This is a genomic window from Photobacterium angustum, from assembly GCF_003026365.1.
GTDB classification, from domain to species: domain Bacteria; phylum Pseudomonadota; class Gammaproteobacteria; order Enterobacterales; family Vibrionaceae; genus Photobacterium; species Photobacterium angustum.
The window spans coordinates 1-57,671 of record NZ_PYOM01000011.1 but is presented as its reverse complement, the minus strand read 5'-3'; the positions used below and the strand labels follow the sequence as shown (position 1 = coordinate 57,671).

The window sequence follows — 57,671 nt, the reverse complement described above, 5'->3', positions numbered from 1 at the left end:
CATGTAATTTACGGTCGTGATCTTTTACGTACTGTACGGCTTTTTCGAGTTTACGGCCTGTAAAGTTTAAACCAGCAAAATGGCGGGCGTTAGTATCATCCTTGAAACCGATATAAACGGCATCTGCACCATTATCAATTGCGGTTTTTAAGGCTGGAAGGTTACCAGCGGGGCAGAGAAGCTCCATTATTTTTTATCATCCAGTCTTTGAATAAAATTATGACCTTTGATACTAAAATTCTTTATCTTATGGTGCTTTGATTTTAGGCAGGTTTTCGTTGTTTTTATTAATAAAAAGGAGCGTTATCGCTCCTTTTTTGTGGTTTTTTTGACTCATTTGTTTTGCAATAAAATGGCTTCCAATTCATGCTTTGGCATGGGGCGATAGAAGTGAAAACCTTGGATATAATCACAATTTAAATTAGATAGCAGTGTGGCTTGTTGACGTGTTTCAATCCCTTCGGCGACAACACTCATTTTTAGTGATTTACCTAAGTTGATGATGTTTTCAATCAAGGTTACCTGTTTGGGGATAGTGTCGATATCTTGGATAAACGCGCGATCCACTTTAAGTTCATCTAAGGGAAAACGCGCAAGATAAGAGAGCGATGAATACCCAGTACCAAAGTCATCAATCGACAAAGCAAAGCCTAGTTGCTTAATAGCATTGAGCATTTGGATGGTATGTTCACCATCACTCATTACCGCACTTTCTGTCAGCTCAAAGGTAATATCGGCAGGGTTGATATCTGTTGATAAACGTAATTTATCAACAAAGTTTATTAAGCCAGAATTACCAAACTGTTGCGGCGATAAGTTAATTGCGACTCGTCCTGTTAGCAGTTTACGTTTTTTCCACTGACTGACGGTGCTGAATACTTCACGCATGACCGCGCAGCCTAATTGTTCAATTAAGCCAGAGCTTTCTGCGACAGGAATAAATTGAGCTGGGCTAATATAGCCTTCTACAGGGTGCTTCCAACGCACTAACGCTTCTGCGCCGTCAATTGCAAAGTCACGGGCATTAACTTTTGGTTGATACCAGACTTCAAGACCATTATTTTGCAGTGCTTTTTGTAACTCTATTTCCAGCCATAAACGCATTCGCGCTTCTTTGCTCATGGCATCATTAAATTCAACTAAGCGGTTTCGACCTCGATGTTTCGCTTCATACATGGCGGTATCGGCATTTTGTAGCATCATGCGGGCATCATTACCGTGCCCCGGGGAGGTGACCATTCCAATTGAGCAGGCTAAGTGCTTTCTAAAGTGACGCAGTTCAAACGGTTGATTAACCAGTGCTATGATTTGCTCTGAGATAATCTCGCCAGTGCGTTCATGCTCAGGGTTTGGTAATAGGATCGCAAATTCATCACCGCTTAAATAGCCCAAAATGGCCGTTTCAGGCAGCAATCGACGTAAGCGTTGTGCAATTTCTTGTAGCACTTTATCGCCAATGTGGTGACCAAGTGAATCATTGATATTTTTAAAGTTATCAATATCAATATAAAGCATCACGACAGGCGTTTCTGCTTTCATCAGTTGGTCTAATTGACGAGTAAAACCGTGACGATTGAGCAAACCAGTTAATGGATCCATTTGTACTAGCTGTTCAATTTGCCCTTGCTGGCGCTTATTGTCTTTTTCTTGGATGCTTTCGAGCTTTACCAGTAACGCTTCAGTACCCATTTGTTTAACAGGAGAGATAGTCAGCTTTAAAGGCTTAGTCTGTTCGTTATGAATAATCGGAAAGTAGTTTATGGTCTCTTTATTATCATTATTTTTTAAACGATGACTGGTGCAAGGCTGTTTCTGATTATCTTGCAGGAGTTGATCTAGTGGGCACCCAAGTAATTCTTTTTTTGATTGTAAACCAAGTTGTATTGCGGCTTGATCATTCGCATTAATAATAATGTTATTTTCAACTAAACAAATGCCTTCAGTGATCAAGTTATTCAATTGTGTTAACTGATGTTCTGTCTCTTCTAATGAATGGATTAAGATCTGACGTTCAGAGGTATCAATTGAATGTAGAATAATATGCTGGATAGCGCCGTTGCTATCTAATAATGGAGCAAGACTAAAATGTAGACTTGATTCATGTCGGCTATCGTTAAGCACGACTTCAGCCTCAATACTTTCACCATTAAATGCACGTTCATAGTAAGGTTTAAGGGAGTGATAATAATGTTGACCTAGGACATTGGTGTCGTTATTGCCGAGTAATTCTTCTCGCTCAAGACCACTGATTTCACTAAAGCGATTATTTACCGCGTGATAGTTATGTTGGCGATCAAGGATGGCAAAAAAGAAGGGGCTATTATCCGTCAGCAAAGGAAACCAATAATCTAGTTGCTCTGTTGGCATGTCGTCACCATTCTCCATAATTTGTGCAGATATGTGCATTGCTGAATAGTAGGCAATCGTATTTTTATTTATCTCTGTACTCTAACTCGAATCTACCCAACATAGCGAAAATTATTATCAACTTTGCTGAAACAGAAGCATTTTTTTTGACTCAAGGCATAAAACGAAATAGCGATCTTGCCATACAATCGAAGAATAAGTGCGATTTTAAACAGGAATAAATCATAGTGATTGCTCAACTTCGAAAACAACTAGTTCAACATGGTCCTTCATTACTGCGTGTACCTGCCAAACTGACACCTTTTTCGCTTCAGAAAAAAGTGATGTTGGATGGCTTAGCTATGGTTTTCAAAGAGGCACTAGAGGATGGTGATTTTGAGTTTTTAGAAGATCGTTGGCTTAAAGTTGAAGTGCGTGATTTAGGCTTACAGTGGTTTATAAGTTACGAAGATGAAAAGTTAGTTGTAGCAGAGTCTTGTGAACAAGAAGATGTGAGTTTCAGTGGTGAGTGTAATGATTTAGTACTTATTGCTGCACGTAAGGAAGATCCTGATACACTGTTCTTCCAACGTCGTCTTCGAATTGAAGGTGATACTGAGCTAGGGCTAGAAGTTAAAAACTTGATGGATAGTATCGATCTTGATTCTTTACCTGCTCCTGTGAAATTTATTTTGCAGCAATCTGCCGATTTCATTCATCAAGGTATGCATGATCGCAGTGCTGCCCAAGAGGCCTTAAATGCTCATTAGATCCGAAGCTCCCGCTGATATCTTAACTATTGATACGCTATTAAAAGCTGTATTTCCCACAGATGCTGAAGCTAAACTTGTTATGGCGTTACGCGAAAATGGAAATCGAACTTTATCGCTGGTGGCGTGTAATGATGAAGGTGAAGTGGTGGGGTATGCCTTTTTTAGTCCTGTAACAGTTAATGGTGTTGACACTAATTGGCAAGGCCTTGCGCCTTTAGCGGTTCGTGACGATTACCAAAATCAGGGAATTGCTTTAACGTTGCTTGAAGAAGCTAAAAGTGTACTCGCAGATTTTGACTATCCCGTTATAGTGGCTGTGGGGGATCCTGAATATTATGAAAAAGCGGGTTTTAAAAAAGCCGTTGATCATCAACTAACCGCTACTTTGCCTGATACAGAAAATACGTTTATGGTTTATGAAGTTCTTCCTGAATCTGTCGCACAATATCAAGGTAAGGTTGAATACTGTAACGAATTCAACTCACTATAAATACAGTTCGTACGTATTTAATGCTTTAACATCTTACAATGAAAGCACAGCTATACCACGCTGTGCTTTTTATATTGAAAAATCATTAGTATTGAGAAGTAAGATATCTAATTTCTACATATAGCTAATTACTACATCGTGATAGTTTGTTACTTATATAAATATAATTAGGACTGTCACCGATGATCCCTCGCAGCATCACATCGCCAAAAAAATTCATTATTGGTCAAGATTTACTTTCTCAACTTGATGTTTTTATAAAAGATTTTGGCAATAATGCCTTATTGATTTGTGATGATTTTATTTTAGAACGCGTTCAACAAGAAGCGGTGCCTTGTTTAGAGCTTGCGGGGATCAAGACATATTGCGAGAAATTTCAGTATGAATGTACTGATAATGAAATTGAACGTTTACGTAAGATAGTAACAACACAAAATGCAAATGTTGTTGTTGGTATTGGTGGCGGTAAAACCATGGATGTGGCAAAAGCCGTTGCGCATTATAGCAATGCATCTGTGGTGATCTTCCCAACAATAGCCTCAAGTGATGCACCTTGTACCGCTGTGTCTGTTATTTATAAAGAGAGTGGTGAATTTGATCGTTACTTATTATTACCGCAAAACCCTGATGTGGTATTAGCTGATACTCGTATTATTGCGCAAGCGCCTGAAAAATATTTTGCTGCGGGTATTGGTGATGCGCTAGCGACCTTTTTTGAAACGCGTGCTTGTTGTTATGCTGCAGGACTCAATCTGGTACAAAAACGTGTGTCACGTACCGGACTTGGTATGGCTCTGATGTGTTATGAGCTGATTGTAGATAACGTTGAAATGGCGATGGAAGCCTTACGTCGTCAGGAAGTTACACCGGCGTTAGAAGAGATGGTAGAAGCCATTGTGTATTTAAGTGGTGTAGCGGCAGAATCTGGCGGTATTGCGTGTGCACATGCGATTTGTAATGGCATGTCGTCACTTGAGAAATTTAAACATATTCAACATGGTGAAAAAGTAGCATTTGGCCTATTGGTACAATTGGTACTAGAGAAAGCTGATATTGAAGAAATCGAGAATGTTATTTACGTGATCAAAATGGCAGGGTTACCACTTACATTGGCTGATTTTGGTATTGATGAATGGGTTGAAGATGATTGGCGTCAGATTGTTGATATTGCATGTTCTCCAAGTAACTCAATGAGTAATATGCCTGTTGCTGTGAGTGCAGAGCAAGTATACCAAGCGGTAGTTGCGGCCAATGAATTAGCACAGCGTTATCACGATTAAGTTGATTTTATGTGATAGAAATACCGGCCTTGAGTCGGTATTTTTTTATCTCTGCTTTGAGTAAGACTTTATGAGTACAACCGATACGTAATTTGGTAGGATCTGCGCTCATTGATCCTCATAGCGTGCTCAAGACATGCTGTGATTGATAGAAAAGATAGCAGGTGTGGAATGAAACAACGTGATATTCAGGTTCTACAAGAAATGGGGCTCACTTATTGGCAGGTTAGAAAGCCTGAAATATTTCCCAATCAAGAGATCCCAGTTATCGATTTACCTGAACATTGCAAGTTACTATTGATAACCAATGATGAGCTTAATGAGCATGACGCTTGGCTTTTCGGACGGATCCTGAGCAGTATGAAACTAACGCCAGAACAAGCATTATGTTTACCGCTTGAAGCCGTTGAGCAAGTCGGTGAGCATCACTTAACATGGTGTTGGTTTGCTGGTTGCCAAGGGGCTCACCCGACGGGCTGTCAGGTATTAAATTCCGTATCTTTACACTTAATGCATAATGATCCTTCATCGAAGAAAGTATTATGGCAACAGATCTGTAGTTATGACGTATAAAATTATTCCACTAGACACCCAGCATGTTGATGATGTTTGGCGTATTGAACAAGCGGCTCATGCTTTTCCATGGGCTGAGTCGATGATCCGTAAAGAGCCAAATCGCATTGCAGCAAATTATGTGTTAGTCGTTGATGATCAGGTAGTGGGTTACTGCTTTGGTCAATTAGTGGCGGGTGAAGGAACACTGTTAAATATCGCGATTGATCCTGCTCATCAACGAAAGGGATATGGCAAAGTGTTACTCAATGGCTTTATTGATGCGTTAGAAGCCAAGCAAGCGGAAGAGATTTGGCTAGAAGTCCGTGAAAGCAATACTGGTGCGTATAAACTTTATGAAGCTACAGGCTTTAATGAAACCAATCGTCGTGTTGATTACTACCCAACGGAAAATGGTCGTGAAGATGCCTTGATCATGGCATATATGTTTATGCCTTTTGGCTAAGCATAGAATCCTTGAGTAAGTGATATAAAAAAGCCGAGCGTGATGCTCGGCTTTGTTCTATATAGCTGAGGTGATTAGTGCTCACGCGTTGCACGGAAATCAACTTCAGGGAAACGCTCTTTTGCAAGGTTTAAGTTAACCATCGTTGGGGCAATATAAGAGAGGTTATCGCCACCATCTAGTGCAAGGTTAGATTGGTTTTTACGCTTAAACTCTTCGAGTTTTTTCACGTCATTACACTCAACCCAACGTGCAGTTGCGACGTTAACGCCTTCATAGATCGCTTCAACGTTATATTCAGCTTTAAGACGGGCAACAACCACATCAAACTGAAGTACACCAACCGCACCAACGATCAAATCGTTGTTTTGCAGTGGGCGGAATACCTGTACTGCGCCTTCTTCTGAAAGCTGTACCAGACCTTTTAATAGCTGCTTTTGCTTTAGTGGATCTTTCAGGCGAATACGACGGAACAATTCTGGTGCGAAGTTAGGAATACCAGCGAACTTCAGGTTTTCACCTTGAGTGAAGGTATCACCAATTTGAATCGTACCGTGGTTATGTAGACCGATAATATCACCAGCATAAGCCGTTTCTGCGCGAGAACGATCACCTGCCATAAACGTTACCGCATCAGAGATACTTACATTTTTTCCAGTACGAACATGGTTCATTTTCATACCTTGGGTGTAAGTACCCGATACAATACGCATAAAGGCAATACGGTCACGGTGTTTAGGATCCATGTTTGCTTGGATCTTAAATACGAAGCCAGAAAATTTCTCTTCCGTTGCTTCAACTTCACGCTCATTAGCTTGGCGAGAAAGTGGTGCAGGTGCCCATGCCGTTAGGCCATCAAGCATATGATCAACACCAAAGTTACCCAGTGCTGTACCGAAAAATACAGGTGTTAGCTCACCGGCTAAAAATAGCTCTTCATCAAATTCATTTGATGCGCCCATTACAAGCTCAAGCTCTTCACGAAGTTGTTCGGCAAGCTCTGTACCAACAGCTTCATCAAGCTCTGAGTTTTCTAACCCTTTAATGATGCGTTGATCTTGAATTGTGTGGCCTTGACCTGTGCTGTATAAGATCGTTTCATCACGATGGATATGGTAAACACCTTTGAATTCTTTACCACAACCGATAGGCCATGAAATAGGGGCACAAGCCATACCTAATTCATTTTCCACTTCATCAAGAAGCTCCATTGGATCACGAATATCACGGTCCAATTTGTTCATGAAAGTAACAATCGGTGTATCACGTAGACGTGTAACTTCCATTAACTTACGAGTACGATCCTCGACACCTTTTGCCGCATCGATAACCATTAAACATGAGTCAACAGCGGTTAGGGTACGGTAAGTATCTTCAGAGAAGTCTTCGTGTCCTGGAGTATCAAGAAGGTTTACTAGGCACTCGTTATATGGGAACTGCATTACAGATGTAGTTACCGAGATACCACGTTCTTTTTCCATCTCCATCCAGTCTGACTTGGCGTGTTGGTTTGAACCACGGCCTTTTACTGTACCGGCTTTTTGGATAGCGTTTCCGAATAACAGTACTTTTTCAGTAATGGTGGTCTTACCCGCATCGGGGTGAGAGATGATAGCGAAAGTACGACGTTTTGATACTTCGCCCTGAAACTGAGTTTGCGACATTAGCGTGTTCTTTTTTAATAAAAGTACTCCGTTGCTGCCGTATTACATCAAGCAAAGCAACAGAACAGAATGAATGGAGTGAGTTGCTTCTTATTGTCGCTGATTTTAGCGCGAGACTCAATCTAGGTGTATAAGAATCATTGAGAGTAGGTAGAAATAATCATTAAGCTTATATTGAATAATCACTATCTACGTATTAGTTACTACAGGAATAGTTATGATAGATACCCACTGCCATTTTGATTTTCCACCCTTTAATAATGACCCAAAGCGAGCATTGATGTTGGCGCAAGAGGGAGGGGTGAAAAAGATAGTGATCCCAACAGTAGGGCAATCGAATTGGAGTAAAGTACAGCGTTTATGTCAGCGTTATCCCGCACTTTATTACGGTTTAGGTATTCATCCTTTCTTTAGTGCTGAGCATACGAGTGATGTTTGTCAGCGTTTAAATATCGAGTTGAAAGAGGCTGTTCAACAACCGCATTCAAAATGTGTTGCTGTGGGTGAGTGTGGACTAGATTTTGCCATTGAAATCGTTGATAGAGAATTACAACAAACATGGTTACAAGCACAATTACAGTTAGCGAATATCTATCGACTGCCGATTATTTTGCATTGTCGTAAAGCTTTTCCTGAATTAGTGCGAGCGATAAAAGCGGAAACACCATCTCAAGGTGGGGTTTACCATGGGTTTAGTGGCAGTTATCAGCAAGCGGTTCAATTAATAGATCTAGGTTTAAAAATTGGTGTTGGCGGTACTATTACTTATGAGCGTGCAAAAAAAACGCGAGAGGCTATCGCGAAACTACCCCTTTCTGAGATTGTGCTAGAAACCGATGCGCCAGATATGCCTGTATGTGGTTTCCAAGGTCAGCCGAACAGACCGGAAAGAATTGCTCACATTATGAATGCTATCGCACTTCTTAAAGGAATCAGTATCGAGTCTGTAACTGAAGCGACAACCTTAACTGCACATGAACTTTTTAAAATCCCATCGTGATCTTGGTGCAAAAGGCAACCGATTGCGTAAAACGTTTGCTTTTTGGTTTGGTTAGTTTGTGAGAAAGATCACAGACCAAGAAACTCTTGCATGGTTGTGGCCATAAAACTGTGATGATGGCATTACTTTGTTAGCGGTTGCATGCGTATAATGCGCCGGACTCTTAAAGAGCCGAATTGTCGAGACGCCAAAATTAACTTAATAGGATAGACATAAACCATGAGCATGTTTATGAGCCTGGTTGGGATGGTTGTACTGCTACTTATTGCGGTACTACTATCAGACAACCGTAAAGCAATTAATCTACGTACTGTTGGAGGCGCGTTCGCTATCCAATTTTTATTAGGTGCATTTGTTCTTTATGTACCAGTTGGTCGTGATGTGCTGTATGGCATGTCTCAGGCAGTTGCTAACGTTATTGCTTATGGTAATGACGGCATCAATTTCCTATTTGGCGGTCTAACATCGGACAAAATGTTTGAAGTGTTCGGTGGTGGCGGCTTCGTATTCGCACTGCGCGTTCTTCCTGTTATCGTTTTCTTCTCTGCGTTGATCAGTGTTCTTTACTACCTTGGTGTGATGCAAGTTGTTATCAACATTCTTGGTGGTGGTCTACGTAAAGTATTGGGTACTTCTCACGCTGAATCTATGTCAGCGACAGCAAATATTTTTGTTGGTCAAACAGAAGCGCCATTGGTTGTTCGTCCATTCATTCCTAAAATGACTCAGTCTGAACTATTTGCAGTAATGTGTGGTGGTTTGGCGTCAGTTGCTGGTGGTGTACTTGCAGGTTACGCACAAATGGGTGTTCCTCTAGAATACCTAATTGCAGCATCATTCATGGCAGCCCCTGGCGGTCTATTGTTTGCTAAAATCATTAAGCCAGAAACAGAGCAACCTGTAGAGCAAATTGCAGGTGTCGACGAAGAAGGCGTTGAAAAGCCAGCTAACGTTATTGATGCAGCAGCAGCAGGTGCATCATCTGGTATGCAGCTTGCGCTAAACGTAGGTGCGATGCTTTTAGCATTCATTGGTCTAATCGCACTAATCAACGGTATGCTAGGTGGCATTGGTGGATGGTTCGGTATGCCTGAGCTAACACTAGAACTTATCCTAGGCTACATCTTCGCACCACTTGCGTACCTAATCGGTGTGCCATGGGGTGAAGCTCAAGTGGCAGGTTCATTCATCGGTCAGAAGATTGTTGTTAACGAATTCGTGGCTTACTTAAACTTTGCACCGTACCTAAAAGACGTGGCTGACGGTGGCATGATTGTGGCTCAAACCGGTGTTGAGATGAGTGAGAAGACGAAAGCTATCATCTCATTCGCACTATGTGGTTTCGCAAACCTTTCATCGGTTGCAATCCTACTTGGTGGTCTAGGTGGCCTTGCTCCAAGTCGCCGTGCAGAGATTGCTCGCTTTGGTATGAAAGCAGTAGCAGCAGGTACATTATCTAACCTAATGTCTGCAACGATTGCTGGTCTGTTTATCTCTTTAGCAGCAATGTAATTGTAGAGATAACCAAATAAAAGTAGAACGCCTCAATGAAAATTGGGGCGTTTTTTTATGCCTGATATTTTTGTTGATAGAAGGTAATCAACAGTAAAAGTAAACATTATGGCTATTGTTCTAAATTAACTTCATAAAATCGATTGCGTTCCCTTTTCTTATATTCCACTCTGCTATTCTTATGCCACAGATTATGAGTGTGTGGATACAAGTAGCATCAGGCTCAGAAGTAATATAATGACGTAAAAAGTGCTCATTAACTGTTTCTGATTCTCTATTTTAGTAAACACATTATCCACTGGTGGAAACATAAGTTTGATAGGCTAAAGACGGCGGTCTTGCTATTATTGAGTCTAACAAATATAGCGATTTGTAAGAGCAGACGAGTTGTCGGCTCTTGCGCGGGAATAGGGATAAGTTATTTGGTAAGTATTTACTTACTGAAACTTCAAGGAATCAAGTCCGCTCATTTGTTGCAGTAGTTCTTACTGCATTCGGTAGCCTAATGAATAATCATTAGCGCTTTACCTTCGTTTATACTGATATTTAGAGTCTTATAGCTAAGCGCTTTAAATGTAATATTACGACTGGAGATAGTCATGAGCGATTTAAAAACTGCTGCACTACGTGCACTTAAATTAATGGATTTAACAACACTGAACGATGACGACACTGACGCAAAAGTGATCGAGCTTTGTAAGAATGCAAAAACAGTGGTTGGTAATACTGCAGCAGTGTGTATTTACCCTCGCTTTATCCCAGTAGCGAAAAAGCAACTACGTGAGCAAGGTACGCCAGATGTACGTATTGCAACGGTAACTAACTTCCCACACGGTAATGATGATATCGAGATTGCTGTTGCAGAAACCAAAGCGGCAGTGGCTTACGGTGCTGACGAAGTTGACGTAGTATTCCCGTACCGCGCACTTATGGCTGGTAATGCTGATGTTGGCTTTGAACTTGTGAAGCAATGTAAAGCAGCATGTGGCGATAACGTACTGCTTAAAGTTATTATCGAAACGGGTGAGCTAAAAACTGAAGCGCTAATTAAACAAGCATCTGAAATTTCAATTAAAGCAGGTGCTGATTTTATTAAAACATCAACCGGTAAAGTGCCTGTTAATGCAACACCTGAATACGCACAAACCATGCTTAACGTGATCAAAGATATGGGCGTTGCTAAAACTGTTGGCTTTAAGCCTGCTGGTGGTGTTCGTACCGCTGAAGATGCACAGCAATACCTAGCAATGGCTGATGATATTCTTGGTGCAGAGTGGGCTGATAGTCGTCACTACCGTTTTGGTGCATCGAGCTTACTTGCTAATCTGTTACACACATTAGGTGAAGGTGAAGAAGCGGCGCAAGGCGGCTACTAATCCTTTATAAACAAGGTGGTGAAATGCCACCTTGTTTTTAACTCTCTGGCGGCATGATTAATGTCGTACTAATTCTTTAATTGGCTTTTTCAGCACTGCACTTTCGTGGTTGTTGCCTTTTTTGCACCTAAAATTTAGAAATAAAGCAAAATGAAAAATAATTAAAGCATTGGTAATCCCTACTTCGCTGAATTAAAAAAAGAGGAACAGCATGTACTTACCTCAAGAAATCATTCGTAAAAAACGTGACAATATTGAATTAAGCGCCGATGAAATTAACTTTTTCATTCAAGGTGTAGCGAAAAATACCGTTTCTGAAGGCCAAATCGCCGCATTTGCAATGGCGATTTATTTTAATGATATGACGATGGATGAGCGTGTTGCCTTAACTTGTGCGATGCGTGATTCAGGCATGGTGATTGATTGGGGATACATGCACTTTGATGGTCCTATTGTTGATAAGCACTCAACCGGTGGTGTAGGTGATGTCACTTCGCTGATGCTAGGTGCAATGGTTGCTGCATGTGGTGGTTACGTGCCAATGATCTCAGGTCGTGGCTTAGGTCATACGGGTGGCACATTAGATAAATTAGAAGCTATTCCAGGTTATAACATCACACCAACCAATGAAGTATTCGGTAAAGTAACTAAAGAAGCCGGTGTGGCGATTATTGGCCAGACAGGTGATTTAGCGCCAGCGGATAAACGTGTGTACGCAACTCGTGATGTAACAGCGACGGTTGATAATATCTCGCTTATTACCGCCTCTATTTTGTCGAAGAAATTGGCGGCTGGTTTAGATTATCTTGTAATGGATGTCAAAGTTGGCTCTGGCGCTTTCATGCCAACGTACCAAGCATCTGAAGATCTTGCGAAATCAATTGTTGCTGTCGCAAATGGTGCTGGCACTTGTACTTCTGCATTACTAACTGACATGAACCAAGTATTAGCATCAAGCGCTGGTAACGCAGTTGAAGTACGTGAAGCGGTACAGTTTCTAACTGGTGAGTACCGTAACCCTCGTCTGTTCGAAGTAACCATGGCACTGTGTGCAGAAATGTTAGTGATCAGTAAATTAGCTGCTGATACCCAACAAGCGCGTGCAAAACTACAGGCTGTATTAGATAACGGTCAAGCGGCTGAGCGATTTGGTAAAATGGTAGCAGGCTTAGGTGGCCCTACTGATTTTATTGAAAACTATGACAACTACTTAGAGAAAGCTGAGATTGTAAAACCAGTATTTGCAGAAACAACGGGTTTTGCTCATGCTATGGACACCCGTGGCTTAGGTATGGCGGTTGTTGGTATGGGCGGTGGTCGTCGTGTTGCTAGCGATAATATTGACTATGCTGTTGGTTTTAGTGACATGATCCGTTTAGGTGATGAAGTTTACGCTGATACCCCTCTTGCAATGGTACATGCTCATACTGAAGCGCAATGGGAAGAAGCTGCGAAAGCGATTCGCAGTAATATTACGGTGAATGAGAATAAACCTGAAGCGACCCCTGAAGTTTACCGTCGTATCGGCAAACAAGATGTGTAATGGAGTAACAATGAAACGTTCAATTATTTTAGTGCTAGATTCCTTTGGTATTGGTGCCTCTGCAGACGCAGATAAATTTGGTGATGTAGGTGCAAATACCTTAGGTCATATAGCACAAGCGTGTGCGCGTGGCGAAGCCAATAACGGCGATCGCAACGGCCCATTACACTTACCTAATTTAACCAAACTCGGGCTAGCGAAAGCGTGTGAAGAATCATGCGGTAACTTCCCTGAAGGCATGGATCCAAACTCAGAGATCACTGGTGCTTATGGTCATGCGCAAGAGCTTTCTTCAGGTAAGGACACACCGTCTGGTCACTGGGAAATTGCGGGTGTACCTGTATTGTTTGAATGGGGTTACTTTAGCGATAAAGAAAACAGTTTCCCTAAAGAACTGACTGATCGCATTCTTGCTCGTGCAGGCTTAGAGGACTTCTTAGGTAACTGCCATGCATCAGGTACACAAGTACTTGATGATTTGGGTGAAGAGCACATGAAGACGGGTATGCCTATCTTCTATACGTCTGCCGACTCAGTATTCCAAATTGCGTGCCATGAAGAAACATTCGGTTTAGAGCGTCTATTAGAGCTTTGCCAAATTGCTCGTGAAGAGCTAGAAGATTACAACATCGGTCGTGTTATCGCGCGTCCATTTATCGGTGCAGGTAAAGGTCAATTTGAGCGTACGGGTAACCGCCGTGACTTGTCACTTGAGCCGCCTGCAGCAACGATTTTGCAAAAGCTTGTTGATGAAAAACAAGGCGAAGTAGTATCGATTGGTAAAATTTCCGATATCTATGCAGGCTGTGGTATTTCAAGCAAAGTAAAAGCGACAGGTATTCCTGCTTTATTTGATGCGACACTTGAACAAATTAAACAAGCGGGTGACAACACAATCGTATTTACTAACTTTGTTGATTTTGATTCAGCCTACGGTCACCGTCGTAATGTTGCGGGTTATGCGGCAGCGCTTGAGTACTTCGACCGCCGTCTTCCTGAGATTTTAGCGTTACTTCAAGGTGACGATGTACTTATCATTACCGCCGATCACGGTTGTGATCCAACATGGCCAGGCACAGATCATACTCGCGAACATATTCCAGTATTGGTATCTGGCCCTAAAGTGAAGCCCGGCTCATTAGGTTTACGTGAAAGCTTTGCTGATATTGGTCAGAGCCTAGCTGAGTACTTCGGTACAACAGATATGGAATATGGTAAGTCGTTTCTATAACTCAAATTAAACATAAGGGTAAATCTTATATACCCTTATTTATTATAAAAAAGACATGATTGTTTAGCATTTTCCACTTTATAATGCCAAGCAATCACAGCAAGTTTAGCTTAACGTTAGTGATTAATTTTTAACACTGACAGCTAACTAAAAATAGGAAAAGGATACAACTATGGCTACTCCACATATTAATGCTGAAATGGGTGATTTTGCAGATGTAGTTTTAATGCCGGGCGATCCGCTACGTGCTAAATACATCGCTGAAACTTTCCTAGAAGATGCTAAAGAAGTATGTAATGTACGTAGTATGTTAGGCTTCACTGGCACATATAAAGGTCGCAAGATCTCAGTTATGGGTCATGGTATGGGTATCCCATCATGTTCTATCTACGCAACAGAATTAATTAAAGATTTTGGTGTGAAGAAGATCATTCGTGTGGGTAGTTGTGGTGCTGTACGTGATGACGTTAAGTTACGTGATGTTGTTATCGGTATGGGCGCATCAACAGATTCAAAAGTAAACCGCATTCGTTTTGGCGGTCATGACTTTGCAGCGATTGCTGATTTCGGCATGGTACAAAATGCGGTAGATGCAGCAAAAGCAAAAGGTATTCCTGTTAAAGTGGGGAATATCTTCTCTGCTGATCTATTCTACAACCCTGATTTTGAATTCTTCAAAACAATGGATAAGTACGGCATCGTTGGTGTTGAGATGGAAGCGGCTGGTATCTATGGTGTTGCAGCTGAGTTTGGTGCTAAAGCACTAACTATTTGTACTGTTTCTGATCATATCCTACGTGGCGAAGCAACAACATCGGAAGAGCGTCAATTGACATTCAACGAGATGATCGAAATCGCGTTAGATTCTGTGATCCTAGGTGATGCAGAAGCATAATCTTTACTGATTACGCACAAAAAAACGGAAACAGTTCGCGCTGTTTCCGTTTTTTTATATTATTAATTTTTCTGTGATTAATAACCGTTTTTAGTCTTTCGCGTTTGCCGTAAGAAAAAACGGAAAGTGCCAGATGTCCTTTCTGCGACCGAAGGTAAAAGCAAGCAACAACCCAATCATCAATGAAGCCAGTGTTAAGCCTCGAATAATGCGGGTCATATAATGAATTTGGTCTTTGGCATTGGCTAACAATTTATTGTGCTCAAGCGTAATACGAATAAAACCAATCACATGCTTATTAGCAAAAATAGGCTCAACAATTTGCTGACGACCAATACTTGCCATCGCAAGCGGTGTTGATAGCCCAGTTAGTTGTGGCAATGGCATAGAGTTATCGGTTTTCGCCAAGGTCACACCTTCAATATTGTAGATAGTAGCATCTAAAATTAAAGACTCACCGGATAAGTTATTCACCAACTTTTGCAGTTTATCTTGGTTATTATCCGTAATATCACTAGCTGCATTTTCTGCCGCTTGTCGTACTAACATGCGTGATAATGTTTGAGTTTGCTCACTTAGCATTTGGTAATTACGCTGGGTTAAGAGCGCGCCGTATTCCAGCATTCCAATTAATGCCAAGCCACATAATAGGAGAACAGAAAGCCGTCCTAGATGTTGCCAGCGTTTCTTTTTCCACTTTATCATCGAGTTAACCTTTGCTGTGTTCTGGTGGTATTTTACACGATAATGGAGTTGTTAAGAATATCCCTGTTTATTCGCTTTATTATCAATAAAAACAAGTGGTTAAATATCATCGCTAATTTTTAGTCATAAATAATTACTCTTTTTATTGCATTTATTTAAGATAAAAAAGTGAAAATTAACTATGTTTCATTACAGTTTAGTAACATTTAGGTTGCTCTTCACTATTAGTATCGGTAGTTTGTAAAGAAGTAGCGACAAGTTGCCCCATTATTATGATCTTGCCATTTAAATCATCGTAATATAGCAATAAGTTACTTTTAGGATAAATAATATGGATATTGAGTACGTGCTGAAAATAAAAAAACACCCCACGCTGTATAAACGTTTCCCACAACTATTAACAGTAACCAATGGTGATAAACGCCAAGCACAATGGTTATTTTATGGGAAAAATATTAGCCATTATGATGTTGAATTATTAAATAGTGCGGTACACGGTGATCTTCAATTGCTGGCTGGCTGGAAAGTAGGATCTTATGATGTTTTCACGATCGCTAATGATCTTACTGAGCAAGCAGAGCAAACACTGGCTGAATTACAATTAGATTACTTCCAACTTTCCGATCTTCCTGAGTTAGCGGAGCCTGGCTTAGTTGTTTTCGATATGGACTCTACCGCGATTCAAATTGAATGTATTGATGAAATCGCTAAGTTAGCCGGCGTTGGAGAGCAAGTCGCTGAAGTAACAGAGCGCGCGATGCAAGGTGAACTCGATTTTGAACAGAGCTTGCGCCAACGTGTTGGTACACTCGCAGGTGCCGATGAAGCGATCTTGGCTCAAGTAAAAGAAAATTTACCTTTTATGCCTGAGATGCGTGAAGTCGTGGCAACATTGCATGCCTATGGTTGGAAAGTCGCGATAGCTTCTGGTGGCTTTACTTATTTCTCTGATTATTTACAGCAAGAGTTAGACTTAGTTGGGGCGTTCTCAAATCAATTAGAAATCGTTGATGGTAAATTAACGGGGAATGTTCTTGGTGATGTGGTGGATGCGCAAGCAAAAGCGAATATCTTACAAAGTCTTGCTGAGCAATATGATATCGAACCACATAATACGGTGGCTGTAGGTGATGGAGCAAATGATCTGGTGATGATGAAAGCGGCAGGTTTAGGGATTGCTTATCATGCGAAACCGAAAGTTGAACAACAAGCACCAGCAGTGATCCGCCATGCTGATCTTGGTGGTATTTTATGTATCTTATCAGCATCACTCGTGCCACAACGACTAAGCTGGTAAGTCACTTGTATATAGATAAAAAGCCGTTGATTGTCTCTATTGAATATAGAAACCATCAACGGCTTTTTTAATGGATAAAGAGTCGCGTTATTAGCTGATCTCTAATCGAACTAACACTTCATCTGTTATATCAAATATTTCACCGCAACCGATCAAAGAAATAAACTCTGCTTCTAAAGCTCGTGCTCGATGGAGAGTTAAACGGGCTAATTCACTGAGCTTTTCACCAATTAACGCCGTCAAAGGATTAAAAACAGGTAAAGCTGTGACACGAATAGCGATAAAGCTACCGCTTTTACGTGCAAATGAGATAAAGCGAATACGCTCTTCAACGCTCTCAAACTCATAACTGGCTTTGACTGCTATCTGTTTTATCTTGCCATCTATTTGCTCAAAAGCGATGTAGAGTTCATGAACATAAGGCTCACGTAGATTCTCGATAGGACGCATTGGATACGCTAACATTTCTTTTACTCGACGCTTAAACAGTAAGCCAAGTTCAAAATGTTTTTGCTCGCCTAGTTGATAAAAAATATCAGCGAGTGGCGACAATGGAAAGTTAGATCCAACAGCTTTGACTTTTATTTTGTGATCTATTTTTTCGGCAAAATAAGGAATGCTATTTAAACGCGTTAATAGCATTTGGTGCATAGCAAGCAACATAGCAGGCGAGGGAAGTTGTTCCTCACAAAGAGCAAACCTTTCTTCATTATTTTGAATAAGTTTACGTAAAAACTTTTCACCTACACGTGATTCTTGACTATCGCGTATCGTAAGTTGGATATTTTTTCCGTTAGGGCTCGTACGAATCACTTGATAAGGCATTCTGCCCAAGATATCGAGCTTAGCTAAGCGTTGTAGCTGCTCAAATTTAATTGTAACGGGATCATCTTTTTTACATCGAAATGGCGTATCAAGATTAATATTGAGTCCACGGCTCGAAAAGTCGATCGAATGACCATGGCTAATTAATTGCCCTTGTTGATATAACGAGATCGTTGTTTTATAGCTAAAACGTGATTCACTGCGTTGAGGTTTGGGATCAAAATGGATCGCTTCAGCTAAACAAACCGGATTTTTCGGATGCCTAAATGGATTGATCGCTTTGCTTGATAATGTTGATTTTTGCGTTAAACGGTAATCTGACTGGGTATTTTTATGGGTGATATCTTGCAGAACCCCTACATGGGTGAGATCTTGAAATTTCTCAATCATTTCGGGAGCAACATCATTGAGCTTTTCAAGCTCTTGTTGACGTAAAGGGTAAACCGTTAACCGCATTACTCGCCAGCTATCGCGGTGCGAGCCTAATTGCCAAAAAATACGGCGCTGCTCTTGGTCCATTTCAGGTAAGGCGGCAGAATAAAAATAACGGTGACCTTGATGATCATGATGGAAACAATAAATTAAGGTGCTAGATTGCTTTAGCCCTTTATGCCCTAGTGAAGCAATACGTTGCTCTGATAATAATTGATTGATCACGGGCTGATTACGTTCATCGTGCCAGTATTGCCATAAATAACGGTTGTGATCTGTCAATAAAGCGTATTTAAGTTCAGTGCCAGAGAAAAAAAGAGGTAGCCCGACAGTATGCTTAAGAAAGCAATGTTCATAGCCTTGGGTACGCGCCTGAATAATTTTATCTTCATGATTATTTCGATGGCGGAGTATGCCTTTATTTTGACTTGTGACGATCAGTTTTTTTAACGCTTCATTTTCACTTAGCGCAATAAGACGAAGCCATTTAAAGCTAGCGTCTTCAGGGTTATCATCAATGCCTAATACACGGTAGCGATGAGGTTGCTCTAAAAGAGGCTCATTGTGTATTTCTGCCAATTGTGGGAAGTAGGCATCAATTGTTTGCCCTAATCGATAGCTAAAGGCTGAGGGGACTTTAAACTTCGCTCCGGATGATGAAAGATCTGTCGTCATTCCCCAGATCTGTTGATTAAAAGGAATACTGATAGTCACGGGAGTGCTAATTTGTAATCGGTTTTCTTCTCGATGGAGATAATGACCAAAACGGATCAAATTAGCAGTAAATAACTCTGTGGTTGCTTTTTTATCCGTCGATGTTGCACGCTCACCTTGTTGATGTAATTCTCTAAAATTATTCTGCGTATTCACCAAGGCCTCATAGAGACCAATGCAATATTGATTATTGAAGACTTTACTACGACGGTGAAGAATATTAATAGCAACATCATCGAGCCAATGGGTTTGACCATTAAAAGTATAAGAGCGGCACTGACCTTTTACGCGACCACGTAAATCAATGATTTTTTTACACGGGGTCATTAACCGATTAATCTCCATTTTGATACGGAGTTTGATCGGCCCTGATTCATTACTGGTTAAACTATCAAAAACTTGGTGGAAATCTTCACTTCCATAAGCAGGTAGTAGTTGCTCTATGAGTGCTTTGTAATCGTCCAACTGCATTTTATTTTCTGTTAAAAGATTCACTGATAGTATTATCTGCTGATGGTGATAAAAGTTTAATGTAAAGTAACAAAAACTCACATTTAAGTTGAGGTTTACATTGAATAATATTGGTTTATTCGATGGATTAGACATTTAGGGTAAAGAATGGCGAAAGCAGCAAAACGAGCATATGTTTGTAGTGATTGTGGGATGGACTTTGCTCGTTGGCAAGGTCAGTGCTCTGGATGTAAATCGTGGAATACGATCACTGAATTTACGATTCCTAACACCAAGTCAGGGTTAACCAGTAGCTCGGCACGTTCAAGTATTGGCGGCTATGCGGGTGTTGTGGGGGGCGGTTCGAAAAAGCTTAATGAAGTTGAAACCGTTGAAGCTGAAAAAATGCTAACGGGCATTGGCGAGCTTGATCGTGTGTTATGTGGTGGTTTAACGACGGGATCAGTGAATATTATTTCTGGTGATCCAGGGGCAGGTAAAACAACGCTATTGTCAGATCTGGTTTCTCGGATGTCACAGCTGATGCCATCACTTTACTGTACTGCAGAAGAATCACTGTCGCAGTTTAAGAATCGTGTAAATCGCCTCAAGCTAAATTGCAATGAAGATAATTTATATCTGATGGCGGAAACCAGTGTTGAAGCGATCATCGCAGAGCTTGAAGTAAAGCAAATCAAGTTTGCGGTGATTGACTCCATTCAGGCGGTATCAACAGAGTTGGCCAATGGTAGCCCGGGTTCACCTTCGCAAGTAAAGGCGGCAGCGCAAGCATTAACTCAGTACTGTAAACAAAATAATGTGACGATGTTTTTGATCGCGCATGTGAATAAAAACAATGAAATTGCCGGTCCTCAGACGCTTGTTCACATTGTCGATTCTCTGCTGCACATTGATACTAATGATGGTCAAGTACGTACTCTGCGAGCCAATAAAAACCGTTTTGGTGATGTTGATACGGTAGGTATCTTCCGTATGACAGAGCGCGGTATGCTCAGTGTTGATAACCCAAGTGAGATCTTTTTATCTGGCTCAACAACGGAATCTTCAGGCTCTGCTATTACCTGTATTCGAAAAGGTAATCGTAATCTATTGTTAGAGATCCAGTGTTTAACCACTGAAACTGAAGGTGAGTTTCCACAGCGTGTTTGTGTTGGTTTGAATATGAACCGGATTAAGATGCTAACGGGGATCTTACGTAAACATGCGAAGACCAAGATTTACCACGATACTTTTTTCAATATTGTTGGCGGCTTGAAAATTGACGAGTCAGAAACCTGTATTGATTTGGCGTTGGTGGCGGCGTTGTTAAGTAGCCTTAACGAATTTGTGGTGCCGCGTACTACGTGCATTATGGGTGAGCTCAGTCTTAACGGTGATGTGCGCCCAATTGATAGTGGTGTACCTCGAGTAAAAGAAGCTGCGCAGCATGGTTTTACCGAAATTTTTATCCCTTTTCGTAATTACCATAAATCAATGGAAGGCTTAGGGGCGAAAATCACGCCAGTCAAAACCATCCATGAACTGTTAGATCTGATCAATTAATGAAAAAGCGAGAGGTGTTTCTTTTGAGTAAAGAGTTGTGCCTCTCGTTTTTCGTTATAGTTCACCGCTAAGGTGTGTTGGCTTGTTTGGGATTTGATTTAGCCTGATTAACGGTTTGAAATGTTGCTTCATGATTTTGAGAAGCAAGCTGTACCTGCATCTCAACCATACTGCCAACCGTGTTGAGTAAGGAGGCCCATTGCACATTGGGTTCTTTTTTAAAGATAGTATCGAAGTTTTTAATATCCCAATCGACGAAGGGACGTGGATTTAATGGTTTACCTAAAAAGTGGATCTCATAATGGAGATGAGGGCCTGTTGAAAGACCTGAATTTCCCGTCCAGCCAATCAATTCTCCTTTATTAACAAATTGCCCAGCTTTGACATTAAATTTGCTCATGTGGGAGTAAGTCGATACAAATCCCATAGCGTGATTTAAGATCAGCTGATTACCATAACCATGTTGGCTGCTTTTCACTTTTTCTATTACCGCATCGGCTGGGGCATAAATAGGTGTCCCCTTACTTGCACCGAAGTCTAATCCATCATGGTTTTTACGTTGTTTTGTAATGGGATGCACACGAGTACCAAAGCCTGAAGTTAATGGTGCATCTGGTGTTGGTTTACCATTAGGGATAAGTTGAAATAGCGTTGCTTTGACTGCGGAATTAATTGCGGCAGTATCAACCCGTTGTTTGATCGTTTGAGGTGGATTGTCATCACTCAATCCTAGAATGTTTTCCATGTCATCAATACGCTGATTTAACTTTTCTAGCGATTGTGTTTTTTTCTCTAAGGAATCATTAAGGGTTTTGTTTAGTGCTGTCTCTTCTGATAGTGATGCACTAAGCTCTAACGCTTTATTGCGCAGTTTAGAGACTTGCTGGTGGGAGCTTTGGGCTGAGACATAAAGCTCAAATATAGCATGTGTACTATAGGTAAGCGCGCCACAAAGTAGAAATAGTGCCCCATAACGAAAACTATTAGTCAGTAATGCTTTTTTATTACCTTTACGTAGTTTTGTAGTAAGCGATTTTATATTAAACATCATGAAAGAAGACACATTGAGCAATTTCTGAAGCTAGAGTCTATGTGCTTAAGTTAATTATTGCTAGTTACCTTTCTCTCATTTGTGCAACAGCCTTGTGGTTTTATGGTCTTATCTCCCTTGTTTTTATTAATAAATAAAAAAGAGCAACCGAAGTTGCTCTTTATATTTTTGTCATTGGTTTAGCGATTATTTAGCAATACGCTTGTACTTAATACGGTGTGGTTCCGCCGCATCAGCGCCTAGCGTTTTCTTCAACCAATCGGTGTATTCAGTAAAGTTACCTTCAAAGAAGCTAACCTGACCTTCATCACGGTAGTCAAGAATATGGGTTGCCACACGGTCAAGGAACCAACGGTCGTGCGAGATCACCATTGCACAGCCAGGGAACTCGAGTAGTGCTTCTTCAAGTGCACGTAGCGTTTCAACGTCAAGGTCGTTGGTTGGTTCATCGAGTAGTAATACGTTACCGCCCGCTTTAAGTAATTTCGCAAGGTGAACACGATTTCGCTCACCACCAGATAGATCGCCAATGCGCTTCTGATGATCACTGCCTTTGAAATTAAAGCGAGAAACGTAAGCACGTGCAGGAATTTCGAAGTTGTTGATCTTGATGATATCAGCGCCTTCAGAAATTTCTTGGTAAACCGTGTTGTTGTCGTTCATGCTATCGCGGAACTGATCAACCGATGCCAATTTAACTGTTTCACCCAACTCAATAGTGCCTGAATCAGGTTGTTCTGTACCACTTAGCATCTTAAATAGTGTTGATTTACCTGCACCGTTAGCACCGATGATACCGACGATAGCACCTTTAGGCATGCTGAATGATAAGTCATCAATTAATACGCGATCACCGAACGATTTAGTCAGGTTTTTCACTTCGATAACTTTATCACCTAGACGCTCACCTGGTGGAATGAATAGCTCGTTAGTTTCATTACGCTTTTGGTGTTCGTTCGTATTTAGCTCTTCAAAGCGCGCCATACGTGCTTTCGATTTCGCTTGGCGACCTTTAGGGTTTTGACGAACCCACTCTAGCTCTTTCTCGATGGTTTTTTGTAGCGCACGCTCTTGAGAAGCTTCTTGCTTTAGACGTGCGTCTTTTTGCTCAAGCCAAGAGGTGTAGTTACCTTGCCATGGAATACCTTCACCACGGTCAAGCTCTAAAATCCAACCAGCTGCATTATCAAGGAAGTAACGGTCGTGCGTAATAGCAACAACAGTACCGTTGTAATCAACCAAGAAGTGCTCAAGCCATGCCACTGATTCTGCATCTAAGTGGTTGGTTGGTTCGTCAAGGAGTAGCATGTCAGGCTTATCAAGCAGTAGACGACAAATTGCCACACGGCGACGCTCACCACCCGATAGGTTCTTAACTACAGCGTCCCAATCAGGTAGGCGTAGGGCGTCAGCTGCACGCTCAAGTTGCATACCAAGGTTGTGACCATCTTTAGTTTCGATCAGCGCTTCAAGCTCGCCTTGCTCTTTTGCTAGTGCATCAAAATCAGCATCAGGCTCTGCGTAAGCTGCGTATACTTGATCTAAGCGGATCAGTGCTTCTTTTACATCTGACACTGATTCTTCTACGATTTCACGTACCGTTTTGCTTTCATCTAAAATTGGTTCCTGAGGTAGGTAACCGATTTTTAGACCAGCTTGAGGGCGTGCTTCACCTTCGATATCGGTATCGATACCCGCCATGATGCGTAGTAGTGTTGATTTACCGGCACCGTTTAAACCTAGGACACCGATCTTAGCGCCAGGGAAAAAGCTCAGTGAAATATCTTTTAAAATTTGACGCTTAGGTGGGACGATTTTTCCCACTCGCGACATGGTATAGACGTAATCAGCCATATCCGTGTGTGATCTCTACTTAAAAAATGAAAGGGAATATTTTACCTGTTCTGGACTGAAGTTTAACAGAATTGTTTATATTTGGTGGTGAGAGCCATAAAAAAACTGACTCAAAAAAGCAGGCTGATTTCGCTTTAATGTTACAAAAGGCTATTCCATTATGTGAATAGGCTTATGAATTATTTGCTAATATGATTGTCTCAGATGTAGTTGCTGGTACCGTTTAGCCTAAGCAACAGGGATTCTACTTTCATCTATTTGATATGGAGCTTCTAGTGCCACGCATTCCAACTTCCCCCAATATTTTTTCAATTGCACTGTTATCACTGGGCATAGCAAGTACCTTTAGTGTACATGCAGCCTCGTTAGAGCAACAGCGTACTTGGTATGATCAGGCGCAAACAGCGTTTGATAACAACAACATGGCGGTATTTAACGCTAACAAAAGTAAATTAGGTGGGTATCCGCTATACCCTTACTTGGAATACCGTCTATTTAATAAAGACTTAGATAATAAAACACCTAGCCAAGTAAAAACTTTTGTTAACAAATATAAGGCATTACCTTTTAGCCAAACCATTCAGCGTAACTACCTGTCTGATCTTGCAGGGGCTGACAGATGGCGAGATTTCCTAGCGGTGCAGCCAACAGAGCCAAGTCGCACTTCTCTAAAATGTTCTTACTACTATGCTAAGAGCCAAACGGGTCATGCAAGCCAAGCGTGGGCGGGAGCAGAGAAACTGTGGGAGACGGGGAGTTCATTACCTTCGGTTTGTGATCCATTATTAGATGTATGGACTGCTGCGGGTAAACGTACTAATACCTTGATCCTTGATCGCATGTTACTAGCGTTTGAAAAAGGGAATAAGAGTTTAGTTAGCTATCTTGATAAGCAACTAACAGGCAGTTCACAAGCCACTGGCGATAAAATCCTTGCGCTATTAAATAAGCCTCAAGGTGTTGCTGATTTTGCTAAACAGAGCAAAGTGACCAAGTTCAACCAAGCGTTAACTAAAGCTGCATACTATCGTTTAGCCCGTGCTGATGTTAAACAAGCTGTTGCTTCATATAATCAAGTGGTTTCAGGTCAGCACTTTGATAAAGCTACAAAACAGGCGTTAGCTGATGCTGTTGCATCACGACTCATGTCAACCAGTGATCCTGCGTTAGCGAAATGGCGTGATAGCAAACTGAAAACGAGCCAGAACGTGAGTATTTTAGAGCGTCGTATTCGTAATTCGATCCGTGAAGCGGATTGGAGCGGCGTACAAACGTGGATCAATCGCCTGCCAAAAGAAGCGAAAGACAGCTCTCGTTGGACATTCTGGCAAGCGCAGCTACTTGCGAAAAAAGGGCAAAAGAAGCAAGCCGATAAAATTTATCAATCACTGTTAGGTGAGCGTGATTTTTATAGTGCTGCTGCCGCAACAATCTTACACAAGCCGATTGTATACCCTAATCAAAAAGGGCCAACTTCGACGAAGTTGATCCAGCCATATATGACGACATTAAAGCGTATTGGCGAGTTGATTGATACTGATAGGTTGGTAGCAGCTAACCGTGAATGGGGCTATTTGTTATCGAAAGTACAAGGGGTACAAACTAAACGTCAGTTAGCGGTTTATGCGGAAAAACACAAGTGGCATCACTTGGCGGTTCAGGCGACTATTTCTGGTAAATTGTGGGATCATATGGCACTTCGTTTTCCACTCGCTCATAAATGGTGGTTTGACTTCTTTAGTAAAAAACGGGGTATACCGACATCTACCATGATGGCGCTAGCTCGACAAGAAAGTGCCTTAAATATTCATGCACAATCACATGTTGGTGCGCGTGGCTTAATGCAATTAATGCCAGCAACAGCAGCGCATACGGCGAAGAAATTAGGTCGAGATTATGCCGGTAAAGAAAGCTTATTTGATCCCGGTGTTAATATTCGTTTAGGCAGTGGCTATCTAAAAATGATGCTAGATAAAAACGACGATAATCGTATTTATTCTTTTGCCTCGTATAACGCAGGACCAGGTCGTGTAAGACAGTGGAAAAAACAGACCGACGGTAAATTAGATGTGTATAGCTTTATTGAGCAAATTCCATTTAATGAAACCCGAGGTTATGTGCAAAATGTGCTTATGTTTGATGTGTACTACAACGAACTGATGGGTAAAAAGGCACCGTTATTAACGCAGAAAGAGTTAAAAGCACGTTATTAATAACAGCGACTTACTATCGCGATTAACCATAAAAGCCGAGTGCTGTGACACTCGGCTTTTTATTATTTGTAATATCGAGAATTACTGGCTGATATCTTGGTGTCGATAGATTATCAAGGTACACTGCAGCAAGATGACATACCTGATGAGGTAACTATGACAACAACTTCTGACAGTCCTGACTTCACCGAGTGGCAGAATGTACTTGATTTGATCCGCCATGCTTCTGCAGAGGAGCGAGATGCGTTGTTATTCCAAGTATTATTAACCCATGATGAGCGAGAAGCATTAATTGCACGTGTGAATATCGTCCATGAATTACTTAATGGTGAGCGTAGTCAGCGTAAGATCAGTGAATTATTAGGGGTCGGTGTCGCTACAATCACCCGAGGCTCTAATGAGTTAAAACATCAGGATGATGAAACAAAAGCATGGTTAGCGAATTTTCTTGCGCAGAATAAACCAGAGCAATAATCGTGTTGAAAATAGGATATTGTTGTTTAAACAATATCCTATTTTTTATTAGAACAATTGTGGATTAAGGAAAGGGATCAAAGCCAAGATTAACGCTTGCTGATAAACCGAACTTCGCGTTAATAAATGATTCGTGAGCATCGCAATCGCTCCGCCTTTTTGTTTCACATTTTGTTGGTTAAACATTTCATCCATAACGTCACCTAATTCCATTCCTTGTTGTATTTTCTCAAGTGCTAATGGCGGTAACGGTAATGATGCTGAGCGTGACTCACTATATTGCCCGTTATGCTCAATCACCATCCATGCAAACGTAAATTTATCGTCAATCCCTGCTTCTAATCCCACAATGTAATCAGCATCAGGACATTGTTCACGACAGTGTTTTACCCTATTTCGTGCGCCCAATAAGGTTTCTTCACTGGTAAGGGGCTGATCTCGCACACCACTTTGAGCTGAAATACCTTCAACATTAAAAGAAAGCATTGGAAAGGCGAGAGAAAAAGCATCGCGTACTGCAGCAACTTTTGCAGGGTTAGTTGAAGCGACCATAACTGTTTGCATGAATGAATACCTAAATGACATCGAATGCGTCTCAGTGTACTGGAAAGATATTGAGTCGGTAAACTATTGAAATAATATTGGGAGAAGGAAAATAAAAAAGCCTGCTATTTCTAGCAGGCTTTCGTATATTCGATTATCTCTGATGATTACAGGCGATCGTAAGCCCAATCAGATTGGATGATGTAACCGTGAATTTGAAACTCATCGTTATTAACGAACAAGTTAGGAAAATCAGGTTGCGATGTAGAGAATACAACACCATCAGCGAGTTGCGTCATATGGTAAAAGTCAGGCTCACTACCACGAACAGAAGCAAAAACAGGTTGCTTAGGACGGTACTCGGCTTTCTTTGTCGCTAGTGCATAGCTACCAACAGGTGCACATTGTGAAATATTTTCGTTATCGATTAATAGGCCTAAACACTCTTCACGTTCTAGGTGCTGGGGGATCGCGCGTTTGCTGATCACCTCGACAGAGCTACCGTCGTTATATGCTGAAAAGTCTTTACGGTGAATTACAGGGATATAAGTGCATGTCGCGGCACTGTCTAACTCAGTACTGATTGTTGTTGTTGCTTGAGTACCAGTATCGACCTGACCCGTTAAAATATAACCAATAGAGGTATTTAATGTATCTGCAATTTTCTCTAGTTCACGAACTTCAATGCCGTATTTACCGGATAGTTTACGGCTCATCGTGCCTTGTTGAAGATCTAGAGCTTCGCCAAGTTGTTTCTGGCTGATACCTTGAACCTTAGCTAAACGCTTAATTCTCTCTAAATATTCCATAAAATTAGCTTCCTGCTTTAAAAAAGGGGGGGAATGCAAAGGGCATTCTTAAAAGTCATAACTGAGTTTACTGATAATTGTAATAAAGGAATCCCTTAAGCAACAAAAGTGCGATTGATCTAGGCAAAGAAATATACCCTGAGGGAAAGATGGGTAAAAAAAGGGACAAAATATGCGATAAAAAATAACTAATGAGTAAAGAATAGTAGTTAGGCTCTTAATATAAGAGTGTGTCATTTGGATGAATAATAATAATCAGAAATAAGATCTTGATTAACAGTAAGTTATAAATCAACCTGACTGATAGGTAGGGGGTTGATTATGGCTTCTTATTATGAATATTGATGCACTTTATAATTGAGAGAGATATTAATAGCCGCAATAGCTAATGTTTATAGGTATTTAATTCACTACTAACGGTATTGACAATAATTGATTGTTATTTTTATTGTAAATTAGATTTTAATTCCAAATAAGAATAATTTTCAAGTGTACATATTGAATACAACTTTAATGCTAAGTTGTGATGCGATAAGTTGTTTTTTCCATAATAAAAAAGCCCATTCTCACTGAGAACGGGCTTAAATGATTAATTATATTATTACTTAGCGATTGGAGCTGGGGTGCGAATTAAGTAATCAAATGCCCCTAAGCTAGCTTTTGCACCTTCACCCATTGCAATAATGATTTGCTTGTAAGGTACAGTTGTAACATCACCGGCTGCAAAAATACCGTTAACATTAGTATTACCGTGAGCACCAATTTCAATCTCACCACGTGGTGTTAATGCAACTGCTGATTCTTTTAGCCACTCAGTGTTTGGCACTAAACCAATCTGAACAAAAATACCTGCAAGTTCGATGTGTTTGATTTCATCCGTGTTACGATCTTTGTAGCTGATACCTGTAACGCGAGTACCATCGCCAACTACTTCTGTCGTTTGTGCCATTTTAATAATGTCGATGTTAGGCATACTTTCTGCTTTATTGATCAACACTTGGTCTGCACGTAATGTGTCAGCAAATTCAAGAACAGTCACATGTTCAACAATACCAGCAAGATCAATCGCCGCTTCAATACCTGAGTTACCACCACCAATAACGGCTGTGCGCTTGCCTTTGAATAATGGACCGTCACAGTGAGGACAGTAAGCCACACCTTTATTACGGTACTCTTGCTCACCAGGAACGTTCATCTCACGCCAGCGAGCACCAGTACTGATGATCACACTACGCGCTTTTAGCATTGCGCCGCTTTCTAGATAAACGTGTGTATAACCATCTTCAGTATCAGCAGCTTCAACAATGTTATTAACACGCTGCTCGCTCATAATATCAACGTTGTATTGTTTTACGTGCTCTTCAAGGCTTGCCGCTAAACGAGGGCCTTGGGTTTCTTTAACAGAAATAAAGTTCTCGATAGACATAGTATCCATCACTTGACCACCGAAGCGCTCAGCAACAACACCGGTACGGATACCTTTACGTGCAGCGTAGATTGCAGCAGATGCACCAGCAGGGCCACCACCGACAACTAATACATCAAATGGGGCTTTTTCGTTTAGGCTTGCCGCTACTTTTGTAGCTGCACCTGTGTCTAACTTATTTAAAATTTCAGTTAGTGACATACGGCCTTGACCAAAGACTTCACCGTTCACATAAACAGTCGGTACTGCCATGATATTACGTTCAGTTACTTCGTCTTGGAAAGCTGCGCCATCAATCATGGTTGCTTTAATGCGTGGGTTAATCGCTGCCATCATGTTGAACGCTTGCACAACATCAGGACAGTTTTGGCAAGATAATGAAATAAAGGTTTCAACAACAATATCTTGATCTAAAGCCGCGATTTGGTCGATAACCGCTTGCTCGAGTTTCATTGGGTGACCACCACTGTGTAGTAGCGCTAATACCAATGAAGTAAATTCGTGTCCCATTGGAAGACCTGCAAAGCTCATTGAGGTCTGTTTGGTTGGGTTAACCACTTGCATTACAGGCTTACGTACACTGGCATTATTATCTTCAATAACACTAACTTTATCATTTAGTTCTGCGATCTCGTGAGCAAGCTCATGCAGTTTTTGTGCAGTGTCACTATCATCTAAACTTAATACCAGTTGGATATCTGTTTTTAAATTTTCTAAATACGCTTTTAATTGCTGCTTCATGCTTTGTTCTAACATAATCTTGCCTTTTTAATTTATTTACGGCTTAACAGCAGATAATGAATGCGGATCTACTGTTATACGACATATCGCCTATATAAAAAGGCTTAAATATGTTTGAAGGTATTTGAATGAATAAGGCACCAAACATGACGTTTATGCTTGATGCCTTATTACTTTTAAATAAGTGAATTATTTAAAAGTAGGATAAGTAATAAGTGAATCTATATAGAGAATAAAATCACTCATTATTATCAAAGGTAAATAAGATTAGATCTTACCTACTAAGTCTAGAGAAGGAGTTAGTGTTGCTTCGCCTTCTTTCCATTTTGCAGGACAAACTTCACCTGGGTGTGCTGCAACATATTGTGCTGCTTTCACTTTACGCATTAGATCATCAGCTTCACGACCGATACCTTCAGCAGTGATTTCCATTGCTTGGATAACACCTTGTGGATCGATTAGGAAAGTAGCACGGTCTGCAAGACCTTGACCTTCACGCATAACATTGAAGTTATTAGTGATGTTACCAGTTTGGTCGCCTACCATGTAGTAGTTGATTTTACCGATAGTGTCAGAGCTGTCGTGCCATGCTTTGTGAGTAAAGTGAGTATCTGTAGATACAGAGAATACTTCAACGCCGCGCTCTTGAAGCTCTGCGTAATGGTCCGCTAGATCGCCAAGCTCAGTTGGACAAACAAAAGTAAAGTCAGCAGGGTAGAAGAAGAATACCGCCCACTTACCTAAAACGTCTTGCTCAGTAATTTCTACGAATTTGCCTTCTTTGTATGCTGTTGCGCTAAATGGCTTGATTTCTGTGTTGATCATGATGGAATCCTTTTAAATATAATTTTAAGTTTTTATGCTGTAGTGCAAATCAAATCTCTGAAGCCATTATTGTTAAAACAGCAAAATTTAGGAAATCGTTATAGCCGATACATTCAATAGCTAAAACCTATTAGGTTGAACGATTATTTTTAAACAGGTGTTTTGATCGAAGCTAACGCAAGAAGATAAAAGGTAGGTATCGTTTAGGGAGACGAGATTTGGTTCTGTTTATTGATAGTAGAATGTCTATGGTAAGGATCTTTAATACTCAGGTGTTAAAGTTTCGATGTTTTTTTGCGTTAAGCAATTACGAAAAAGAAATGGCGAATTCAGATACAAAAAAGGCCACTTTCTAAGAAGTAGCCTTTTAAATATTTGTAATTAGTTTACGTTGGTCTTATGAAGTAATTATCTGTTTTTATTATTTATTTTAAAGAGCTATCCCAACAGAAGAGAACGATGTGTTCTCTATTATTGCAGTACGAGTTACATGTCTAGCTGCATCAAAGTGTCTAAGTTTCTGGAACCGTTCATCTTCTAGATAGGCATTAACAATTTCTAATGGTTCGTCTAATTTTAGTCCAGAAGCGTCGAATTTATTCGAATCTTCAGCGCGATAGCTTCCTCCATCGTACACGTCTAAAATCGCCGTTCTGCCAGTTAATGCTCTTACAAACGTCGGTATGTCGTATAGCCAAATATTTGAATGAAGTTTAATCATATCCATACTACCGCAGTTATGAAGGAGAATAGGCACAATATGAGGGATTTCATTCTCAAGGATTCCATGCTTTATTAAACGATCTCTAATCTTCTGATCTACTTTGCACAGCTCTCCAAGGCTTTCTAGTTGTGCAACCCCCTTTCCAAGCTTTATTTTAGGGTTGCCTAGTAGATCGAGCCATAGTGCTAAGTTAGCCTTGGAATTCGATTGAATGTGCTTGAGTTGTACGGCGTAAACCTTTTTAGTTCGCTTGTCGCGAATGAAGAAGTCAATGTCTAAGCTTATTTTATCCCAGCTTGGCAAGCTAATATGCTCTTGTTTAAGTTCAAAGTCTAATAAGTCGATATGTTCGTATTTTTTCAAGCTACCAAAAAGCTCTTCTAGTTGTTCTTTTTCAAGATTCCCATGCCATTTATTACCAAATTGAATTTCAGCAAAATATTCAACTTGTCTTATAAGTCCTCTAACAACTTCCGTATTTCCTAAAACTAGGCCATCATTCACGATATTAAATAATCTATCTTCAGAAGGTAGGGTCTGTTGAAAGGCTTTTACAGCATCATAGGTTTTAAGTAGCGAATGATGATTTGGTGAATGCTGTACTAATGTTTCTACTTTTTGGCGAGTTATATTTGTTAAGGGTTCGTAGAATAAGTGGTTCTGATATGCTGCATTCAGTAGCATTATCAAATCAGCTTTTTGGTGGAATACTTTTTCAAAAACAGTGGAAGACTTTAGCTTCCAGTGTTGTTCTACCAAGCTCAAAACTCGAGCCTGTAGCATTTGTAGTGAGAGACTATTAGCATTAGAGGCATAACTAGATTCAGCTAGTTTTGCGATAGCGTAACTTCCTGCTTGTAGGGAGCCTTGTTCTAGTGCATTTCCAAACCAGAGTGGGATAAATTGATCTTCATGCGTAGGCTTAAAAATGAAATTGCCGCTTGCATCTTCTGATAAATTGACGGCTCCTACAAGATACATAGCAAAATGGTCAACAAGCCATGCTGAATTGAGAAGCTCTGCAATAAATATACTGTTATCTGATAAGTCGCTTCTGACACCAATTCCATTTAATGACTCGGCCAAGTTCAAGTTCATCCTCGAAACTATATTGTTAACTCCTAGTTCTAAAAGCTCGTGCGGAGCATTAGGGCATAGTTCGGATTTTATGCTAACGTATTGGTCTGATTGACTTTCGATGACATTGTTGATGAGCTTGTGTTCGCTCGTCGATGGTTGTGAAAAGTTCAAGTAACTAAAAAATTGTGTTTGTTGTTGTTTTAGAATGTTGATAACTTTCAAAGCACATTCGTCACCTTCGATAATGGATTCAAGATTCTTAATATTTTTTGTGTTTGCAAAGTACTTTAGAGGGTAATCAAGCATTGACTTCGCTGCTTTTGTTGCCTTGTAGCGGCGAATGTTAATCAGGCATGTATTCATGTGAACTCTCCCTATAACTGGTTATAAATACATATGTGTATTTATAACCAGTGTTTCAAGGGTGGGGGAAGATAAATTATTCAATTTTAAATCGTTTATTTAATAAATTGCTTTTCTAAAAATATTGGTACAAATGTTGATTTTATCTATATAACCTTCAATTGCTTAGTTCCTGTTACAGAGAGGCTGCCTTGTGCAGCCTCTTCTATGTGACCGCTCCACCAAATCATCATTGGTATACGTCTTTCTAAGTAATCAGTACGGTTATAAGCACTACGGACTTGGTTATCATCAACGTGTGCTAATGCCGCTTCAATTAAGTCAGACTCAAAACCTTGTTCATTGAGTGTGGTACTAGCAAGTGAACGTAACCCATGACTGACTAACCTTCCTGCAAATCCCATTCTCCTTAATGCCATATTTGCCGTTTGGCTATTACAGGGCTTTTTAGGATTTCTATCTGAAGGGAAGACAAACTCTCGATTTCCACTAATCGGCTGCATAGTTTCGAGTAGTAAGAGTGCTTGTTCTGTCAAAGGAATACGGTGTTCTCTGCGTTTCTTCATATGTTCAGGCGAGAGCCGTTAGTACAGATTCGGAGTTGTAAGCTACCACCATCATAGAGAATGTACTCTTTATCTTTTGCTTTCGAATTTGTTACCCCATGAATGTGTTGAGATCAGTATAGGGTATTAAATTGGGTACTAAAAACGTGAGACAGTATGGAAAAGTAAATTAAGGTAAGGCTATGAATTTAATATTTTTTTGAGATACAAAAAAGGCCACTTCCTGAGAAGTGGCCTTTTCCAAACGTTTGGTGGAGCTGGCGGAAGTTGAACTTGATTTTTAAGATTTTGTTTTACAGTATTTATTCTTTTAAAATAATTCATGTGGAATACTTTTTGGAATACAGAAAAACAAAGCTATGAAGATTTATTTAAATGGATATTAGAAACCAGCTTACAATTCAAATCGGCCACCTGGATTATAGATTTAGTAATCATCAAGTATTTTTTCACATTTCTTGTGAAAAAACTTAAAGCGTTTATGAGGAATCAATTTAACTTTCTAAGTTAGATATCATTTTTGGCTGCTGTGTTAGCTCTAAATTATCAGCTTAACCTTAAGTATCATTAGATATTACTAGTGCTCAAACTCTTTAGTGCGGTTATTTGAAAAATATTGCTACTTATGAAAACTATATTGATTTAAATAATTAATATGTATTTGTGTTGAAGGTCATTAAGGTTAGTTAATTCTAATTTGTTTGATGACTTCTGGACTATGCCTAGTTATACAGCAAAAGCTGGATTGAAAACTCCCCCCTTAAATATAATGGTTAAGTAACCATTAATATCGTATTAAGACTATTTTTGATTGTTAATTTTTAAAAATTATATTACTCAGAATAAAAAACCACCCCTTGGTGCATTTTTAGGGAGGGAATTGCTACCGATGTCACGAATTACTGTACATTTTTGTGGTACTTTTGCCCAGCTTTCAAGTCAGTGCGACGTGGTGTTAATCATTGTTATTATACAGTTTAATGTTATTAAATTTGGCTAATTTTAGTATATACATGGAAAATTCAAACTTTAACTAAAATGACCCAATTATATTTAAAGCTTTATAGAACATAGCTTAATCTGTAGTGGTTTGATAATTTCAATACTATTAAAGTTGTATAGTTACTACTTACTTTCTAAGTTTTTCGATGATAAATCCTATCGCACTTCTCTGTTTGGCTGAAAAAATTAATAGATTGCCCTAAATCAGAGGATGTGTTGTCTTTAGAAAGCCTTTCGATGATTTTTTGGCAATCTGGTACCTCAAAGATTTAGGTTGTTAAAAGTGCATATTTCAAAAGTTAGAATTGAAAACTTTCGCAATTTCCAAGAATTGGAAATCAAAACAGATAGAAACATGGTGATTGTAGGAGAAAATAAGGTTGGTAAGAGTAACTTCCTCTTCTCACTCAGACTTGTTTTAGATCCCTCTTTATCTGACCTAGACCGTTTCCTAAGTTTAGATGACTTTTGGGATGGATTAGGAGCAGACAAGTTAGGAAGTACCATAAAGATATCCTTAGAAATTAGCGGAATTGACCAGTCACCAACGACCTTAGCCGCTTTGGCTGATGGCTTAATTGATATAACAACCCACACCGCGAAAATCACCTACGTTTATCAACCTAAAAGCGGGGTGACGATAAGCTCTCTTAATGATTATGAGTACAATATATACCTTGGGAATACTGAAGATATTCCTATAAATCGTTCTCTGCGTCGCTGCATACAAATGGAACTATTTCATGCACTTCGTGATTGTGAAAGGGAGTTGAGTAACAGTAAGAGAACGCCTTTAAGAACATTTTTGGAGCACGTTGGTGATAACCTTACTGAACCACAAAAGGCTTCAATCCTTGCTGGATTTGAACAAACGCAGATGGTACTTTCCGGTGTTCAAGATTTAGAACAAATAGAACAAAGTATCAACTCTATGCTCCAAACAATGGTTGGAACCAGACACGTATCTCCTGTTCAGTTGAAACTAGCTCCTCAAGACATCAACAAATTAATTAAGTCTCTTCAATTGCTGGTAGATGAAGGAACTAGGGCAATTAATCAATCTAGTACTGGTAGCTCCAATATACTATTTTTGACGTTAAAGTTACTCGAGCTTCAGCACTCAATGAGTATTGGTGGACAAGAGTTTACTTTCTTAGCAATTGAAGAACCTGAAGCCCACCTTCACCCTCATGTTCAAAGATTATTGTTTGAATATTTCTACAACTCAGATGCAAATGTAAACACCTTCCTTACAACACACTCACCACATATAGCAAGCTCAGCTCCAATTAATTCTCTTATCATACTCAAAGAGTCAAGAGAGAGGGGGGTGCTATCAACAAAAGGATATTCTTTGGTTAACTCTGCATTATCCTTTGAAGATATAGAGGACATGAGTAGGTACTTAACTGTCACACGGGGGGAGGTTTTATTCGCTCGTGGTGTAATTTTGGTAGAGGGAGATGCAGAGGAGTTTTTATTCCCTGAGCTGGCAAGAAAGTTAGGGTATGAGTTGGACAAGAAAGGAATATCTATATGCTCAGTGGCAGGAACAAACTTTGAACCGTACGTAAAGTTCCTATTGACTATCGGTACACCCTTTGTAGTTATAACCGATCGCGATCCACTAGACCTAGAAATACCATTAGGTGTAACTAGAATTGATAAGTTACTGGGTATTATTTTACCACACCACACACTGAACAGTTCTGAAGCAACAATCTTAGCTCAGGGGCGAGTTAACGGAATATTTTCCAACACTCAAACGTTGGAAACTGAATTGGTAAGCTCACAAGTAATGAAAAATACAGTTTGTGATATTTTACTGGAAGAGCATGGTTCCCGCCCGCGAGTAAGCTTAACAATCAATTCGTGGAGACAAGACAGAGAACCTGTAGATATGAAGGCTATGCTTCGGTATATCGGTGAAATAGGTAAAGGAAGGTTTGCTAAGCGCTTGAGTAACCGACTTCCTGAAGGGCAATGTCCAGAATACATAACTGCTGCTTTCGAGTATATTTATGAACGCACATAATATTTCCAGTAAATATAAAGAGGAAGCAGAAGAACTGAATACATTAGGTCAAAGAGATGTGTTCGATTCGACTGGAAATTGTGCAGTCATGGCTGGTCCTGGTAGTGGAAAGACGAAAACACTTGTCTTAAAAGTTGCTAAAATCATAGATGAAGATATTTCTGATTATGAAAGAGTTTCCTGTCTTACGTATAGTCGACAATGTTGCAAAGAGCTTCACAACCGTTTTAAAAAAATTGGATTATCTTCAAGTGAGAACTTGTATATTGGGACGGTACACAGTTTTTGCCTGAGTCAAATTGTTGCTCCATTATCACATTTGACTGACTCAACATTGCCTATATCTTATAGCGTGGCTACTGAAGAACAGAGAAATGAAGCCTTTAACTTAGCTAAAGAACTGGTTGGAGAAAGTGTTCAATATTATAGCCAAGCTTGTATGGCAAGCTATCGTATGACTAACCTCGAAAGAGGGCCTATATTTAGAGCAACTGATTTCAATTGTGCACGTTTGATAGAGGTATATGAGAGGCTTTTAAGAGAAAGATGTTTAGTAGATTTTGATGATCTAATACTTATTAGTAGACGCCTTATTCTTGAACATAGCTGGATTCGAGATATTTTAAAAGCCAAATTCCCAGTTATCGTTATTGATGAGTATCAGGATCTAGGCAAACCACTCCATGACATGGTTATAGCTCTTTCCGAGCATGGTATACGAATTATAGCTGTTGGAGATATAGATCAGTCTATATATGGATTTACAGGAGCTCAACCTGAGCTCCTTGAGCATTTAAGTAAACGTGATGATTTCGAAAAAGTTGAGATGAAACTTAACTATAGATCGGCTCAAAATATCGTTAGCTTATCGGATGGATTTGTAAGTCAAGCAAAAGGAGTAATAGCCCATCACCAAGATAGAGTAGCAAGCATTACTTGTCATTTATGCCCAGATGGTCTTGAGCAACAAATTGAACAAGCTTTAACGCAAGCTCTAACTATCGCTTCCGAAACGACTGATAGAGCACTTAGTGACATAGCTATTTTGTATCCTGATGCAAAAACAGGAGATCTTGTTGCAGCTCAAGCCTCACAACTTGGCATTGTTTATAACCGTACAGACAACAACGCTCCTTACAGAAAGAATCCACTTACAAACTTTATTGAAGATTGTGCTTCATGGGTTAGTTACGACTGGCGAGTAACATCAAACAAACTTTTATTATCAGAGTTAATTTCGACATTGATTAGTTTCGTTAAAAGCTACATTGATGATACAGATGCTTTAGTTCAAGGCTTTGTATCCTATCTATGGAGAGTAAGAGACAATGTGGAAGAAATATCAGCTTATAGCTTTGTTAACGAGTTAGTTAGTATTTGCTTTCCTTTTTCAGTACATCTATCCCACATTTCAGATGATTATAAAGAAGTAGTAAAGATGATTCAGGCACTATCAAGTGAAGGGGCATTGCGTAATATAAGTATTACAGTGTTGGGTAATAACAGAGAGAAGTCTGACAAGTTAAATTTGATCACTTATCATTCATGCAAAGGTTGTGAATACGATATTGTTATTGCTATAGGCTTAGATAATGGCGTTTTTCCTAAGTTGAAGTGGGATCAAAGTACTTACCAGTGGTTTTATCCAGATGATAGGAAGATGCAAGAAAGTAGACGACTTTTTTTCGTTGCATTAACGCGAGCAAAATATGACGTACACTTTTACAAGTCTGAATTCTTTTTGACTAGCCGAGGTGTCAGAAAATATTTTGGTCAAAGTAAGTTTTTAGATGAATTAGCTATCCGAATGGGTGTTAAGTAATGTTCATTTATTAAGTAGCTGAGCGCTATATATGCATATAAAGGAAATAGCGGATTTTAATGTACTTCTACATAGTAAAAAATAAAGAAGGATACGCTTGAAACATTACAGGTTGAAAGTGAAATTTTTCTGATTATCAACATGAGTTTTTTTAATAATATTGGAAGGCTATTAAGGAAAAGAGCTATTTCCTTTTTCAAAAAAGTAATCACGCTAAAGATGAAGCTTTTAGAGGGGCTGCTGAACTAACGAATAATACGATCAAGTTCATTTATGCCCCTTTATCATTTTTATTCATAATTTTTCCTGATATAAGCGTTTTTGGACATTAGCGAGAGTGTTACCTCTTTTTCAAAAACGCTATCATTACTTTTATATATTTTGCCTTTTTCTTCTGGCGATGTGTCTCTTGCAAAGTTAGGCAATAGTGTCAAAGTAATTTTATTAACTACGTTTTTTCTTCAGCTCAAAAAAAAATGACAAATTTAACTTAATTCAGGATGTTAATCTGGACTAGCCAAGTCAGGCATTTTATTTATTACACGGAATATAAATATGATGATAAACCAGAAAGCATCAAGGATTTTACGATTACCAGAGGTTAGAGATAAGGTTGGCTTATCTAGAAGTAGTATCTACGCATTAATGAGCAAAGGTGATTTTCCACGATCAGTTCCGTTGGGCGAAAGGTCTGTTGGTTGGTTTGAAGATACGATTGATTCGTGGTTATTAGAGCGAGAAAAAAAAAGAAATAATAAATGATGTATGAATTATTAACTCTAATTTTCAAAAGCCTTTGAATTAAATTCAAAGGCTTTTATTGTTAAAGGTGTCATTAATGATTTTTGAGAAGAAAGAAATACTCTTTTAAATAGCTCTTTATTTTTATGAGATAAATAAATTTAGATTGATTAGGTATATCTTATAACCAAATTTGCAATTTAGTATACTATATATAGTGTCTAATTTTTAATTTAGACACTATATAAAATATGAAACTTTAAATTTAACCTTTAAAATCAATACCTTATACTTCGCACATTCCATATTTAATGAATTTTAGAGCTTTATCCTTATTTTTCTCTAATTTGTAATTTTTATACTTTTAATTTGTTTTTTGTTGTTATTTATTGCTGTACTTTTTTATCAATTTTTAATTTTAATTTTAAGTTGTTGATTTATATAGGGTGGTAAGTGGATTAGTATGTTTTTGAATTATAGTTCTGGGGATTGAATTAATTAGCAATTTAAATTCTATTTATTTGCTTTTTTATTGTGGTATTCACTGTATGAAAAAACAAATTGTAAATTTTGTTTTTATGATTAGCCCTCTAAAAAAGCAATTTTTAAAGTGAAATCCTCGAAAGATCTCTTCTGGTGTGGGGGGGGGCTCTAACTGTTAACTGTTAACAGATAATAACAGTTACGATTTCTGATATTGAAATCGTAATTGTTCAACCAGTTAAACTGTTACCATTTTTTAGTAAGGTTGATAAAAAATTTAAAATGACTATATTTTATTAGGTACTTTAAATTTATGGTTGGTATTTTTTCTTTACTCTACTTTTCCATATTCTTTGATTCAAATTATTTTATATAAATATCTTATATCTGGATGTTATGTAAGCTTTTGTTATGAGAGGAATGACTCTAGTTAATAATCAGCTGGTCGCTGTTGTAATTATCCTCCAAGAAATAATTTCTTAAGCTGGTATAAATAATTGCAGTAATGCTTTCTGAGACTTTGCGTGCTCACCGTATCACGATAAGAGCAATAGTTAATGGTAAGACATATGCCCATGTTATTATTTTTAGCTTCAGCCTTTGGAAAATAATCATCGGTATGTACTCGACCATTCGTAATAGTAAATATTAATCTTAAATAGTCGAAAAAGGGTCTGATATTATTTGTAGTATGCAAGAGAGTTTTCTTTTTTATCTTAGATTGGCGTTACTATTTCTTAGATCCTTCAAATATATCTAACCCTTAATCACGCTTAAAAATTAGCCTTTTTCCACATGTAAATGTTTGAGCGCATCAGATTGTGGGTATTTTTGAGATAATGAGTCAATCACAGTATTAAGTTGTTTATAAGCTTTCTTATCTACAGAAGATGCAAAGGCTAACCATCCATTTACAAAATTATAATTATGACTTCGTCCAACAAAAAGTCGATGTAGTGCTGAACGTAACTCTCTGTACTTTTTCTGGCCGATACCTACACTATTTCCAGATAGTACCAAACCAGTAATTTTTTTTTGTCGTTTAGTCCCGCATATCTTGGTTTTGTTTTTGTTAAGGTTTAAGCCCTCTTCTCGCACTATAGTGCCAATAAAAGCTTTTGCCTTTTCAATTTTTAAGGGAGTATTACCTGACAAAGTAATATCATCGGCATACCTGGTATATGTTATTCCTTTAGGTCCAGCATAGCCGTGAATTCTAGCATCTAGTCTCGAACAAGTAAGATTGGCTAATTTAGGCGATGATGGGGCTCCTTGGGGAAGATAACCATGATAGGTACACAAGTTTGTCAGCAATTTGGACATTTCCTTGTTGTAACCGATTGATCTAAAAATACCGTATACTTTATACGATCCTATAGATGGAAAGAAATCTTCTAAATCCAATGATAGTAAATAGCTAGCCCCAACGTGTGGTTGTGCATTATCAAGAATTGACTTACCTTTTTCGAATCCTTTTGAGTAAGGAGAGCTGTTCAACTTATCTAAAATATTTCTTAGTATCCAGGATTGAATAGCTTTTAGCTCTCGACATGGTTGAGCAATTTCTCGAAAGCCACCACTTTTTTTAGGTTCTTTATATGTTCTATATAGTGAATTTGAAGATATTGAGAGAGATCTTACTGTATTTGAACCTAGTTTCATTGCATGAGCAAATTCATCCAAAGACGTTAATGCTGGCAACCCTAGGTTTTTTAGATGATATATACTGTTGGAGGTCATTAGGCGAGATACCCTTACGTCTAAAATTACGGATTTAACTGTGCCGTTCAAGAAACGGATGTCTTCTTGCTCGGCACAGTTAAATACGATATTGAACTGGATTTAGTACAGGACAGCGAAGCGCTATCCAGTGAACAAGATATGTACACTATATGCTAAGGGTATCCGCCTTAGCGTATTCTAACACTATTGACAGAGGCATTTCTACGGTTTTCTGCATTTAAAACCTCTAGTCTAACTTTATCTAATGCTGTGTTATTAAAAGTATTTCTAACATAACTAGAACCTTCGGGAGTCACGTTATATCCATCAGAAGTTCGTGAAATATAGCGTTTGGCTGCTAGCCTTCCTAATGATGATTTAATAGCAATCTCACAGAACTTTGAATCTTCACCCGTAGCGAAAGAAATTAACTTTGTAAGTGTGTGAAAATTCGAGTCATCAATTAAATAGATGCAGGGCAGTATAAAATGTTCTACTTCTAAGATATTAGTAATATCTTTTTTTACTGGGTTTTCTTTTTTGATTTTAGAGACCCTAGAACTTACTTTTTTATATAGCTTTTTACCTAGGACGTCACTATCTAATTCTTTATAATTAATGTGAAAAACAGCACCGGTCTTGGACTCTTTAATTAATCGATAAGGTCCATAATTGATGAAGCTCTTATTGCTTTTATAAATCTTGTTGGATAACACTATTAATTTTTGAGCTAGTCGAGGATCATTAGAGAATGCTCCTATTTCAGCAAAAGATCCCGGGCTTTCAGGAAAAAGAACAATAGCGTCTACACAGTCAGCTAAAATATTTTCAAGGTGTAGTAAACTATGCTGGCCTGGACCTGCGAGCAAGTCATCAAAAATATCTTCAGGATAAAGTAATTCATACTTTGAATACTCATTAAAGATAGTTGCCATTTTAGAACGTCCGTTATCTTTATTATCAATTGCTCCTCCACATAGAAAAATAGTAGTTTTCTTTGCTGTTAGTGGAACAAAAATACGGCTTTTGATTACTTCTGCGATATCTTTTAGATGATTGTCATTAAAAGACTTTTTCATGTTGATATATCCTCAATCTCGATCTGTAAAGTACATGAAAAAATGAAGCTTGGTCAATAAACTTCATAAATAAATGTGGGGAGAGAGGAGGTTATTTTTGTTGTTCAACCAAAATTCTTATTTGGAATTATTTATTTTGATTAAAATGAGTTAACAAATGTAGCCATTAATTATCATTAACTAATAGCTAAGTATCACAACCAAGAATTGATGGTGGTTCATAGGTTGTTCACTTGTTAGTGAGTATCAATATTATTGATAACTAAAATTTTTATGTAAGGCTCTAATTTTTTATGTTGATAGTTATACTTTGACTAGTAGCTACGTTCAAAGTAACGCTTAAAGATATTAAGATTATCTTTCGATAAAAACTGATTTTGAATTTTATTAAAGTATATTTAATTGCTTGCTTCCTGTTATAGAAAGGCTACCAAGAGATGCTTTGATAATATGTTCGCTCCACCATACCATCATCGGAATACGCCTCTCTAAGTAATCAGTTCGGTTATATGCACTTCTAACTTGATTTCTATCGACATGAGCAAGTGCAGCTTCTATTAAATCAGAATCAAAGCCTTGTTCGTTGAGCGTAGTACTTGCCAATGAACGCAATCCATGGCTAACCAGTCTCTTCTCAAAGCCCATACGTCTGAGGGCCATATTTGCCGTTTGGTTATTATAAGGCTTGAGTGGAGATCTATCTGAAGGAAAGACAAATTCTCGCTGCTGACTGATTGGTTTCATCACTTCTAATAAAGCAACTGTATGATCGGTCAAAGGAATACGGTGTTCACGCTTTTTTTTCATTCGCTCAGCTGGAATAGTCCAAACCTTTTGATTTAAATCTATCTCATCCCATCGAGCTCCTGCTGCTTCACAAGGGCGGGTCATTGTATGTAATTGCCATTCAATTAAGCAGCGAGTTGTACGTTTAATATTGGCATTTGCTATCGCATTCATTAGTTCAGGCAATCCATTAGGGAGAATCGAAGGCATATTTTTTTTATTCGGTTTTTTGAAAGCAGCTTTAATACCGGATAAAGGGTTAGAGAATATCAGTCCACAATTAACAGCATAATTCATAATTTCGTTAAGACGCTGAGCTAATCTTTTAACTGTCTCTAAGTTACCTTTTGCTTCTATAGGCCTGAGGGTAGTGATAACGATTGGAGCCGTGATTTTAGATATGGCTTTGTTAGCGATGTGAGGGAAAATATGTATTTCTAATGATCGCCACATATCTTCGGCGTAATCAGGTGATATCGTGTCTTTTTTTAATTTAAACCACTCGGAAGATACATTGATAAGAGTGTGCTCATTTTGGTTTTGTTTATCAATTTTCTGTTGTTCTCTAAACTCTTTCGGATCTATTCCTTGAGCAACGAGAGAGCGGGCACTCATTGTGTATTTGCGGGCTTGAGCTAATGGTAATTCAGGAAAAGTACCTAAGCCCATATTGATTCGTTTTTTCGTTATAGGGTGACGATAGTTGAAGTTCCATAAACGTGAACCATTTTTACGAATGCGAAGTTGTAAGCCGTCACCATCAGAGAGCACATAATCTTTCTCTTTAGGTTTAGCATTCTCTATTTGCTTTTGGTTTAGCCTCGTTGCTTTTGTACCCATGGAAACCAGCCTTTGTGACTTATGGTATTCCAAAAGTGTAGTTCAACGAGCTTGGAATACCATGTGGCATACCAAAGAGGATGGAAACTACTAGACGTCTTTGTATATTACAAATACAAGAAAGCCCGCTAAGTCAGTAACCTAGCGGGCTCTCTGGACGTCCTAGGACGTCTTCGTATACGAATTTGGTGGAGCTGGCGGGATTTGAACCCGCGTCCAAAACCAGTCTAACCAATGGCGCTACATGCTTAGTCAGTCTTTAATCTCGTAAGTGCACTGCGAACTGACACGCTATGCAAATACATACCAGAATTCTATTTCGCGGTTCATCTCTCTAGTCAAAGATTCCCTCGCTATCTCGTTTGGGTTTGAACCCCTGTTATTCCCCGTCTTACAAGCGGAAGCTAGGGCAGGAGCGCTCTTAGCAGGGTATTAAGCTGCTAGTGCGTAGTTTTCGTCGTTTGCGACTATTTTTTTGCGGCTTTTTTACGAGGCCAACCGCACCTCGGCATGCTCCACAAGCCTTCGTGATCCTGTCGAATCCTAAATCAGCCCCAGAGTTCGAACGATGTTAGCAGATTCTTTCAGTCGGTCAATACTTATATGTACTTCCGAGTATCAACCGTCTGATTAGTAATCAATTGCTAATGCATTGTTGCAATTGGTGCTTTAGCGGTTACTACTTTTAAGTATACGTGCTTTATCTCGTTGCCAGTCTTTTGATTTACTATCTGCACGTTTGTCGTGAAGTTTTTTACCACGCGCAGTACCGATCTTTATCTTCACGAAAGATGCCTTCCAGTACATATTGAGCGCCACAATGGTTTCACCATCACGGTTTACAGCACCAGCTAACTTATCGATTTCACGACGATTAAGCAGTAGCTTACGTACACGTGTAGGGTCGGCAACTACGTGTGTTGAAGCTGCATTTAATGGTGTAATGGTCAAGCCTGAGATAAATGCTTCACCATTACGTAAGAAAACATAACTTTCAGTCATGTTTACTTTACCGTCACGGATAGCCTTAACTTCCCACCCTTGTAGTTGCATGCCTGCTTCGTATTCGTCATTAATTGCAAATTCAAAGCGAGCCGTTTTATTTTTGGCAATAGTGTTACTGCCTGGCTTTTTGTTTGGTTTTTTAGCCATGATGACCTCTTAAAGTCGGTGTTGCTGTCCCAAATATGCACAAATAATGCTGTATTTGGTCGAATAAGCTATTGAACTTAACATAATTAATCTTTCAAACAATAGTAATTTTGGAAGAATGAAAACTAATGATATTATATGGCCATCTATTTTAGCTTCTAGATACAGGCTTTATAGAGAAATTTGTTCTTTGAAGGAGATTCTATGGCGCAAATTAGCCGCTCTGCACTTGTTCCATTTAGTGCTCAACAAATGTTTGAATTAGTGAATGATGTAGAGTCATATCCAACATTCCTACCAGGCTGTTCTGGAAGTAAAATTATTGAATCTTCTCAAGAACATATGATGGCATCTGTCGATGTAGCAAAAGCCGGTATTCGTAAAACATTTGTTACGCATAATAAATTAGTCGATTTTAATCAAATTGATATGCAGTTGGTGGATGGCCCATTCCGAAAGCTTGTTGGTGGATGGACGTTTACAGAATTAGATTCAACAGCATGTAAAATTGAGTTTAATCTGGAATTTGAATTTACTAGTAGTTTGATAGATGCGGCTTTTGGCAAAATTTTCCGCGATTTAACTGGTAGTATGGTTCAGGCTTTTACTCAGCGAGCAAAAGAAGTTTATGCATTCTGATCAACCATTAATCCATGTTGAGGTTGTTTACGCATTACCCAATATGCAGCGCGTATTAAAATTAGCAGTTGTTGCTGATACGCCCATTCAAGAAATAATCGAACAATCTGGCATTTTAGCCATGTATCCTGATATTGACTTAAAGAAGAATAAAGTTGGGATTTATAGCCGAAATGTGAAGCTAGATGGCACGGCAAGAGAAGGGGATAGAATTGAAATTTATCGTCCACTGGTTGCTGATCCCCGTGAGATCCGCCGTAAGCGTGCAGAGCAGGCTAAAATAGAAGCTGATAAAAATAAATAAACCTTAAAATAGCGGTTTATTAGATATAAAAAAGCTCGCATCAGCGAGCTTTTTTGTTATGTGTATACCAAGGTTATTAATTCATAGGATCCATGAAATTAGCGCCTTGTTTGAAGTCTCCTTTCATACTAACAAGCTGGGCTTGTGGGTTGAAAGTTAAGAACAGATTCTTCTGGATCGGCTTATCATGGCCGTTCTTTTCGTAGAAGATATAGTTCCATCTGTCTGGGTAACTTGGGTCTACCAACATAGGTGTGCCCAGAACATATTGAACTTGCGCTTTTGTCATACCGACACGAAGCATATCAACGCTTTTTTGTTCTACGTAGTTGCCTTGGTCTATATCAGGGTGATAGACCAAACGTTCAGCGACTGAACAGCCACTAAGTAAGCCTAACGCTAGGGTTAGGGCTGCAATGTTTTTCCAAGTCATAACATCCTGGCTTTTTAGCTTTAACTGCTGCGATGATAAACAAGGTCTATGCAGAAGTAAAAAGCGGTAAAGAAAAAAAGTAAATAATTTTGATATTCGACTACTACTTCTCGTAATAGTTGCATCCGTGTCTTAGTTTATTTCATAACCGCTAAATAAGCGAAACATAATCAAGCTGCAATGAGTAACTCTTTTGCATTGGCTAATGTTCGTTCAGTAATTTCGCTGCCACCGAGTAGACGCGCTAATTCTGCAATACGATCCTCTTCTGTTAGCGGGCGCATATTCGTTTCTGTCTGCCCTTCCGAGGTTTTTTTCGCCACAAACATTTGTTGATGACCACAACCTGCGACTTGCGGTAAGTGTGTGACACACATTACTTGGGTTGATTCACCTAAGGTTCTTAGCATTTTTCCGACAATCGCAGCGGTTGGTCCACTGATACCCACATCGACTTCATCGAAAATTAGACTTGGTGTTTCTACTTTTTGCGCTGTGATCACTTGAATTGCGAGCGATATACGTGAAAGCTCACCACCTGATGCGACTTTACCTAGCGGCTGTAAAGGCTGACCTGGGTTGGTTGAAACTAAAAAGCTAATACTGTCATAACCAATAGGACTTAGCATACGTTCAGGATCGCTGGCGATATTAATAGAGAACTTACCGTGCTCCATACTAAGCGTATGCATACTTTCTGAGATCTTTTGATCTAGCTCTTTAGCATAACGTTGGCGACTTTTGCTTAGCTTTTCGGCAGCAAGAAGGCACTTTTGGCGTAATGCTTCTACATTTTCTGCCATTTCTTCTAAACGTTCATCACTACAATCAAGATTGTCTAATTCTTTAAGTAGATCTTGATGCTTTTGGTATAACTCGTTTGGCATTACGTAGTGTTTACGCGCCATCGACATGATTTTAGCTAAGCGCTCTTCTAAATAGATCAAGCGATGTGGATCCATATCTAAGTTATCAAGATAGCTGCGGAGCTCTTGGCTTGCTTCTTGAACTTGAATAATGGCTTCTTCAAGCATTTGCGGGATCACATTCAGGTTATTGTCATATTCACCTAAATTACACACTTGTTGAGATGCCATTTGCAGCAGTTGCAGAGCGTTACCATCATCATTGTCATAAAGCATTGATAATGCCGTTTGGCTTGCACCTGCTAATTCACCACTATTTGATAAGCGTTTGTGCTCTTCTTCAATCTCGTTGAACTCTTCTTCACCGAGTGCGAGTTCATCTAGTTCTTTTACTTGATATTGTAATAGCTGTTTTTGTGCTTCGTTTTCTTCGCGGCTTTGGGTTAAGCGCTTTAATTCATTATGCGCTTGACGCCAGCGTTGATAAGTTTCACGGGTTTTATCAAGTAACGAATGATGGCCTGCATATTGATCTAGCATGTGTTGCTGATATTCAGGACGCATTAATTGCTGGTGGGCATGTTGTCCGTGAATGTTGATCAGCAATTGCCCTAATGCCTTTTGCTGTGAAGCAGGGACTGGGCTGCCATTAATAAAGCCACGAGAGCGACCTTCTTTGGTGATCACACGACGTAAGATACATTCTTCGCCATCCATTAAATCGTTATCTTCTAGCCAACGTCGAGCGGCTTGGTTATTAGCCAATAAAAAAGCGGCAGATATTTCTGCTTTATCTTCATTAGGACGAACCATAGTCGCTTCTGCACGATCACCAAGGCATAAGCCAAGTGCATCGATAGCGATGGATTTACCTGCGCCCGTTTCACCTGTAATAGTGGTCATACCGGGTTTGAGTTCAAATTGAAGCGTTTTAACAATGGCAAAATTAGAGATAGTCATGTGTGCCAGCATGTGTTCACCTGTTTAAATCAACACCTGTTTTTAAATACAGTATATACTGTATCTATAACCAGTAAAGTGCTGAGTAAGAAAATATGCTGAAAAATTTGATTTAAGTTAAGTTTATGAAATGCAGATAGAAATAAAGCCAGTACGTGACTGGCTTTATGAAAGTTTTTATTCTGATAGAAGGTGATTGAGGATCAGAAAAGGCGGCTTGACCAACCTAGCTTTCCTCTTAGCACGTTGTAGTAACTGTAATCTTTAGGATGGATGAGCTGTAATCTGTCTTTACTTTGGTAAATGAGGATTTCATCACCAGGGCTAACTGGTAAAGAGACTTGCCCATCACAGCTGACTTCAAGCGTACTACCATTATTAGGTGAAACCAGCAGCTTAATACAGCGATCGCCGTCAACCACTAATGGGCGGCAAGAAAGCGTATGCGGGAACATTGGCACGAGAGCAATGGCATTCAAACTTGGTGACAAGATTGGACCACCGCCTGATAATGAATAAGCAGTAGAGCCTGTTGGTGTCGCAATTATTAACCCATCAGAACGCTGTGAGAAAGCAAAGCAATCATCAATGTAAACTTCAAACTCGATCATATGAGCGATTTTATCTGGGTGAAGTACGGCTTCATTTAATGCGGCATTTCGACTTTTTACTTGCCCATGACGGTGCACTTCTGCTTCAAGCAAAAAGCGATCTTCTTTTCTAAACTCGCCTTTGAGTACACGACTAAGCGGCTCTTCAAAATTATCAGGATCAAGATCGGTCAGAAAACCAAGGTTACCGCGGTTAACACCAATGACGGAAATATCAAAACGAGAGAGAACACGTGCTGCGCCCAGCATATTACCGTCACCACCTACAACAATAGCAAGGTCGGCTTTTTCACCTAGTGTGAGCAAATCACAAAAACACTGTTCAGGGATCTCAAGATCATCAGAAAGACGGTGATCGAGTAATACGGTGTAGTTTTGTGCCACTAACCATTGATATAGGCTCATGTGAGTCTGTAATGCATCTGGGTTGCGTGGTTTACCTATTAACGCAATGGTGTCAAAAATTCGCGTCATCTCTTTGTTCCAACATCTAATAGTGAGGGCAGTATAGCCTTAGAAAAAATAACTTGTCGCTGTTTGTTATCAATATTGGGTTGAATCATTGAACTTCATCCCCATAATATGCCCAAGACTGTTGAAAAGTAGTGGCGTAGAATAGCCTACTACTGATTATACATACCCAATTATCTTGGCGGAGAACCAACGCATGACTAACAAAAACCACAATGTACAGGATGAGCAGCTAAATGATGCAGTTGAAGCTGTTGAAGTAGAAGCTGTAGAGGGTGAGTTTGTTGAATCAGAACAAGAATTATACGAATCTCGTATTGCAGAGCTAGAAGCAGCGTTACTGTCGAGTGAAGCACAAGCTAATGAAGCTAAAGATGCGGCACTACGTGCACGCGCAGAAGGCGAAAATGTACGTCGTCGTTCAGAGCAAGAAATTGATAAAGCACGTAAGTACGCATTAAACAAATTTGCAGAAGAATTATTACCTGTTATTGATAACCTTGAGCGCGCACTTGAGATGGCAGACAAGACTGATGAATCATCAAAAGCGATGATGGAAGGTGTTGAGCTAACGTTAAAAACAATGACAGACACCGTTGCTAAATTCGGTTTAACGCAAATCAACCCACAAGGTGAAGCGTTTAACCCTGAATTCCACCAAGCGATGGCAATTCAAGAAAGTACTGATTTTGCGCCAAACACTGTAATGATGGTGATGCAAAAAGGTTATGAGCTAAATGGCCGTGTGATCCGTCCTGCAATGGTGATGGTATCTAAAGCTGCGGCAGGTAACGTAAATACTCAAGCGTAATACCGTTTATCGGCTAGAGTATAAAAGCCCACTTCGGTGGGTTTTTTTATTTTTTTTGAAAATATTTTTGTTTTGCCCTTGAAAAGCATTCTGGCGGCCTTATTTAGTAGTCATAAGACATTAAACATATTTGTCACGGGTAAAGCCCGAACCGCTAACTTTAGAATCCGTTCTAAGTGTAGCAAGTAAATATAACGAATTTCGGAGATAGTCTGATGGGTAAAATCATTGGTATTGACTTAGGTACTACAAACTCTTGTGTAGCAGTACTTGACGGCGACAAACCACGTGTAATCGAAAACGCAGAAGGCGAGCGTACAACAGCATCAATTGTTGCCTACACTCAAGATGGTGAAACGCTAGTTGGTCAACCAGCAAAACGTCAGGCAGTAACAAACCCTGAAAACACATTATTCGCAATCAAGCGTCTAATCGGTCGTCGTTTTGAAGACGAAGAAGTTCAGCGTGATATCGAAATCATGCCTTACAAAATTGTTAAGGCTGATAACGGTGATGCATGGGTAGAAGCAAAAGGCCAAAAAATGGCTGCTCCTCAAGTATCTGCTGAAATTCTTAAGAAAATGAAGAAAACAGCTGAAGATTACCTTGGTGAACCAGTTACTGGCGCAGTAATCACAGTTCCTGCTTACTTCAACGATGCACAGCGTCAAGCAACAAAAGATGCTGGCCGTATCGCAGGTTTAGATGTTAAACGTATCATTAACGAACCAACAGCTGCTGCATTAGCTTACGGCTTAGACAAGCAAGGTGGTGATCGCACTATCGCTGTTTACGACCTTGGTGGTGGTACATTTGATATTTCAATCATCGAGATCGATGAAGTTGAAGGTGAGAAAACATTTGAAGTTCTAGCAACTAACGGTGACACACACCTAGGTGGTGAAGACTTCGATACTCGTCTAATCAACTACTTAGTAGAAGAATTCAAGAAAGAGCAAGGTATCGATCTTAAGAACGATCCTCTTGCAATGCAGCGTCTAAAAGAAGCAGCAGAAAAAGCGAAAATCGAACTATCATCTGCACAACAAACTGATGTAAACCTACCTTACATCACAGCAGATGCAACTGGTCCTAAGCACATGAACATCAAAGTGACTCGTGCAAAACTAGAATCTCTAGTTGAAGACCTAGTTCAACGCTCTCTAGACCCACTAAAAGTTGCGCTAGCTGATGCTGACCTAACTGTTGGTGACATCACTGATGTTATCCTTGTTGGTGGTCAAACTCGTATGCCTATGGTTCAAGCTAAAGTAACTGAGTTCTTTGGTAAAGAGCCACGTAAAGACGTTAACCCTGATGAAGCGGTTGCTGTAGGTGCTGCTGTTCAAGGCGGCGTACTTGCTGGTGATGTTAAAGACGTTCTACTTCTAGACGTTACTCCACTATCTCTTGGTATTGAAACCATGGGTGGCGTGATGACTAAGCTTATCGAGAAGAACACAACTATCCCAACAAAAGCGAACCAAGTGTTCTCTACTGCTGAAGATAACCAAAGCGCGGTAACTATCCACGTAATCCAAGGTGAGCGTAAGCAAGCAAGCTTCAATAAGTCTCTAGGTCAATTCAACCTAGAAGGCATTCAGCCTGCACCTCGTGGTATGCCACAAATCGAAGTAACATTCGACCTTGATGCTGATGGTATCCTAAACGTATCTGCAAAAGATAAGACTACGGGTAAAGAGCAGAAGATCACTATCCAAGCGTCTGGTGGTCTAAGCGATGCTGATATCGAGAAAATGGTTCAAGAAGCTGAAGCTAACAAAGAAAACGACAAAAAGTTTGAAGAGTTAGTAACTGCTCGTAACCAAGCTGACCAGCTAATTCACGGTACTCGTAAGCAAATCGAAGAAGCGGGTGACGCACTTCCTGCTGATGAGAAAACAAAAATCGAAGCTGCTGTTGCTGAACTAGAAGAAGCACGTAAAGGCGAAGATAAAGAAGCAATTGATGCGAAAGTTCAAGCTGTAGTTGCTGCTTCTCAAAAGCTAATGGAAATCGCTCAACAGAAAGCACAAGCTCAACAAGCTGATGGCGCTGGTGAGCAACAAGCTAAGCAAGACGACGACGTTGTTGATGCTGAGTTTGAAGAAGTTAAAGACAACAAATAAGAACGTTATTAATATCTATTAATTAACATCTTATTTAAATTACGGGCGTTTGAGGTTACTCTAACGCCCGTAACTATATCTAGCCAGGTGACAATCAAGTTATGTCTAAACGTGATTTATATGAAGTGCTAGGCGTAGCCCGTGACGCAGGTGAGCGTGACATTAAAAAGGCTTATAAGCGCTTAGCAATGAAGTTCCACCCCGACCGTAACCAGGGTGACGACGAGTCAGCAGAGAAATTCAAAGAAGTTAAATATGCTTATGAAATTCTAACTGATGGCCAAAAACGCGCAGCTTACGATCAGTACGGCCATGCAGCCTTTGAACAAGGTGGAATGGGCGGCGGTGGCGGCGGCTTCGGCGGCGGTGCAGACTTTAGCGACATCTTTGGTGATGTGTTCGGCGATATCTTTGGTGGTGGCGGTGGTCGTCGTCAACAACGCGCACAGCGTGGCTCAGATCTTCGTTACAACATGGAACTGACGTTAGAAGAAGCTGTTCGCGGTTGTTCAAAAGAAATCCGTGTACCTACCTTAGTAGGTTGTGACTCTTGTGATGGTTCTGGTGCAAAAAAAGGTTCATCAGCAACAACATGTGGTACTTGTCACGGTGCTGGCCAAGTACAAATGCGTCAAGGTTTCTTTGCGGTTCAGCAAACTTGTCCACACTGTCATGGTCGTGGTCAAATCATCAAAGATCCATGTAATAAATGTCATGGCGAAGGCCGTGTAGAAGAAACCAAAACGTTATCAGTTAAAATTCCTGCAGGTGTTGATACTGGCGACCGTATTCGTCTTACTGGCGAAGGGGAAGCGGGTGAATTTGGCGCTCCAGCAGGTGACTTGTACGTACAAGTACATGTAAAAGAACACAACATTTTCCAACGTGATGGCAATAACCTACATTGTGAAGTACCTGTAAGCTTTACAATGGCGGCATTAGGTGGGGAAGTTGAAGTTCCGACCCTTGATGGTCGTGTAAGCTTAAAAGTACCAGCCGAAATGCAAACGGGTCGTATGTTCCGTATGCGTGGAAAAGGTGTTGATTCTGTTCGTGGCGGTATGACGGGCGATCTTATTTGTAAGTTAGTGGTGGAAACGCCTGTTAACTTAAGCTCACGCCAAAAAGAATTGCTTCAAGAGCTTGAAGAAACGTTTGGTGGCAAAGCTGCAAGTAAGCATAAACCAAAATCGGAAGGTTTCTTCAAAGGTGTGAAGAAGTTTTTTGATGATTTAACGAACTAAAAGTAGTTAAACTCTGAATTTTAAAAGCCGACGTGATGTCGGCTTTTTTGTATCCATTAATTTTACCGACTTACCAACAAGAAGCAGGAGTACCTGTACCATTTTGATTCAGGGTTAAATTGCCACACTCATCTTGATTCTGCCCTTTATCTGACTTTGCTGTAGCCGTGATTGTATAAGAGCCTGTGGCACTCGATATACTAAATGCGTAACGATTACTGTCTGTATCGCAAATGGTGCAATTACTACCACTAATAACTGGCGAATTGTAGTTACTATTTTGGGTGAAATGCTCTTCGAGATTGAGCTGTACTTTTATCATATCTCCCATTGCTTGCGTTCTATGTCCTTTCAAAACATAAGATTGGTAAGAAGGGTAGGCTATCGCTGTCAGTACACCAATAATCGCAATGACGATTAACATCTCGATCAGAGTCACGCCTTTTTGTTTAGTCATCATCCTTAATCTCTTTATTTTACGAGTTCTATCGATATCTGATTTTTATCTTATCCTTGCTATTTTGCGTTGATGTTAATCTATGAATCAAGGTGCTCTTAAGGATCGAGAGCCGTATTAAAAGGGATTTGAGGAATGGCTCGCGAAAAGACTTCCTATTTTCATTACATACATCGGCATGATAGACGACAGCAAGGATTTACCTTGTTGGAGTTGGTGATCGCAGTCTCTGTAATGAGTGTCCTTCTGGCAATGGCAGCGCCCAGTTTTAGCCAATTAATTGAAACCAATAAGATTAAGCGATTAGCAACAGAAGTTGAGTGGTTTTTAGTTCAAGCGAAATCGGAAGCAGTGATGAGAGGTCGTAATGTATATATCCACAAAGTTACTTCTCCTGCTCCCCAATGGTGTTTATTTTCATCACTTAGTGCTGCTATTGGTAGTAGTGATTGTTCTAATCCCCCTAATAATTTATTAGGTTTAGTCGCAAGTTCTAATTTTGAATTAGCAACATTAGATTCATCTTCAACTTTAACTAATTTTTATTTTGATCCTATTTATGGAAAACCTGAATCTGCAGCAATTGGCGGTAATTATATATATTCTTTAGGAGATTATACTTTTAAAACCGTTTTATATAGTCCAACAGGGAGAATATATAGTTGCATCATAGCACCTACGACGTCAGGTAAGGTGGGTATTTATGAACAATGCTAAAGGTTTTAGTTTAATTGAATTATTAATATCATCAGCGGTTGGGTTATTAGCTATAGGAATTGTAGGCTCTGTCTTTTTATCTGGACATAATGCTGCGAATAAACGTTCTTTAGAACTGATGTTACAGCAAGATGTGAATGATGCTTTACGTTCTATCAAAGAAGATGTGTTAAGGGCGGGTTATGTATCAGGTGGTTCATCGAGCTTAAAAATCTCAGGTGCAAGTGAAACAGTATATATAAATCCATCAAATAATTGTCTTGCTTATACATATCAAGATAAAACAGGCACACAGAAATACTATTCAATTTATTATAAAGATGAAAATAAAATTGTTTATAAAGAATTAAGCTCCGCTATTGATACAACAACAGCATGTTCTGTTAGTTATGCTAACTCACTTATTTATGAAAAGATTATAAAAGTCATAGATTTTAATATTAGTAGTAAAGTTGTAAGTTCGTCCTCTGCAACTAGTCAATATATTACAATGACACTTAAGGCTGAAGTGAAAAATAATACGTTAATAAATACTGAAAAATTCACAAACGTTAAAGTTAGGAATTGGCAATGAGCAATAAATATCAGCAGTCAGGAATGACTACATTATTAATTACAAGCTTATTGTTAATTGTCGCCTTATTGTTTTCATTAGCATCATATAAGAATTTATTTTATCAAATAAAGCGTACACAAAATGAAGTATTAGCAAGACAGGCTCATTGGGCTACAGAAGGTGGCCTAGATTGCGGATTTTCTTATATTAAAGAACTTGGTAGTATCTCAGCAGCAAAAGCTTCATTTAGTAATTGTGAATTATTATTAAATTTAAGTGATGTTGATATTTACCCAAATAATTATATAAGTAGTGTTTATTTACAATCGGCTAAAAAAGAAATTAAAAAGAAAATACGTTTTTTGCCTGAGTCTTATGGAGCAATACAAACAAGATCTGATTTGAAACTTTTAGGTGGGATAGTTATTGCTCCTGATGTAATAGGTCATATAGAGGATAATTATTATCAGTGTACAAGTGTTAGATATTCTAGCCGAGTATATGTTTTCGGATCTGTGGTAACTAACCCTCCAGGAGGTTCTTTACCTAATGTTACATATTCATACCCTAATGTCGTAACTGGAGGGCTATGTGCTGATGGTTATAATACTGTATCAGGGGGAGGGTTTGATACAGATATAACACCACCTGATTTTTATGGGCCAGTTGAAAATGATTTTGAGTATGATCAATTTTTAGATCCATTTGAAAGTTTTTTTAATAAAAAACGCAGTGAAAAGGCATTATTAAAATCTGAGTTTGAAGTAATTACCGGCTCTATAGCCGGTTCAACTGATAATAATAGATGTGCAAAAAAAATTAATGAAGCTTTTATAATATCAAATAAAGTTTGGGTGATTGGTGATTGTGATTTACATGGTGATTTATTAGGTGCATCACCAACGATAGTTAATCAAGCAAAAATATTGGTCTTTGAAAATGGAATTGTTGGGACATCTGGCTCTGGTTCTTATAACGGCGCGGTTTATCATTTAATTGATGAACCAAATTTCTATAATAATAGTTTAATTCCAAAATGGGAGGCCATGTCTAGTTCTGATGATTATGATCATCTACTAGATACTAATTCAGTTTTCTTTGCAAACGGTGCTTTTGTTCCGACAGGAGGTATTATTTTCGACACTCCTGGTGGAGTTACAACGTATAACGTTGGACTAAATCTTACATATAATCGTAGTTTTAACCCTTATGCTCCAAAATACAAAGTTCAATGGCTAAAAGGATCTTGGCATGACTTCTAATGTGAGATTGGTGAAAGGTTTTAGCCTACTAGAAGTCGTCATTTCACTTGCTGTACTTTCAGTTGGAGTATTAGGTCTTGTTAAAATGCAGGCTTATATGGAGGTGAAGTCTGAAAATGCATTGAAAACGTTAGATGCGCTGTATATAGCTGAGTCACAAATGGAGCGTTATTACTCTAGACATTCAGAAGTTATAGTCAGTGGAGATATACAAATGCAAAAAGTTAATTTCTTGAGTATGGCTGACTCCACTTATTGCATAGATTCAGTGGCTATAAGTAAAGGTTATTCTCTTACTTGTAACGTATCTGATCCCATCACGGCGCTATCTGGCGCATTAAGAACAATTGATGTCACAGTGAGTTGGGCTGATCGCCGTGGTATATCTCAAGCGGTTTCTCTTAAAACAGCGCTTTCTAAATACAGTGAATTTGATTGAGCAGCCTAAATTTTTGTCAAAAAATACTTTTAAAAGTCGTTTTGAATAAAAAATATTCAAACGATTTTTTTTTATCAAAAAAATATTGTCAGCAAATAAAATCTCCCTATAATGCCACCTCACTGACACGGAGCAAGCCACTGGCTAGCAACGAAATCAGTATTGTTCTTTAACAATTTGACCATGCAATCTGTGTGGGCACTCGTTGAAAAGTTAAGTCGAAAGATTTATCAATGATACTAGTGACCAATACAAATAACTTCGGTTATTTGGCACAGTCAATTCAAATATCCTAACTAGCTTCTAGTTAGCGGTATTTTAACAGTA

General features: G+C 39.3%; 47 protein-coding genes, 1 other RNA gene and 1 pseudogene (1 of these 49 running past the window's edge). 27 read left to right on the top strand and 22 right to left on the bottom strand.

What is annotated here, in order from left to right; genetic code table 11:
- Both ubiU and CTN01_RS12695 read right to left on the bottom strand, forming a co-directional pair.
- Positions 1-187 carry the beginning of a ubiquinone anaerobic biosynthesis protein UbiU gene (gene ubiU / locus CTN01_RS12700; protein ID WP_045130299.1) on the bottom strand. Its footprint begins 821 nt before the window's first position, so 187 of the gene's 1,008 nt are visible here — the first part of the coding sequence; it begins with the start codon at positions 185-187; the stop codon falls past the left edge of the window.
- Between the two features lie 146 nt (positions 188-333).
- Positions 334-2,367 (bottom strand): sensor domain-containing protein, encoded by a 2,034-nt coding sequence (locus CTN01_RS12695; protein WP_045149156.1) that lies wholly within the window; start codon positions 2,365-2,367, stop codon positions 334-336.
- Between the two features lie 227 nt (positions 2,368-2,594).
- Between CTN01_RS12695 and ubiT the strand changes: the two genes are divergently transcribed.
- From ubiT to rimI, 5 genes are all read left to right on the top strand, one after another.
- Positions 2,595-3,116, top strand: a complete 522-nt coding sequence (ubiT, locus tag CTN01_RS12690) for a ubiquinone anaerobic biosynthesis accessory factor UbiT (RefSeq protein WP_045132398.1) — start codon at positions 2,595-2,597, stop codon at positions 3,114-3,116.
- On the top strand, positions 3,106-3,609 hold the full coding sequence (locus tag CTN01_RS12685; protein ID WP_045149157.1) for a GNAT family N-acetyltransferase: 504 nt from the start codon (positions 3,106-3,108) through the stop codon (positions 3,607-3,609). The genes ubiT and CTN01_RS12685 overlap by 11 nt, the downstream gene beginning before the upstream one ends.
- Before the next feature lie 182 nt (positions 3,610-3,791).
- Positions 3,792-4,889: a glycerol dehydrogenase gene (locus CTN01_RS12680; protein WP_045149158.1), complete on the top strand. Its 1,098-nt coding sequence runs from the start codon at positions 3,792-3,794 to the stop codon at positions 4,887-4,889.
- Positions 4,890-5,060: 171 nt separating this feature from the next.
- Complete coding sequence (locus tag CTN01_RS12675) at positions 5,061-5,462, top strand: DNA polymerase III subunit psi (RefSeq protein ID WP_005369529.1); 402 nt, start codon at positions 5,061-5,063, stop codon at positions 5,460-5,462.
- Positions 5,452-5,907 (top strand): ribosomal protein S18-alanine N-acetyltransferase, encoded by a 456-nt coding sequence (rimI, locus tag CTN01_RS12670; RefSeq protein WP_005369527.1) that lies wholly within the window; start codon positions 5,452-5,454, stop codon positions 5,905-5,907. The genes CTN01_RS12675 and rimI overlap by 11 nt, the downstream gene beginning before the upstream one ends.
- Positions 5,908-5,981: 74 nt before the next feature.
- Here the strand turns inward: rimI and prfC are convergent, their stop codons facing one another.
- Positions 5,982-7,571 (bottom strand): peptide chain release factor 3, encoded by a 1,590-nt coding sequence (gene prfC, locus CTN01_RS12665; protein WP_045083764.1) that lies wholly within the window; start codon positions 7,569-7,571, stop codon positions 5,982-5,984.
- Between the two features lie 217 nt (positions 7,572-7,788).
- On the opposite strand from prfC, the gene CTN01_RS12660 reads away from it, so the two are divergent.
- The 6 genes from CTN01_RS12660 to deoD all read left to right on the top strand — a co-directional run bounded on the left by CTN01_RS12660 (position 7,789) and on the right by deoD (position 15,128).
- Positions 7,789-8,571 carry a TatD family hydrolase gene (locus CTN01_RS12660; protein ID WP_107188460.1) on the top strand — a complete coding sequence of 261 codons (783 nt, stop codon included), beginning with the start codon at positions 7,789-7,791 and terminating at the stop codon, positions 8,569-8,571.
- Positions 8,572-8,790: 219 nt separating this feature from the next.
- On the top strand, positions 8,791-10,083 hold the full coding sequence (locus tag CTN01_RS12655; protein WP_045149159.1) for a NupC/NupG family nucleoside CNT transporter: 1,293 nt from the start codon (positions 8,791-8,793) through the stop codon (positions 10,081-10,083).
- A gap of 599 nt (positions 10,084-10,682) precedes the next feature.
- Positions 10,683-11,459, top strand: coding sequence for a deoxyribose-phosphate aldolase (gene deoC, locus CTN01_RS12650; protein ID WP_045149160.1), 777 nt, complete (start codon positions 10,683-10,685; stop codon positions 11,457-11,459).
- 211 nt (positions 11,460-11,670) lie between these two features.
- The gene (deoA, locus tag CTN01_RS12645) at positions 11,671-13,002 is read left to right on the top strand and encodes a thymidine phosphorylase (RefSeq protein WP_045149161.1); all 1,332 of its coding nucleotides are present in this window, start codon (positions 11,671-11,673) and stop codon (positions 13,000-13,002) included.
- Between the two features lie 10 nt (positions 13,003-13,012).
- Complete coding sequence (locus CTN01_RS12640; RefSeq protein ID WP_045149162.1) at positions 13,013-14,233, top strand: phosphopentomutase; 1,221 nt, start codon at positions 13,013-13,015, stop codon at positions 14,231-14,233.
- A 172-nt stretch (positions 14,234-14,405) separates the two neighbouring features.
- Complete coding sequence (deoD, locus tag CTN01_RS12635; RefSeq protein ID WP_005369502.1) at positions 14,406-15,128, top strand: purine-nucleoside phosphorylase; 723 nt, start codon at positions 14,406-14,408, stop codon at positions 15,126-15,128.
- Between the two features lie 90 nt (positions 15,129-15,218).
- Here deoD and CTN01_RS12630 read toward each other — a convergent pair whose 3' ends face one another.
- Positions 15,219-15,833 (bottom strand): YtjB family periplasmic protein, encoded by a 615-nt coding sequence (locus CTN01_RS12630; RefSeq protein WP_005369500.1) that lies wholly within the window; start codon positions 15,831-15,833, stop codon positions 15,219-15,221.
- A 331-nt stretch (positions 15,834-16,164) separates the two neighbouring features.
- Here CTN01_RS12630 and serB point away from each other — a divergent pair, with 331 nt between their 5' ends.
- Positions 16,165-17,130: a phosphoserine phosphatase gene (gene serB / locus CTN01_RS12625; RefSeq protein ID WP_045130304.1), complete on the top strand. Its 966-nt coding sequence runs from the start codon at positions 16,165-16,167 to the stop codon at positions 17,128-17,130.
- Positions 17,131-17,220: 90 nt separating this feature from the next.
- Here the strand turns inward: serB and CTN01_RS12620 are convergent, their stop codons facing one another.
- Positions 17,221-19,572 carry a PilZ domain-containing protein gene (locus tag CTN01_RS12620; protein ID WP_045185340.1) on the bottom strand — a complete coding sequence of 784 codons (2,352 nt, stop codon included), beginning with the start codon at positions 19,570-19,572 and terminating at the stop codon, positions 17,221-17,223.
- Between the two features lie 147 nt (positions 19,573-19,719).
- Here CTN01_RS12620 and radA point away from each other — a divergent pair, with 147 nt between their 5' ends.
- The gene (gene radA, locus CTN01_RS12615; protein WP_045083772.1) at positions 19,720-21,114 is read left to right on the top strand and encodes a DNA repair protein RadA; all 1,395 of its coding nucleotides are present in this window, start codon (positions 19,720-19,722) and stop codon (positions 21,112-21,114) included.
- A gap of 67 nt (positions 21,115-21,181) precedes the next feature.
- Here the strand turns inward: radA and CTN01_RS12610 are convergent, their stop codons facing one another.
- Positions 21,182-22,165: a M23 family metallopeptidase gene (locus tag CTN01_RS12610; protein ID WP_045149170.1), complete on the bottom strand. Its 984-nt coding sequence runs from the start codon at positions 22,163-22,165 to the stop codon at positions 21,182-21,184.
- Positions 22,166-22,351: 186 nt separating this feature from the next.
- Positions 22,352-24,019 (bottom strand): energy-dependent translational throttle protein EttA, encoded by a 1,668-nt coding sequence (gene ettA, locus CTN01_RS12605; protein WP_005369488.1) that lies wholly within the window; start codon positions 24,017-24,019, stop codon positions 22,352-22,354.
- 263 nt (positions 24,020-24,282) lie between these two features.
- Here ettA and sltY point away from each other — a divergent pair, with 263 nt between their 5' ends.
- Both sltY and trpR read left to right on the top strand, forming a co-directional pair.
- Positions 24,283-26,232, top strand: a complete 1,950-nt coding sequence (gene sltY / locus CTN01_RS12600; protein WP_045149172.1) for a murein transglycosylase — start codon at positions 24,283-24,285, stop codon at positions 26,230-26,232.
- 156 nt (positions 26,233-26,388) lie between these two features.
- Positions 26,389-26,706, top strand: coding sequence for a trp operon repressor (trpR, locus tag CTN01_RS12595; protein WP_045083794.1), 318 nt, complete (start codon positions 26,389-26,391; stop codon positions 26,704-26,706).
- A 48-nt stretch (positions 26,707-26,754) separates the two neighbouring features.
- Here the strand turns inward: trpR and yjjX are convergent, their stop codons facing one another.
- The 6 genes and pseudogenes from yjjX to CTN01_RS12565 all read right to left on the bottom strand — a co-directional run.
- Positions 26,755-27,270 (bottom strand): inosine/xanthosine triphosphatase, encoded by a 516-nt coding sequence (gene yjjX, locus CTN01_RS12590; protein ID WP_045149173.1) that lies wholly within the window; start codon positions 27,268-27,270, stop codon positions 26,755-26,757.
- A gap of 146 nt (positions 27,271-27,416) precedes the next feature.
- Positions 27,417-28,058 (bottom strand): helix-turn-helix domain-containing protein, encoded by a 642-nt coding sequence (locus CTN01_RS12585; RefSeq protein WP_005369480.1) that lies wholly within the window; start codon positions 28,056-28,058, stop codon positions 27,417-27,419.
- 601 nt (positions 28,059-28,659) lie between these two features.
- Complete coding sequence (gene ahpF / locus CTN01_RS12580) at positions 28,660-30,240, bottom strand: alkyl hydroperoxide reductase subunit F (protein ID WP_045149174.1); 1,581 nt, start codon at positions 30,238-30,240, stop codon at positions 28,660-28,662.
- A gap of 252 nt (positions 30,241-30,492) precedes the next feature.
- On the bottom strand, positions 30,493-31,050 hold the full coding sequence (gene ahpC / locus CTN01_RS12575; RefSeq protein ID WP_005369476.1) for an alkyl hydroperoxide reductase subunit C: 558 nt from the start codon (positions 31,048-31,050) through the stop codon (positions 30,493-30,495).
- Between the two features lie 430 nt (positions 31,051-31,480).
- Positions 31,481-33,217 carry a hypothetical protein gene (locus CTN01_RS12570; protein WP_045149176.1) on the bottom strand — a complete coding sequence of 579 codons (1,737 nt, stop codon included), beginning with the start codon at positions 33,215-33,217 and terminating at the stop codon, positions 31,481-31,483.
- Positions 33,218-33,363: 146 nt separating this feature from the next.
- Positions 33,364-33,789: pseudogene (locus CTN01_RS12565) on the bottom strand (tyrosine-type recombinase/integrase); the annotation flags it as partial.
- Positions 33,790-35,068: 1,279 nt separating this feature from the next.
- Between CTN01_RS12565 and CTN01_RS12555 the strand changes: the two are divergent.
- The 3 genes from CTN01_RS12555 (at position 35,069) to CTN01_RS12545 (ending at position 39,404) form a co-directional block, all read left to right on the top strand.
- Positions 35,069-36,820, top strand: a complete 1,752-nt coding sequence (locus CTN01_RS12555) for an ATP-dependent nuclease (protein WP_045149179.1) — start codon at positions 35,069-35,071, stop codon at positions 36,818-36,820.
- Positions 36,807-38,642: a UvrD-helicase domain-containing protein gene (locus tag CTN01_RS12550; RefSeq protein WP_107342166.1), complete on the top strand. Its 1,836-nt coding sequence runs from the start codon at positions 36,807-36,809 to the stop codon at positions 38,640-38,642. The genes CTN01_RS12555 and CTN01_RS12550 overlap by 14 nt, the downstream gene beginning before the upstream one ends.
- Before the next feature lie 555 nt (positions 38,643-39,197).
- Positions 39,198-39,404 carry a helix-turn-helix transcriptional regulator gene (locus CTN01_RS12545; protein WP_045149180.1) on the top strand — a complete coding sequence of 69 codons (207 nt, stop codon included), beginning with the start codon at positions 39,198-39,200 and terminating at the stop codon, positions 39,402-39,404.
- Positions 39,405-40,646: 1,242 nt separating this feature from the next.
- Here CTN01_RS12545 and CTN01_RS12540 read toward each other — a convergent pair.
- From CTN01_RS12540 to smpB, 5 genes are all read right to left on the bottom strand, one after another.
- Positions 40,647-41,606 (bottom strand): retron St85 family RNA-directed DNA polymerase, encoded by a 960-nt coding sequence (locus CTN01_RS12540; protein ID WP_107342165.1) that lies wholly within the window; start codon positions 41,604-41,606, stop codon positions 40,647-40,649.
- Between the two features lie 170 nt (positions 41,607-41,776).
- Positions 41,777-42,667 (bottom strand): retron St85 family effector protein, encoded by an 891-nt coding sequence (locus tag CTN01_RS12535; protein ID WP_045149181.1) that lies wholly within the window; start codon positions 42,665-42,667, stop codon positions 41,777-41,779.
- A gap of 387 nt (positions 42,668-43,054) precedes the next feature.
- Positions 43,055-44,293: an integrase domain-containing protein gene (locus tag CTN01_RS12530; RefSeq protein WP_107342164.1), complete on the bottom strand. Its 1,239-nt coding sequence runs from the start codon at positions 44,291-44,293 to the stop codon at positions 43,055-43,057.
- Positions 44,294-44,479: 186 nt separating this feature from the next.
- Positions 44,480-44,849, bottom strand: a transfer-messenger RNA (tmRNA) gene (gene ssrA, locus CTN01_RS12525).
- A 113-nt stretch (positions 44,850-44,962) separates the two neighbouring features.
- On the bottom strand, positions 44,963-45,445 hold the full coding sequence (gene smpB, locus CTN01_RS12520; RefSeq protein WP_005369474.1) for an SsrA-binding protein SmpB: 483 nt from the start codon (positions 45,443-45,445) through the stop codon (positions 44,963-44,965).
- A gap of 204 nt (positions 45,446-45,649) precedes the next feature.
- Between smpB and CTN01_RS12515 the strand changes: the two genes are divergently transcribed.
- Together CTN01_RS12515 and CTN01_RS12510 are read left to right on the top strand one after the other, a co-directional pair.
- Positions 45,650-46,084, top strand: coding sequence for an SRPBCC family protein (locus CTN01_RS12515; RefSeq protein WP_005369472.1), 435 nt, complete (start codon positions 45,650-45,652; stop codon positions 46,082-46,084).
- A complete protein-coding gene (locus CTN01_RS12510; RefSeq protein ID WP_045149182.1) occupies positions 46,074-46,388 on the top strand; it encodes an RnfH family protein in 315 nt (104 codons plus the stop codon). The genes CTN01_RS12515 and CTN01_RS12510 overlap by 11 nt, the downstream gene beginning before the upstream one ends.
- Before the next feature lie 76 nt (positions 46,389-46,464).
- Here the strand turns inward: CTN01_RS12510 and bamE are convergent, their stop codons facing one another.
- The 3 genes from bamE to nadK all read right to left on the bottom strand — a co-directional run bounded on the left by bamE (position 46,465) and on the right by nadK (position 49,732).
- Positions 46,465-46,821, bottom strand: a complete 357-nt coding sequence (gene bamE / locus CTN01_RS12505) for an outer membrane protein assembly factor BamE (protein WP_045149183.1) — start codon at positions 46,819-46,821, stop codon at positions 46,465-46,467.
- A 170-nt stretch (positions 46,822-46,991) separates the two neighbouring features.
- Positions 46,992-48,659, bottom strand: coding sequence for a DNA repair protein RecN (recN, locus tag CTN01_RS12500; protein ID WP_045149184.1), 1,668 nt, complete (start codon positions 48,657-48,659; stop codon positions 46,992-46,994).
- Positions 48,660-48,850: 191 nt separating this feature from the next.
- On the bottom strand, positions 48,851-49,732 hold the full coding sequence (gene nadK, locus CTN01_RS12495) for an NAD(+) kinase (protein WP_045149185.1): 882 nt from the start codon (positions 49,730-49,732) through the stop codon (positions 48,851-48,853).
- Positions 49,733-49,925: 193 nt separating this feature from the next.
- On the opposite strand from nadK, the gene grpE reads away from it, so the two are divergent.
- The 3 genes from grpE to dnaJ all read left to right on the top strand — a co-directional run bounded on the left by grpE (position 49,926) and on the right by dnaJ (position 53,913).
- The gene (gene grpE, locus CTN01_RS12490; protein ID WP_005369462.1) at positions 49,926-50,540 is read left to right on the top strand and encodes a nucleotide exchange factor GrpE; all 615 of its coding nucleotides are present in this window, start codon (positions 49,926-49,928) and stop codon (positions 50,538-50,540) included.
- 215 nt (positions 50,541-50,755) lie between these two features.
- A complete protein-coding gene (gene dnaK / locus CTN01_RS12485; RefSeq protein WP_045083789.1) occupies positions 50,756-52,669 on the top strand; it encodes a molecular chaperone DnaK in 1,914 nt (637 codons plus the stop codon).
- 101 nt (positions 52,670-52,770) lie between these two features.
- Positions 52,771-53,913: a molecular chaperone DnaJ gene (gene dnaJ / locus CTN01_RS12480; protein ID WP_005369459.1), complete on the top strand. Its 1,143-nt coding sequence runs from the start codon at positions 52,771-52,773 to the stop codon at positions 53,911-53,913.
- Between the two features lie 70 nt (positions 53,914-53,983).
- Here the strand turns inward: dnaJ and CTN01_RS12475 are convergent, their stop codons facing one another.
- Entirely contained in the window at positions 53,984-54,373 is a 390-nt protein-coding gene (locus CTN01_RS12475) for a type IV pilin protein (RefSeq protein WP_045128399.1), read from the bottom strand.
- 132 nt (positions 54,374-54,505) lie between these two features.
- Between CTN01_RS12475 and CTN01_RS12470 the strand changes: the two genes are divergently transcribed.
- From CTN01_RS12470 to CTN01_RS12455, 4 genes are read left to right on the top strand one after another with little or no spacing between them, the layout of a single operon-like run.
- Positions 54,506-55,087, top strand: a complete 582-nt coding sequence (locus CTN01_RS12470; protein ID WP_080896207.1) for a GspH/FimT family pseudopilin — start codon at positions 54,506-54,508, stop codon at positions 55,085-55,087.
- Positions 55,074-55,661, top strand: a complete 588-nt coding sequence (locus tag CTN01_RS12465; protein WP_045149187.1) for a PilW family protein — start codon at positions 55,074-55,076, stop codon at positions 55,659-55,661. The genes CTN01_RS12470 and CTN01_RS12465 overlap by 14 nt, the downstream gene beginning before the upstream one ends.
- Positions 55,658-56,905 carry a hypothetical protein gene (locus tag CTN01_RS12460; protein ID WP_045149188.1) on the top strand — a complete coding sequence of 416 codons (1,248 nt, stop codon included), beginning with the start codon at positions 55,658-55,660 and terminating at the stop codon, positions 56,903-56,905. Before CTN01_RS12465 ends, CTN01_RS12460 begins: the two co-directional genes overlap by 4 nt.
- Positions 56,895-57,344 (top strand): type IV pilus modification PilV family protein, encoded by a 450-nt coding sequence (locus CTN01_RS12455; RefSeq protein ID WP_045149189.1) that lies wholly within the window; start codon positions 56,895-56,897, stop codon positions 57,342-57,344. The genes CTN01_RS12460 and CTN01_RS12455 overlap by 11 nt, the downstream gene beginning before the upstream one ends.
- The last annotated feature ends 327 nt before the right edge of the window (positions 57,345-57,671 follow it).

Coding starts and splice junctions, on each gene's coding strand:
- yjjX (WP_045149173.1), bottom strand. CDS start 27,270: ATGCAAACAGTTATGGTCGCTTCAACTAACCCTGCAAAAGTTGCTGCA.
- CTN01_RS12610 (WP_045149170.1), bottom strand. CDS start 22,165: ATGATGTTTAATATAAAATCGCTTACTACAAAACTACGTAAAGGTAAT.
- recN (WP_045149184.1), bottom strand. CDS start 48,659: ATGCTGGCACACATGACTATCTCTAATTTTGCCATTGTTAAAACGCTT.
- ahpF (WP_045149174.1), bottom strand. CDS start 30,240: ATGTTAGAACAAAGCATGAAGCAGCAATTAAAAGCGTATTTAGAAAAT.
- CTN01_RS12465 (WP_045149187.1), top strand. CDS start 55,074: ATGAACAATGCTAAAGGTTTTAGTTTAATTGAATTATTAATATCATCA.
- trpR (WP_045083794.1), top strand. CDS start 26,389: ATGACAACAACTTCTGACAGTCCTGACTTCACCGAGTGGCAGAATGTA.
- CTN01_RS12455 (WP_045149189.1), top strand. CDS start 56,895: ATGACTTCTAATGTGAGATTGGTGAAAGGTTTTAGCCTACTAGAAGTC.
- CTN01_RS12470 (WP_080896207.1), top strand. CDS start 54,506: ATGGCTCGCGAAAAGACTTCCTATTTTCATTACATACATCGGCATGAT.
- smpB (WP_005369474.1), bottom strand. CDS start 45,445: ATGGCTAAAAAACCAAACAAAAAGCCAGGCAGTAACACTATTGCCAAA.
- deoC (WP_045149160.1), top strand. CDS start 10,683: ATGAGCGATTTAAAAACTGCTGCACTACGTGCACTTAAATTAATGGAT.
- rimI (WP_005369527.1), top strand. CDS start 5,452: ATGACGTATAAAATTATTCCACTAGACACCCAGCATGTTGATGATGTT.
- CTN01_RS12475 (WP_045128399.1), bottom strand. CDS start 54,373: ATGATGACTAAACAAAAAGGCGTGACTCTGATCGAGATGTTAATCGTC.
- CTN01_RS12640 (WP_045149162.1), top strand. CDS start 13,013: ATGAAACGTTCAATTATTTTAGTGCTAGATTCCTTTGGTATTGGTGCC.
- ettA (WP_005369488.1), bottom strand. CDS start 24,019: ATGGCTGATTACGTCTATACCATGTCGCGAGTGGGAAAAATCGTCCCA.
- CTN01_RS12510 (WP_045149182.1), top strand. CDS start 46,074: ATGCATTCTGATCAACCATTAATCCATGTTGAGGTTGTTTACGCATTA.
- deoD (WP_005369502.1), top strand. CDS start 14,406: ATGGCTACTCCACATATTAATGCTGAAATGGGTGATTTTGCAGATGTA.
- CTN01_RS12570 (WP_045149176.1), bottom strand. CDS start 33,217: ATGAATACATGCCTGATTAACATTCGCCGCTACAAGGCAACAAAAGCA.
- CTN01_RS12585 (WP_005369480.1), bottom strand. CDS start 28,058: ATGGAATATTTAGAGAGAATTAAGCGTTTAGCTAAGGTTCAAGGTATC.
- dnaJ (WP_005369459.1), top strand. CDS start 52,771: ATGTCTAAACGTGATTTATATGAAGTGCTAGGCGTAGCCCGTGACGCA.
- dnaK (WP_045083789.1), top strand. CDS start 50,756: ATGGGTAAAATCATTGGTATTGACTTAGGTACTACAAACTCTTGTGTA.
- CTN01_RS12540 (WP_107342165.1), bottom strand. CDS start 41,606: ATGACCTCCAACAGTATATATCATCTAAAAAACCTAGGGTTGCCAGCA.
- deoA (WP_045149161.1), top strand. CDS start 11,671: ATGTACTTACCTCAAGAAATCATTCGTAAAAAACGTGACAATATTGAA.
- radA (WP_045083772.1), top strand. CDS start 19,720: ATGGCGAAAGCAGCAAAACGAGCATATGTTTGTAGTGATTGTGGGATG.
- CTN01_RS12685 (WP_045149157.1), top strand. CDS start 3,106: ATGCTCATTAGATCCGAAGCTCCCGCTGATATCTTAACTATTGATACG.
- bamE (WP_045149183.1), bottom strand. CDS start 46,821: ATGACTTGGAAAAACATTGCAGCCCTAACCCTAGCGTTAGGCTTACTT.
- serB (WP_045130304.1), top strand. CDS start 16,165: ATGGATATTGAGTACGTGCTGAAAATAAAAAAACACCCCACGCTGTAT.
- CTN01_RS12630 (WP_005369500.1), bottom strand. CDS start 15,833: ATGATAAAGTGGAAAAAGAAACGCTGGCAACATCTAGGACGGCTTTCT.
- CTN01_RS12660 (WP_107188460.1), top strand. CDS start 7,789: ATGATAGATACCCACTGCCATTTTGATTTTCCACCCTTTAATAATGAC.
- CTN01_RS12550 (WP_107342166.1), top strand. CDS start 36,807: ATGAACGCACATAATATTTCCAGTAAATATAAAGAGGAAGCAGAAGAA.
- CTN01_RS12655 (WP_045149159.1), top strand. CDS start 8,791: ATGAGCATGTTTATGAGCCTGGTTGGGATGGTTGTACTGCTACTTATT.
- nadK (WP_045149185.1), bottom strand. CDS start 49,732: ATGACGCGAATTTTTGACACCATTGCGTTAATAGGTAAACCACGCAAC.
- CTN01_RS12460 (WP_045149188.1), top strand. CDS start 55,658: ATGAGCAATAAATATCAGCAGTCAGGAATGACTACATTATTAATTACA.
- CTN01_RS12515 (WP_005369472.1), top strand. CDS start 45,650: ATGGCGCAAATTAGCCGCTCTGCACTTGTTCCATTTAGTGCTCAACAA.
- CTN01_RS12695 (WP_045149156.1), bottom strand. CDS start 2,367: ATGCCAACAGAGCAACTAGATTATTGGTTTCCTTTGCTGACGGATAAT.
- prfC (WP_045083764.1), bottom strand. CDS start 7,571: ATGTCGCAAACTCAGTTTCAGGGCGAAGTATCAAAACGTCGTACTTTC.
- CTN01_RS12535 (WP_045149181.1), bottom strand. CDS start 42,667: ATGAAAAAGTCTTTTAATGACAATCATCTAAAAGATATCGCAGAAGTA.
- CTN01_RS12680 (WP_045149158.1), top strand. CDS start 3,792: ATGATCCCTCGCAGCATCACATCGCCAAAAAAATTCATTATTGGTCAA.
- CTN01_RS12620 (WP_045185340.1), bottom strand. CDS start 19,572: ATGCAGTTGGACGATTACAAAGCACTCATAGAGCAACTACTACCTGCT.
- sltY (WP_045149172.1), top strand. CDS start 24,283: ATGGAGCTTCTAGTGCCACGCATTCCAACTTCCCCCAATATTTTTTCA.
- grpE (WP_005369462.1), top strand. CDS start 49,926: ATGACTAACAAAAACCACAATGTACAGGATGAGCAGCTAAATGATGCA.
- CTN01_RS12545 (WP_045149180.1), top strand. CDS start 39,198: ATGATGATAAACCAGAAAGCATCAAGGATTTTACGATTACCAGAGGTT.
- ahpC (WP_005369476.1), bottom strand. CDS start 31,050: ATGATCAACACAGAAATCAAGCCATTTAGCGCAACAGCATACAAAGAA.
- CTN01_RS12530 (WP_107342164.1), bottom strand. CDS start 44,293: ATGGGTACAAAAGCAACGAGGCTAAACCAAAAGCAAATAGAGAATGCT.
- CTN01_RS12675 (WP_005369529.1), top strand. CDS start 5,061: ATGAAACAACGTGATATTCAGGTTCTACAAGAAATGGGGCTCACTTAT.